Origin of the sequence: Rhodococcus sp. ARP2 (genome assembly GCF_001029585.1) — a bacterium.
GTDB classification, from domain to species: Bacteria; Actinomycetota; Actinomycetes; order Mycobacteriales; family Mycobacteriaceae; genus Rhodococcus_F; species Rhodococcus_F erythropolis.
In genome coordinates this window covers 1-56,627 of the sequence record NZ_LEKE01000001.1, presented here as the reverse complement: position 1 = coordinate 56,627, position 56,627 = coordinate 1, and the positions used below count along the sequence as shown (strand labels likewise).

At 62.3% G+C, this 56,627-nt stretch carries 55 protein-coding genes, 2 tRNA genes, 1 pseudogene and 1 riboswitch (1 of these 59 running past the window's edge); of the genes and pseudogenes, 21 read left to right on the top strand and 37 right to left on the bottom strand.

The window, feature by feature from the left end; translation table 11 throughout:
- From ABX74_RS00300 to ABX74_RS00285, 4 genes are all read right to left on the bottom strand, one after another.
- Window positions 1–365: the 5' portion of a carbohydrate ABC transporter permease gene (locus ABX74_RS00300; protein ID WP_020969937.1), read on the bottom strand. Its footprint begins 502 nt before the window's first position; the window shows 365 of its 867 coding nt (coding positions 1–365); it begins with the start codon at window positions 363–365; its stop codon lies off the left edge, out of view.
- Window positions 365–1,315, bottom strand: a complete 951-nt coding sequence (locus ABX74_RS00295; protein WP_019748978.1) for a carbohydrate ABC transporter permease — start codon at window positions 1,313–1,315, stop codon at window positions 365–367. Before ABX74_RS00295 ends, ABX74_RS00300 begins: the two co-directional genes overlap by 1 nt.
- The gene (locus ABX74_RS00290) at window positions 1,312–2,664 is read right to left on the bottom strand and encodes an ABC transporter substrate-binding protein (protein ID WP_047887969.1); all 1,353 of its coding nucleotides are present in this window, start codon (window positions 2,662–2,664) and stop codon (window positions 1,312–1,314) included. Before ABX74_RS00290 ends, ABX74_RS00295 begins: the two co-directional genes overlap by 4 nt.
- 63 nt (window positions 2,665–2,727) lie before the next feature.
- On the bottom strand, window positions 2,728–3,726 hold the full coding sequence (locus ABX74_RS00285; RefSeq protein WP_021334180.1) for a sugar-binding transcriptional regulator: 999 nt from the start codon (window positions 3,724–3,726) through the stop codon (window positions 2,728–2,730).
- A 139-nt stretch (window positions 3,727–3,865) separates the two neighbouring features.
- Here ABX74_RS00285 and ABX74_RS00280 point away from each other — a divergent pair, with 139 nt between their 5' ends.
- Both ABX74_RS00280 and ABX74_RS00275 read left to right on the top strand, forming a co-directional pair.
- Window positions 3,866–4,876, top strand: coding sequence for an NAD(P)-dependent alcohol dehydrogenase (locus ABX74_RS00280; RefSeq protein WP_047888013.1), 1,011 nt, complete (start codon window positions 3,866–3,868; stop codon window positions 4,874–4,876).
- Between the two features lie 7 nt (window positions 4,877–4,883).
- A complete protein-coding gene (locus ABX74_RS00275; RefSeq protein ID WP_047887968.1) occupies window positions 4,884–6,356 on the top strand; it encodes a mannitol dehydrogenase family protein in 1,473 nt (490 codons plus the stop codon).
- Here the strand turns inward: ABX74_RS00275 and ABX74_RS00270 are convergent, their stop codons facing one another.
- The 3 genes from ABX74_RS00270 to ABX74_RS00250 form a co-directional block, all read right to left on the bottom strand.
- Window positions 6,357–6,875: a DinB family protein gene (locus tag ABX74_RS00270; protein ID WP_047887967.1), complete on the bottom strand. Its 519-nt coding sequence runs from the start codon at window positions 6,873–6,875 to the stop codon at window positions 6,357–6,359. It abuts the gene before it with no gap.
- A gap of 763 nt (window positions 6,876–7,638) precedes the next feature.
- Window positions 7,639–7,986, bottom strand: a complete 348-nt coding sequence (locus ABX74_RS00255) for a hypothetical protein (RefSeq protein WP_047887965.1) — start codon at window positions 7,984–7,986, stop codon at window positions 7,639–7,641.
- A gap of 1,330 nt (window positions 7,987–9,316) precedes the next feature.
- Window positions 9,317–9,390 (bottom strand) — tRNA-Ile (locus ABX74_RS00250).
- 177 nt (window positions 9,391–9,567) lie between these two features.
- Between ABX74_RS00250 and ABX74_RS30530 the strand changes: the two genes are divergently transcribed.
- Complete coding sequence (locus ABX74_RS30530) at window positions 9,568–9,765, top strand: hypothetical protein (protein ID WP_003941659.1); 198 nt, start codon at window positions 9,568–9,570, stop codon at window positions 9,763–9,765.
- A gap of 131 nt (window positions 9,766–9,896) precedes the next feature.
- The gene (locus ABX74_RS00240; protein ID WP_223257790.1) at window positions 9,897–10,520 is read left to right on the top strand and encodes an HAD family hydrolase; all 624 of its coding nucleotides are present in this window, start codon (window positions 9,897–9,899) and stop codon (window positions 10,518–10,520) included.
- A gap of 56 nt (window positions 10,521–10,576) precedes the next feature.
- Here ABX74_RS00240 and ABX74_RS00235 read toward each other — a convergent pair.
- Window positions 10,577–10,649: transfer RNA gene (locus ABX74_RS00235), tRNA-Asn, on the bottom strand.
- A gap of 136 nt (window positions 10,650–10,785) precedes the next feature.
- On the opposite strand from ABX74_RS00235, the gene ABX74_RS00230 reads away from it, so the two are divergent.
- Complete coding sequence (locus ABX74_RS00230; protein ID WP_003941570.1) at window positions 10,786–11,037, top strand: hypothetical protein; 252 nt, start codon at window positions 10,786–10,788, stop codon at window positions 11,035–11,037.
- A gap of 1 nt (window position 11,038) precedes the next feature.
- Here ABX74_RS00230 and dnaG read toward each other — a convergent pair whose 3' ends face one another.
- Window positions 11,039–12,958, bottom strand: a complete 1,920-nt coding sequence (gene dnaG / locus ABX74_RS00225) for a DNA primase (RefSeq protein ID WP_003941578.1) — start codon at window positions 12,956–12,958, stop codon at window positions 11,039–11,041.
- A 72-nt stretch (window positions 12,959–13,030) separates the two neighbouring features.
- Between dnaG and ABX74_RS00220 the strand changes: the two genes are divergently transcribed.
- A complete protein-coding gene (locus ABX74_RS00220; protein ID WP_047887964.1) occupies window positions 13,031–14,581 on the top strand; it encodes a serine/threonine-protein kinase in 1,551 nt (516 codons plus the stop codon).
- Between the two features lie 13 nt (window positions 14,582–14,594).
- Here ABX74_RS00220 and ABX74_RS00215 read toward each other — a convergent pair whose 3' ends face one another.
- Window positions 14,595–15,893, bottom strand: coding sequence for a deoxyguanosinetriphosphate triphosphohydrolase (locus tag ABX74_RS00215; protein ID WP_019748992.1), 1,299 nt, complete (start codon window positions 15,891–15,893; stop codon window positions 14,595–14,597).
- Between the two features lie 5 nt (window positions 15,894–15,898).
- The gene (locus tag ABX74_RS00210; protein ID WP_128638009.1) at window positions 15,899–16,477 is read right to left on the bottom strand and encodes a YdcF family protein; all 579 of its coding nucleotides are present in this window, start codon (window positions 16,475–16,477) and stop codon (window positions 15,899–15,901) included.
- A gap of 180 nt (window positions 16,478–16,657) precedes the next feature.
- On the opposite strand from ABX74_RS00210, the gene ABX74_RS00205 reads away from it, so the two are divergent.
- Window positions 16,658–18,724: a TPM domain-containing protein gene (locus tag ABX74_RS00205; RefSeq protein WP_046378746.1), complete on the top strand. Its 2,067-nt coding sequence runs from the start codon at window positions 16,658–16,660 to the stop codon at window positions 18,722–18,724.
- Between the two features lie 99 nt (window positions 18,725–18,823).
- Complete coding sequence (locus ABX74_RS00200) at window positions 18,824–19,561, top strand: polyprenol monophosphomannose synthase (RefSeq protein ID WP_003944487.1); 738 nt, start codon at window positions 18,824–18,826, stop codon at window positions 19,559–19,561.
- On the opposite strand, the gene ABX74_RS00195 is transcribed toward ABX74_RS00200, so the two are convergent.
- Window positions 19,536–20,342: a helix-turn-helix domain-containing protein gene (locus ABX74_RS00195; RefSeq protein WP_047887963.1), complete on the bottom strand. Its 807-nt coding sequence runs from the start codon at window positions 20,340–20,342 to the stop codon at window positions 19,536–19,538. The genes ABX74_RS00200 and ABX74_RS00195 overlap by 26 nt on opposite strands.
- Before the next feature lie 137 nt (window positions 20,343–20,479).
- On the opposite strand from ABX74_RS00195, the gene ABX74_RS00190 reads away from it, so the two are divergent.
- Both ABX74_RS00190 and ABX74_RS00185 read left to right on the top strand, forming a co-directional pair.
- Window positions 20,480–20,845 (top strand): nuclear transport factor 2 family protein, encoded by a 366-nt coding sequence (locus tag ABX74_RS00190; RefSeq protein ID WP_041816043.1) that lies wholly within the window; start codon window positions 20,480–20,482, stop codon window positions 20,843–20,845.
- A gap of 48 nt (window positions 20,846–20,893) precedes the next feature.
- Window positions 20,894–21,355: a MepB family protein gene (locus ABX74_RS00185; RefSeq protein WP_020908175.1), complete on the top strand. Its 462-nt coding sequence runs from the start codon at window positions 20,894–20,896 to the stop codon at window positions 21,353–21,355.
- Here ABX74_RS00185 and ABX74_RS00180 read toward each other — a convergent pair.
- Together ABX74_RS00180 and ABX74_RS00175 are read right to left on the bottom strand one after the other, a co-directional pair.
- Window positions 21,330–21,911 (bottom strand): dihydrofolate reductase family protein, encoded by a 582-nt coding sequence (locus ABX74_RS00180; RefSeq protein WP_029255634.1) that lies wholly within the window; start codon window positions 21,909–21,911, stop codon window positions 21,330–21,332. The two genes, ABX74_RS00185 and ABX74_RS00180, sit on opposite strands and share 26 nt — an antisense overlap.
- 92 nt (window positions 21,912–22,003) lie before the next feature.
- The gene (locus ABX74_RS00175) at window positions 22,004–23,395 is read right to left on the bottom strand and encodes a glycine--tRNA ligase (protein ID WP_003944491.1); all 1,392 of its coding nucleotides are present in this window, start codon (window positions 23,393–23,395) and stop codon (window positions 22,004–22,006) included.
- Between the two features lie 198 nt (window positions 23,396–23,593).
- Here ABX74_RS00175 and ABX74_RS00170 point away from each other — a divergent pair, with 198 nt between their 5' ends.
- Entirely contained in the window at window positions 23,594–23,977 is a 384-nt protein-coding gene (locus tag ABX74_RS00170) for an ArsR/SmtB family transcription factor (protein ID WP_003944457.1), read from the top strand.
- Window positions 23,978–23,988: 11 nt separating this feature from the next.
- Window positions 23,989–24,420, top strand: coding sequence for a Fur family transcriptional regulator (locus ABX74_RS00165; protein ID WP_020908177.1), 432 nt, complete (start codon window positions 23,989–23,991; stop codon window positions 24,418–24,420).
- 5 nt (window positions 24,421–24,425) lie between these two features.
- Here ABX74_RS00165 and ABX74_RS00160 read toward each other — a convergent pair whose 3' ends face one another.
- From ABX74_RS00160 to recO, 3 genes are read right to left on the bottom strand one after another with little or no spacing between them, the layout of a single operon-like run.
- On the bottom strand, window positions 24,426–24,848 hold the full coding sequence (locus ABX74_RS00160) for a YbjN domain-containing protein (protein WP_019749000.1): 423 nt from the start codon (window positions 24,846–24,848) through the stop codon (window positions 24,426–24,428).
- Window positions 24,845–25,663 carry an isoprenyl transferase gene (locus tag ABX74_RS00155; RefSeq protein WP_019749001.1) on the bottom strand — a complete coding sequence of 273 codons (819 nt, stop codon included), beginning with the start codon at window positions 25,661–25,663 and terminating at the stop codon, window positions 24,845–24,847. Before ABX74_RS00155 ends, ABX74_RS00160 begins: the two co-directional genes overlap by 4 nt.
- On the bottom strand, window positions 25,620–26,435 hold the full coding sequence (gene recO / locus ABX74_RS00150; RefSeq protein WP_029255636.1) for a DNA repair protein RecO: 816 nt from the start codon (window positions 26,433–26,435) through the stop codon (window positions 25,620–25,622). The genes ABX74_RS00155 and recO overlap by 44 nt, the downstream gene beginning before the upstream one ends.
- Window positions 26,436–26,531: 96 nt before the next feature.
- On the opposite strand from recO, the gene ABX74_RS00145 reads away from it, so the two are divergent.
- Window positions 26,532–27,281, top strand: coding sequence for a TetR/AcrR family transcriptional regulator (locus ABX74_RS00145; protein WP_020969956.1), 750 nt, complete (start codon window positions 26,532–26,534; stop codon window positions 27,279–27,281).
- Here the strand turns inward: ABX74_RS00145 and ABX74_RS00140 are convergent.
- Complete coding sequence (locus tag ABX74_RS00140; RefSeq protein WP_047887962.1) at window positions 27,278–28,267, bottom strand: AurF N-oxygenase family protein; 990 nt, start codon at window positions 28,265–28,267, stop codon at window positions 27,278–27,280. The two genes, ABX74_RS00145 and ABX74_RS00140, sit on opposite strands and share 4 nt — an antisense overlap.
- A gap of 104 nt (window positions 28,268–28,371) precedes the next feature.
- Complete coding sequence (locus ABX74_RS00135; RefSeq protein WP_047888011.1) at window positions 28,372–28,812, bottom strand: DoxX family protein; 441 nt, start codon at window positions 28,810–28,812, stop codon at window positions 28,372–28,374.
- A 138-nt stretch (window positions 28,813–28,950) separates the two neighbouring features.
- Window positions 28,951–29,044, top strand: a riboswitch (TPP riboswitch).
- On the opposite strand from ABX74_RS00135, the gene ABX74_RS00130 reads away from it, so the two are divergent.
- Complete coding sequence (locus ABX74_RS00130; protein ID WP_029255640.1) at window positions 29,035–29,826, top strand: 3-oxoacyl-ACP reductase; 792 nt, start codon at window positions 29,035–29,037, stop codon at window positions 29,824–29,826. Its footprint overlaps the riboswitch before it by 10 nt.
- Entirely contained in the window at window positions 29,826–31,106 is a 1,281-nt protein-coding gene (locus ABX74_RS00125) for an LLM class flavin-dependent oxidoreductase (RefSeq protein WP_047887961.1), read from the top strand. The genes ABX74_RS00130 and ABX74_RS00125 overlap by 1 nt, the downstream gene beginning before the upstream one ends.
- Here ABX74_RS00125 and dinB read toward each other — a convergent pair.
- Window positions 31,103–32,401, bottom strand: a complete 1,299-nt coding sequence (gene dinB / locus ABX74_RS00120) for a DNA polymerase IV (protein ID WP_082148432.1) — start codon at window positions 32,399–32,401, stop codon at window positions 31,103–31,105. The two genes, ABX74_RS00125 and dinB, sit on opposite strands and share 4 nt — an antisense overlap.
- A 121-nt stretch (window positions 32,402–32,522) precedes the next feature.
- Here dinB and ABX74_RS00115 point away from each other — a divergent pair, with 121 nt between their 5' ends.
- The gene (locus ABX74_RS00115; RefSeq protein WP_047887960.1) at window positions 32,523–32,984 is read left to right on the top strand and encodes a MarR family winged helix-turn-helix transcriptional regulator; all 462 of its coding nucleotides are present in this window, start codon (window positions 32,523–32,525) and stop codon (window positions 32,982–32,984) included.
- Window positions 32,981–33,961: a zinc-binding alcohol dehydrogenase family protein gene (locus ABX74_RS00110; RefSeq protein WP_144419547.1), complete on the top strand. Its 981-nt coding sequence runs from the start codon at window positions 32,981–32,983 to the stop codon at window positions 33,959–33,961. The genes ABX74_RS00115 and ABX74_RS00110 overlap by 4 nt, the downstream gene beginning before the upstream one ends.
- 23 nt (window positions 33,962–33,984) lie before the next feature.
- Here ABX74_RS00110 and ABX74_RS00105 read toward each other — a convergent pair whose 3' ends face one another.
- Genes ABX74_RS00105 through kdpF form a run of 6 tightly spaced genes read right to left on the bottom strand, consistent with a single transcriptional unit; the run spans window position 33,985 to window position 41,752 of the window.
- A complete protein-coding gene (locus ABX74_RS00105; protein ID WP_019749011.1) occupies window positions 33,985–34,665 on the bottom strand; it encodes a response regulator in 681 nt (226 codons plus the stop codon).
- Window positions 34,662–37,202 carry a sensor histidine kinase gene (locus tag ABX74_RS00100; protein WP_047888009.1) on the bottom strand — a complete coding sequence of 847 codons (2,541 nt, stop codon included), beginning with the start codon at window positions 37,200–37,202 and terminating at the stop codon, window positions 34,662–34,664. Before ABX74_RS00100 ends, ABX74_RS00105 begins: the two co-directional genes overlap by 4 nt.
- Before the next feature lie 7 nt (window positions 37,203–37,209).
- On the bottom strand, window positions 37,210–37,860 hold the full coding sequence (locus tag ABX74_RS00095) for a potassium-transporting ATPase subunit C (protein ID WP_019749013.1): 651 nt from the start codon (window positions 37,858–37,860) through the stop codon (window positions 37,210–37,212).
- Window positions 37,861–37,866: 6 nt separating this feature from the next.
- Entirely contained in the window at window positions 37,867–39,972 is a 2,106-nt protein-coding gene (gene kdpB / locus ABX74_RS00090) for a potassium-transporting ATPase subunit KdpB (protein WP_047887959.1), read from the bottom strand.
- Window positions 39,969–41,654, bottom strand: a complete 1,686-nt coding sequence (gene kdpA, locus ABX74_RS00085) for a potassium-transporting ATPase subunit KdpA (RefSeq protein ID WP_020969964.1) — start codon at window positions 41,652–41,654, stop codon at window positions 39,969–39,971. Before kdpA ends, kdpB begins: the two co-directional genes overlap by 4 nt.
- A complete protein-coding gene (kdpF, locus tag ABX74_RS00080; RefSeq protein ID WP_007731078.1) occupies window positions 41,654–41,752 on the bottom strand; it encodes a K(+)-transporting ATPase subunit F in 99 nt (32 codons plus the stop codon). The genes kdpA and kdpF overlap by 1 nt, the downstream gene beginning before the upstream one ends.
- A gap of 329 nt (window positions 41,753–42,081) precedes the next feature.
- Between kdpF and ABX74_RS00075 the strand changes: the two genes are divergently transcribed.
- The gene (locus tag ABX74_RS00075; protein WP_047887958.1) at window positions 42,082–43,500 is read left to right on the top strand and encodes an amidase; all 1,419 of its coding nucleotides are present in this window, start codon (window positions 42,082–42,084) and stop codon (window positions 43,498–43,500) included.
- 4 nt (window positions 43,501–43,504) lie between these two features.
- Window positions 43,505–44,059 (top strand): TetR/AcrR family transcriptional regulator, encoded by a 555-nt coding sequence (locus ABX74_RS00070; RefSeq protein WP_019749017.1) that lies wholly within the window; start codon window positions 43,505–43,507, stop codon window positions 44,057–44,059.
- Between the two features lie 49 nt (window positions 44,060–44,108).
- On the opposite strand, the gene era is transcribed toward ABX74_RS00070, so the two are convergent.
- From era to ABX74_RS00045, 5 genes are all read right to left on the bottom strand, one after another.
- On the bottom strand, window positions 44,109–45,026 hold the full coding sequence (gene era, locus ABX74_RS00065) for a GTPase Era (protein WP_019749018.1): 918 nt from the start codon (window positions 45,024–45,026) through the stop codon (window positions 44,109–44,111).
- 24 nt (window positions 45,027–45,050) lie between these two features.
- On the bottom strand, window positions 45,051–46,355 hold the full coding sequence (locus ABX74_RS00060; RefSeq protein WP_019749019.1) for a hemolysin family protein: 1,305 nt from the start codon (window positions 46,353–46,355) through the stop codon (window positions 45,051–45,053).
- Between the two features lie 21 nt (window positions 46,356–46,376).
- A complete protein-coding gene (gene ybeY / locus ABX74_RS00055) occupies window positions 46,377–46,919 on the bottom strand; it encodes an rRNA maturation RNase YbeY (RefSeq protein ID WP_003944525.1) in 543 nt (180 codons plus the stop codon).
- A gap of 48 nt (window positions 46,920–46,967) precedes the next feature.
- A complete protein-coding gene (locus ABX74_RS00050; protein ID WP_019749020.1) occupies window positions 46,968–48,056 on the bottom strand; it encodes a PhoH family protein in 1,089 nt (362 codons plus the stop codon).
- Between the two features lie 112 nt (window positions 48,057–48,168).
- Complete coding sequence (locus tag ABX74_RS00045) at window positions 48,169–48,864, bottom strand: TetR/AcrR family transcriptional regulator (protein WP_078377511.1); 696 nt, start codon at window positions 48,862–48,864, stop codon at window positions 48,169–48,171.
- 128 nt (window positions 48,865–48,992) lie between these two features.
- Here ABX74_RS00045 and ABX74_RS00040 point away from each other — a divergent pair, with 128 nt between their 5' ends.
- Window positions 48,993–50,597, top strand: a complete 1,605-nt coding sequence (locus tag ABX74_RS00040; protein ID WP_047887957.1) for an MFS transporter — start codon at window positions 48,993–48,995, stop codon at window positions 50,595–50,597.
- Here the strand turns inward: ABX74_RS00040 and ABX74_RS00035 are convergent.
- The 5 genes from ABX74_RS00035 to hrcA all read right to left on the bottom strand — a co-directional run bounded on the left by ABX74_RS00035 (window position 50,589) and on the right by hrcA (window position 55,802).
- Window positions 50,589–51,365 carry an alpha/beta hydrolase family protein gene (locus ABX74_RS00035; RefSeq protein WP_021333395.1) on the bottom strand — a complete coding sequence of 259 codons (777 nt, stop codon included), beginning with the start codon at window positions 51,363–51,365 and terminating at the stop codon, window positions 50,589–50,591. The genes ABX74_RS00040 and ABX74_RS00035 overlap by 9 nt on opposite strands.
- 14 nt (window positions 51,366–51,379) lie before the next feature.
- Window positions 51,380–52,618 (bottom strand): Ig-like domain-containing protein, encoded by a 1,239-nt coding sequence (locus ABX74_RS00030; protein WP_020908192.1) that lies wholly within the window; start codon window positions 52,616–52,618, stop codon window positions 51,380–51,382.
- 143 nt (window positions 52,619–52,761) lie between these two features.
- Entirely contained in the window at window positions 52,762–53,523 is a 762-nt protein-coding gene (locus ABX74_RS00025; protein ID WP_021333396.1) for a 16S rRNA (uracil(1498)-N(3))-methyltransferase, read from the bottom strand.
- A gap of 2 nt (window positions 53,524–53,525) precedes the next feature.
- Window positions 53,526–54,677, bottom strand: a complete 1,152-nt coding sequence (gene dnaJ / locus ABX74_RS00020; protein ID WP_019749026.1) for a molecular chaperone DnaJ — start codon at window positions 54,675–54,677, stop codon at window positions 53,526–53,528.
- Window positions 54,678–54,758: 81 nt separating this feature from the next.
- Window positions 54,759–55,802, bottom strand: a complete 1,044-nt coding sequence (gene hrcA / locus ABX74_RS00015) for a heat-inducible transcriptional repressor HrcA (RefSeq protein ID WP_019749027.1) — start codon at window positions 55,800–55,802, stop codon at window positions 54,759–54,761.
- 157 nt (window positions 55,803–55,959) lie between these two features.
- Between hrcA and ABX74_RS00010 the strand changes: the two genes are divergently transcribed.
- Window positions 55,960–56,283, top strand: a complete 324-nt coding sequence (locus ABX74_RS00010) for a type II toxin-antitoxin system VapB family antitoxin (protein ID WP_003944521.1) — start codon at window positions 55,960–55,962, stop codon at window positions 56,281–56,283.
- Window positions 56,284–56,309: 26 nt separating this feature from the next.
- On the opposite strand, the pseudogene ABX74_RS00005 reads toward ABX74_RS00010, so the two are convergent.
- A pseudogene (locus ABX74_RS00005) lies at window positions 56,310–56,627 on the bottom strand (hypothetical protein); the annotation flags it as partial.

Sequence of the window (56,627 nt, the reverse complement as noted above, 5' to 3'; positions counted from 1 at the left end):
AACAGCACATCCTGCGTCTTCTTCACCGGGCGAAGAGACAATGCAAACGCAGCCGGAACACCCAGTAGCAGAACAAGAATCGTCGACATTCCTGTGGCAAATGCCGAGTTCGCCAGCGTTGTACCCAGACCGGAATCGAGGACGGCACGGAACTGTTCGAGGGTGGGAGTGAAGAACAGCTTCGGCGGGTCCGTGTAGGCGTCTGCCTCGGTCTTGAACGCGGTCAGGACCATCCAGAAGACCGGGAAGAAGAATCCGAGAGCGGCGATCCACGCCACGACCGACCACGGACTGAACTTACTGCTCTTCTTTTTCTTGACGACGGGTTTGTCGGTCGTCGCGCTTGTCGTCTCTACGGCAGTCATCACGCCGCCTCCTCGTTGCCGGTGAAGCTCTTGAAGATCAATCGGAGCGCGAGTGTCGAGACGATGATGGTCGCGATCACTGTCACGACACCCATCGCCGCAGCTTGACCTACGTCGAAGCCGAGGAATGCGCGCTGGTAGATGTAGAACGGCAGGTTCGAGCTGGCCACGCCTGGCCCGCCCGACGTCATCATGTACACCGCGTCAAAGGTGTTCACGAGGTAGATCGCACCCAGAACTGCACCGAGTTCGATGAAGCGGCGCAGGTGCGGCAGTGTCAGTTCGCGGAACATCGCAAACGGCTTGGCTCCGTCCACCCGTGCGGCTTCGAGGATGTCTCGGGGCATGGACTGCAAGCCGGCCAGAATGAGCAGCATCATGAAAGGCGTCCACTGCCAGATCAGATTGATCATGACGGCGGCGAGCGGAAACTTGCTGACCCAGTCGACCTGGCCGACACCGAAAGGCTGGAGGACAAAGTTCACGATACCGAATACCGGGTCGAACATTGTTGTCTTCCAGAGCAATGCGCCAGCGACGGGGGTGATGAGAAATGGCGTGATGAGCAGTGTCCGCACGATCCCGCGACCGAGGAAGGCTCTGTCGAGTAGGAGTGCCAACGCGAGTCCGAGGATCACCGAAACGATGACCGTACCCACGATCATGATGACCGTGTTGACCGCGACTTCCCTAAACTGACTGTCCTTGAAAACCTCGATGTAGTTGTCGAACCCGTTGAAGTGCCGCGATCCCGGCCGGACAAGGTTCCACGACTGCGTCGAGTAGTAGAGGGTGAACAGAAACGGAATCTGGGTGACGACGATCGAGAAGATCAACGCCGGCAACAGGGGACCTCTACGACGCCAACCCTCGGCGCGGGAGATCTTCTTTTCGACACGGACCGGTGGCGCGTCGTCCACCGTAGTTCTGGGCTCGGCAACCGTAGTCATCGGTTCTCCTGATAGGTCTTGCCGACCACCTCGGCATACTGCTGGGATTGTTCGAGTGCTTCTTTCACGCTCTTCTGACCCGCGATGGCAGCACTGATCTGCTGGCTGACGCGAGTGCCCAGGTCCTGAAACTCAGGGATGGTGAGGAACTGGACGCCGGTGTACGGAACCGGTTGCACTGTCGGGTTCTTCGGATCTGCATTGTTGATCGATTCGAGGGTGATCGGACCGAATGCCTGTGCGGCCTCTTGATATTCCGGAATCTCGTAGGTCGATAGGCGACTTCCCGGAGGAACTCTCGACCAGCCGAGTTCGGTTCCGACCTTCTGGATGTAGTCCTTGTTCGTCATCCAGGAAATGAACTTCCAGGCGTCATCTTTGTTCTTTGCCGACTCCGGGATTCCGAGCGCCCAGGTGTAGAGCCAACCAGGATCGGACTTCTCGGCCTTCGGGGCCTTCGCATATCCGATGTTGCCGACTACCTTCGACGACGCAGGGTCCTCGAGAACCGACACAGCCGACGTCGCGTCGTACCACATCGCCGTGTTGCCTTGCGCGAATTGTGTTGCACATTCACCGAATCCGCTTGTGGCAGGGCCCGGCTGACCATGCTCCTTGACCGTGTCCACGTAGAACTGAACCGCATCCTCGACCTGCGGACTGGTCAGCTGCGCATTCCAATTCTCGTCGTACCAGCGTCCACCGAAGGTGTTGATCACGGTGTTCAGCGGCGCGAGTACCTCGCCCCAGCCAGGCTTTCCACGCAAACAGATTCCCGCCATCTTGGCATCCGGGTTGTCGAACTGCGCTGCCCAACCTGCAACTTCTTGCCACGTCGGGTCTTCGGGAACTGTTATCCCCGCCTGATCGAACAGATCCTTGCGGTACATCAGGAACGACGACTCCCCGTAGAACGGGACCGCGTACATACTGTCCTCGTATGACAGAGAAGTCTTGATCGACGGTATGAAGTCGTCCTCGTCATAACCGGGCGTCTTGTCTGCATACTCGGACAGGTTCGTGAGCCAACCGTTGGCGGCCCACTGAGGTGTCTCGTAGTTGCTGATCATCACGACGTCGAACTCACCGCCGCCGGTTGCCGTCGACGCTGTGATCTTGGCACGCGCCTGGTTCTCGGAAAGGCTGACGAATTTGAGGTCGATGCCAGGGTTCTCGGCTTCGAAAGCCGGCGCCAGTTTGATGGCGTCCTGCATCTGCGAGTTCGACACCATCGCGATGGTGACTGTTCGTTCGCCGGAACCACCGAGCGCACCAGCGCCCGCACATCCCGACACCAGGAGGCAGAGCGCCGCCGCGGCAGCGCCCCACACTCGTCTTCCTGTTTTCACGGATTACCTTCCTTCACACTTGCGTGTCAGTCGCGCGCTCGGACAGCGAAACTCGTGAGATCGCTAGCCTTCGAGCAGCCACTGGGCGCACTCGACGTCGGTGACGAGTACGTTTGCCAAACCTCCGCGCAATGCGCCCAGAACGGCCTGGCGTTTGTGTGTTCCCCCCGAAATCAGAATCGTCTGATCGCAGGATTTCACTGCGTCGAGCGATACGGAGACCGTTCGCTCAGGCAGTGGCCCCTCCACTGGATTGCCGTCGATCGTGTAGAAACGGCCGCCGATTTCACCGACAGCGCCTCGACTTTCCAACTCGTCCAGCATGGTCGAGTCGACGAAGCTACCGGCAAACAAGGTCGTGGCAGTCGAGACGGCACCAACTCCGAAAACCATGATGTCGGAATCAGTTCCGGCTTGCAGCGCCTTCGAGATGACCGAGTCGTTTCGCATCGACTCCACAGTCGCCGGGTCGGCGTATAGCGGAGCATTGAGGCGAATAGGATTGGCCTGCAACTGTTGTGCACATCGGCCGATGGTGAAGTCGACACCGGTTTGGTAGTCGGTCACCGTCATGGAGCCGTCAAGTTGTACCACAGCCGAGCACTTCGCCGCCTTGTCTGGCAAAGATCCTGCTACCGCAACGGTTTCCGGACCCCAGGTAAACCCGAGAACGCTCGACGGCTGCAGACGACGAACCAGAACTTCCGCTGCTCGTCGGCCGAGCGCGTCGAAGTCCGGATCGTCCGAGTCCGAATTTGCTTCGGGCACAATCAAAACTTCGGCCAACCCGAAGTGCTTCTCCAGTTTCGATTCCAACTCCGTGTTCACCGAACCTTCGAGCTCCGGCGGCACCATAATCTCGACCCTGACCAAACCTTGCGTCCGCGCCCTGGCCAACAGCCGCCCGGCCGTAGGCCGCGAGACGCCCAACTTCGCTGCAATCTCCGCCTGAGTAGCGCCTTCGAGGTGATACATGGTCGCTGCCCGCAAGGCGAGCCGCACATCCTCGGAAGCCGGCAACTTCGACGACTTGAGTCCTGCGGGCTGAGCCGACTGGTTCACACGGTCTCCTTGTGTATCAGGTTCAAAGTTTCTTGATCGTGAGCAGATGCTCACTAGATGTTCTTATGCTCATTAAGCTAACATCTACGTTGTGACCCACACAACAGTTTCCGGAGAATCCGTCGATCTACCTGCGACAATTCGGGCAAATGTCCTTGTTGAGACCGGAAAGATGCAGATGGTCGAGAGACCACGACCGTCCCCGAAGACGGGTGAAGTCCTCGTTCGCATCCATGCCGTGGGCGTGTGCGGGTCGGACGCGCACTACTTTCACGAAGGTCGCATCGGCCCTTACGTAGTCAACTCACCGCTCGTTCTCGGACACGAAGCATCGGGACGCATCGCCGCAGTCGGTGACGGCGTCGACCCAAGACGCATCGGGCAGCGCGTCTCCATCGAGCCTCAGAAGCCCGATCCGACAAGTCCCGAATCCAAGGCAGGCAGATACAACCTCTGCCCTCATATGGAGTTCTTCGCGACGCCGCCGATCGACGGTGCACTGACCGACTACGTCACGATCGGTGCCGACTTCGCCCATCCCATCGCAGATTCCGTGTCCTACGAGGCAGCTGCGCTGTTCGAGCCACTCTCCGTAGGGATCGCCTCAGCCCAGAAAGCGGGAATCACTGCCGGCTCTCGTGTGTTGATCGCCGGCGCCGGCCCGGTAGGAATCGTGACGACGCAGGTGGCCAAGGCATTCGGCGCGACGGAAGTCATCGTCTCGGACATCGATGCGGCCCGGCGTGATGTGGCACTGAAATTCGGCGCAACAACCGTCGTTGATCCTCGTGAAAGCGACGTACGCTCGCTGGCCGTCGATGCGTTCATCGACGCCTCGGGTGCCGCGGCCGCAGTAATCGACGGGATTCACGCAGTTCGGCCCGCTGGGACCGTCGTTCTGGTCGGAATGGGTGCCGACGAGATACCGTTGCCGGTCCCGATCATTCAGAATCGCGAACTGATGCTCACCGGAGTGTTCCGGTACGCCAACACGTGGCCGATCGCCGCCGCACTGGTCGCTGCCGGGCGCGTCGATCTGGATTCGATGGTCACAGCACGCTTTTCACTCGAACGATCGCAAGAGGCCCTGGTGGCCGATCGCATTCCCGGCAGCATCAAAGCCGTAGTCATCGTCGCCGAAGGAGACTAGAACTTTCATGGAACTCAATACGAAGACCTTGCTCGACTTCGATGCTGAACTCGAAGTGCCGAACTACGACCGGAGCAAAGTCACTACCGGCATAGTGCATTTCGGTGTCGGAGGCTTTCACCGTGCACACCAGGCCATGTACATCGATACCCTCCTGCGACGAGGTGAAGCCTTCGACTGGGGAATCTGCGGAGTGGGAGTGATGCCGTCGGACAAGCGAATGAAAGACGCACTCCGCGCGCAGGACGGCCTCTACACGCTGGCGCTCAAGCATGCTGACGGAACCCTCCAGGGCCGGGTCATCGGGTCGATCGTCGAGTACTTGTTCGCGCCCGACGATCCGGAGGCGGTGATCGAAAAGATGGCATCCGAATCGACGAAAATCGTATCTCTCACCATCACCGAGGGCGGATACAACATCTCGCACACTACGGGCGAGTTCGACGCGTCCCATCCCGATGTGATGCACGATCTCGAGCCGGGAACACTCCCCCGCACCACCTTCGGTCTGATTTGTGCGGCACTCGCACTCCGTCGCGACCGGGGCCTCACCCCGTTCACGATCATGAGTTGCGACAACATCGAAGGCAACGGATCGGTCGCCAGGACGGCAGTCGGAGCGTTCGCCGCCCTGAAGGATCCCGAACTTGCGGAGTGGATCGACGAGAACGGCGCCTTCCCCAACTCCATGGTCGACCGGATCACACCCGTCACGACAGCCGAGGTGACCACCGAGATCGCCGAGACGTTTGGCGTGGACGATCAGTGGCCGGTCGCAGCTGAGCCGTTCACCGCGTGGTTCCTCGAGGACGAGTTCACCTCAGGCAGGCCACCTCTGGAGAATGCCGGCGTCAATCTCGTGCCGGATGTTCGCCCGTACGAACTGATGAAACTGCGCCTTCTCAATGCCAGCCATCAAGGCATCGCGTACTTCGGCTACCTTGCCGGATACCGCCTGGTCCACGAGGCATGCCAGGACGAACTCTTGTCAGGGTTCCTGCTCGACTACATGAATCTGGAAGCGACGCCGACCCTTGATCCGGTACCCGGCGTCGACCTCGATCAGTACAAGAAGACCCTCATCGAACGATTCTCGAACCCCCAGGTCCGCGACACGATTGCGCGTCTGTGCGCCGAGTCGTCCGATCGAATTCCCAAGTGGCTGTTGCCCGTCATCCGGACCCAACTCGACACCGGTGGGTCGATCAACCTGTCCACCGCAATTGTCGCCAGCTGGGCCCGCTACGCCGAGGGCACAGACGAGAACGGAGATCCCATCACCGTCGTCGATCAGCTGTCGGACGCTCTGGTGCCGCTCGCCCAGAAACAATCGAGCGACCCGTTGGCCTTCATCGGGTACCGCCAAGTGTTCGGCGATCTCGTGGACGATCGCCGATTTGTCGCAAGCTTCCGAAAGACCCTCGACTCGTTGCACTCCGTCGGAGCCAGAAGAACCCTCGAGGAGGTGCGCGGGCTCTGACTACGCCGAGACGTCGTGCAGGTGATGGATCGGATCGTGAATGAAGTAGGCCGCCAACGATTCGACGGTGAACGCCGATCCGTCACTGCGGAGACCCCGTCGTTGGCGGCTACCCTCTGGCACGGTTTCGAAGGCGTTCGCGACTTCCGCCGCGGCGTCGGACAATTCCGATGCCACCGTTGCCGGATCTTGGTCGTTGTACCGCTCGGCCTCAGCTGTTGCGTCTTGATCCCAGTTCTCGAATTGCGGATCGTCGAATTCGAGCATCTGTTCCAACCTCACCTTGAAGATCCTGAACACGTCGCGTACGTGGGCGGAATACTCCAGCGCTGACCATGTTTCGCTGTCCGGTCGCTCCGTCACATTCTCGCGCTCCAGTACCTCGGCCCACGAGACGGCATTGCTACGCACAAGATCTGGAACATCCGCGAACGCAACAGCGGACGAATCAAACCCGCACTCGCCGCATGGGCGTTCGAGGACCCAGGTCCAGTTCTTTGTATCCGGGGTGATCGGCATGGATCGAGAATAGTCCGCCAGGGCGGGGTCAGTCTGCTTCGATTGGCCGATGAAGCGAATTATGATCGGTATTGCGATTCCATTCGTGCTGATGCTTACTTCGTGTGACGGGGACGGGGGCGACGCCGAACCACACGAACTCGCCTTCACATGCGACGACGCACATGCGTACCTCGAAGTTTTCGGGACGGTCGAGGCGGCGTTGGCCCGGCTACAGAGCCCTGGATGGAACGATGTCCCTGAACTCGTGGGTTCCGCCAGCGCCTGGGCAGCGTTCACACCGCAACAGCAGACTGCGATAGTCAATTCACTTCATGCGGCTTCCCGAGGTGAATGTTGATCCGTACTTCTGTGCCGGTATCGGCATCTGACTCCGTCGACAAGATTTGCCGGTCGATACTCGGATCGGCCGAAGAACTGGGACATACTCCGACCGATTCCACGTCGCCGATCGATCGAGTCCGCGAATACATGAGCGGACCGCACGACGACTGGAGACGATTCGACGCTGAGGCGCGTCAGCGCATCCAAGAAGCCTCCGAAGCAGCGGAATCGGGATCTTGCGGTTGAGCAACGCGGGGCGTCCGGTTCGCTTATCGCACAACGGAATTCCGGACAACGACGTATCAACGTCATTCCGTTGGTGACAAATTTTCGTTCGTCTGCGACGGCCGGTCACTTGAAATTCCCCAGAGCTTTCAGTTCAACGTCAAAGATCCTGTGACGCGACTCTGGCCGAGACTTCAACTGGTCTCGTCGTCCCTCAGGTGAAAGGCGTCGAGTCGACATGTACCCCCTCCGAACGCAGCAAATGCTCGGCCGCACGAATCAACAAGGAGAGGGATTCGTACGAGAGTCCCTCGGTTGCATGCATCAACCTGTCAGGCGTCGGAATCGACGTGTCGCCCGGCGAACCCTCGGGTCTCCGCGCAGAAAGCACGGTCGAGAGTTCTCGTTGATTCACCACCTGACCTGTGCTGTTCGCTCGCTCGAACATGGCATTCAGCCGCTGGACGAGTTCCTCACCGTCGGCTGATCGAATAATGTTGCCGAACAGCCTGTTTCCGTGATCGGCTATGACACCAGGCGCGATCGAGTTCTTGATTGTCACAGTATGTTCTCCGTTACGTTGGTCTGTCAGGTTGATCAGGGGTGCGACCGGGAGCAACTCGCAGAGCCTTTATCTGTGCCGCCCAACGGCGTCGCGTCCATCGACAGCAGACCAATCTCCCCCGGCGCCCATCGGCTTCCGGTAGTGCGACCTTGAAGTTGCTGTTAACTTGCAGCTCTTCGTTACACTTTACCAATAGTTGTAACGATTCGACAAGTGTTTTGTTCCGATTGCCCGGTTTTGCGTCCGATCAGGGCAACTACTGAGCTCTCGCGGGCTGCGGATTCTGCGATTCACGAAGCACGGCAAATGGACCTGCAGCAGACAACGACGGCGAGACAGCCCTCGACGGCTTTCGTACCCAATATTTTCCATCACCCCTGATCACATAACTAAACGTGATGGAGCGCGAAGTCCTCGACGCTGATGACCCAAGTCCGACAGCGCCTTTCAGACAAGGACAGGGCCCCGCGGTTGCGGGGCCCTGTCCGTTTCCAGTCCTCGAGTAGCGTCGTTCTTCGACAGTCGGCTGCCGGTCAGCGCGTCAACGAATGGCGGCGCGCATTGCTCAGCAGTGGAACGGATTTCGACTGTTCACGTTGGCCACGATCTCGTAGCTGCGCATACGATCCCGAGTCGCATTCCTCCCCGAATCGGTACGGAACTTTCAGTCGCCAGTTCTAACGCGTCCAATCGGGCCCCACCTCGCCTGTTTGGGGGCAGCCGAGCCGCGGGGGGTCGGCTCGACTGCCTGCACCTACACCAGGCGAAGATGGTTTCGTGCCAGCTATCTGCTTAACCAGCGTGCGTCGACGCTCAGGGGGTCACTGGAACGCATCGTCGTCACCTGTGGGCCGGGCTCGCGCCGGCAGGTACAGACCATTGTTCAGTGACCCCTGAGTTCGATCGTCGAAATCACCTTCGATCGCCGTGCGTAGGTACATCTAGAGCGTGACACTTCGGCTAGTTGAGCACATACGCTGAAATACCTGGATAGGTACCTACTTTTCCTTCGTCTTCCGAGTGGTCGCCATCTCGGTCACGTCCAGAAGCGTTGCACATCCGACACTGTCGGGAAATTGGTCATCTGGATCCGAGACTTTCACCTCATCTGCGATCGACGATCATGATGCGACGATTCCTTGTGTGACCACGAACGCTCGACTCAGACGCAACCGCAGGCGCATTGCCAGGCGATTCAATCCCAACAACGTGTGGGCAACTGTCCTGGTGATTGCACTTTGCGCACTAGTCGCCTTGGCGATCGTCTGCAGCATGATCTTCGACAAAAATCATTGGGGCTGACCCGCGGGCTCACGGCACCTGAACGTGGGGCGGGCGGGGCTCGAACCCGCGACCAATGGATTATGAGTCCACGGCTCTAACCGACTGAGCTACCGCCCCATCCGGATGCGATGCATCGCGGCGAATCCGAATGTTACCGGCACATCCGACGCGGATCACAATCGGGCAGGCGGTGACGCGTTGCACTCTTTCGAGTCGAGTCTTCCAAGGTTGGTCGGCACAGGCGCGATGAGCCGATACCGTGGGAGTGCACACCCCACGGAACAGGATCACCACATGAAGCTTGCACTGACCGAATTCAAGAACTCGAAGGCCACGATCCGGATCATCATGTCCGACGGCGCGAAGCTGAACGGCACCGTCACCGATTTCACCGAAGACACTCTCGTCCTCAATTCTCCGAATGGTGTCTATTACATCAACCCCAGCCACATCATCCGGCTGTTCGAGCCGTCGGATCGCGCAGCGAAGTAACCACACCCGTCAAACAGTTCGACGGTTCCACCGAAAGTCCGACGCAGACACTTGCGTCGGGCTTTGGTGTATCTGTCGCCAATATCTACGCGTCGCGTTCACGGGTGCTGATGACGCCTATCCTCTCCGACATGGCGAACGACAGCGGACCACCTGAACTCGTGTTGTTCGACCTGGGCGGGGTGCTGTGTCGATTCGAGCCTGAACTTCGCGCCGCAGAACTGGCAGCGGCCATCGGCGTCACTGAAGAAGAGATTCATGCCCTCGTGTTCGCGTCCGGGTTCGACCAGGAATGCGACCTCGGCCTTCACTCCGAAACCGCGATCCTGGAACGCTTTCGACGGCTCGGGTTTCCCGGTGACCGCGACGACCTTCGCCGAGCCTGGGCCAAGGCCTTCATCCCGGACCGCGCAGTCATCGATCTCGCAATCGCGCTTCGAAGCGAGGGCGTCGCGGTCGCCACACTCTCCGACAATGGACCTGTCCTGTTGGCCGCCATCGAAAGTGTTGTAACTCCAGTGGCAATCGACGAGCATGTTTTCTCCTGCATGCTCGGAGCTACCAAACCCGACCCTGCGGCCTTCCTGGCTGCGCTGGAGTTTCTCGATGCGCGTCCACAGCAGACCTTCTTCGTCGACGACAACCCGGTGAACGTCCTCAGCGCTCGACGGCTGGGAATTCGCGCAGAACAAGCAAACAAGGCGGCAGACGTCGAATCGGCACTTCGATCGGTGGACCTGCTGCGAGCGCACTAGGTCAGACGAATACAAGAAAGCCCCCCACCCGATTTCTCAGGTGAGGGGCTTTGCTGCTCCCCCGGCTGGACTCGAACCAGCAACCGTCCGATTAACAGTCGGAAGCTCTGCCAATTGAGCTACAGGGGATTGTCTTGCTCGCTTCGCCCGTTCCGGCGTTGCCTGAGAAACTGTAGCGAATCCTCCACCGAAGTACCAAATCGCCTGCCCAGCGAGTCATCAGGCAGGATGGAGTCAGGACGATCGGTGCTGGAGGGAAGCAGGAATGATGCGTTTGTTGATCGGTGTTGCAGCTGGGTACGTCCTGGGAACCAAAGCGGGCCGCGCACGATACGAGCAGATCAGCCGGGCCGCGAAGGCGGTGGCCACTAGTCCGGCCACAAAGAAGGTGTTGGACGCGTCACGGCAGAAGCTGGCCGACTCACTGAGTACTCAGCCCAAGCTCGAGCCGATGAAGCCGATCAACGAGGAGACCACGATTCTGGTCCCCCACGACCAGTTGAAGAAAAACCGCTAGGTCAGACGCTTTGGTCGCCGACAGCCTGCTCACGCAGCTGTCGGCGATACTGCTCCAGCGCCACGAGGTCTCCGAACAGTGAGTTGTATTCCTCAGGGGCCGCAGCAGGTGAAACGCGCTGAAGCTTGGATTTGAGGTCGGCAACCTGCTCGCCCACCCACGCTTCCTGCAGTCGTGCGAGCACTCCGTTGATGTAGCGTGGAACCGTGTCTTCGTCGCACGGCATCGGTTCGACGGCCAGCTCAGATACAACCGAGGCCACCGTCATGTCCTCGACGCCCTTGGTGACGACTTCGATCCACTCGGCGCCACCGAGCCCCTTGCTCGTTCCACCGGCGTCAGCCATTGCCTGTCTGATGACAACGTAGGCGGGGTGGGTGAATGTCTCGGGAGGCAACGAGTCGAAGACACTGCCGGCGATGCCAGGGTGCTGCAATGCGGCCTTGAGGACAGCTCGCTGCGTCGAGAGCGCCGGATCGTTGGGCCGGGGCCTGGAAATTCCGATCGGCAGCGCGAGCGCATCGGCAGCAGGTGCCTCGACAACCTGACGACGCTTGGGCGCCGGCGAAGATCCGCGCGTCGACGCCCGTTTGCGAGCTTCGTCACGCACTCGTCGTCGAACCGACGGAAGATCGTCCCAACCGACCCATCCGCACAACAGATTCGCATAGCTGTCGCGCAGAGTTGATTCCTTGATCTGCGCAACGACGGGGACGGTACGACGCAGTGCCTCGACGCGACCTTCAGCGGTCTCCAGATCGTGTTCGGTGAGGATGGACTTCACCACGAACTCGAACATCGGAGTGCGCCGTGCCACGAGGTCGCGAACGGCGGCGTCACCAGACTTCAGACGCAGATCGCACGGGTCCATTCCGTCGGGCGCGACGGCGACGAACGTCTGCCCGGCCATCTTCTGATCACCCTCGAACGCCTTCATCGCAGCGGCCTGCCCTGCGGCATCACCGTCGAAGGTGTAGATGATCTCACCGCGAAAGTAGCTGTCGTCCATCAGGAGTCGGCGGAGCATCGCGAGGTGCTCCTCACCGAAGGCGGTTCCACACGAAGCGACGGCGGTCTTGACGCCGGCCAAGTGCATCGCCATGACGTCGGTGTAGCCCTCGACGACTACCGCCTGGTGCCCCTTGGCGATGTCGCGCTTGGCGAGGTCCAAGCCGAACAGGACCTGAGACTTCTTGTAGAGGATCGTTTCCGGCGTGTTGACGTACTTACCCGGCATGGTGTCGTCGTCGAAAAGCTTGCGGGCACCGAAGCCGATGACGTCACCGGCGACGCTGCGGATCGGCCACAGAAGACGGCGATGGAACCGGTCGATCGGACCTCGTCGCCCCTCTTTGGACAGCCCGGCTGCTTCGAGTTCCTTGAATTCGAAGCCCTTGGACATCAAGTGTTTTGTGAGAGTGTCCCAACCTTCGGGCGCGTATCCACACCCGAACTGCAGTGCTGCGGCACCGTCGAAGTTTCTCTCGGTGAGGTAGTCGCGAGCCGCCTGGGCATCGGGTTCGCGCAGACGAGCGGCGTAGAACTCCTGAGCCGCCGCGTTTGCCGCGATCAAGCGTGCACGAGTGCCGCGATCGCGCTGAACGGACGGCCCACCACCCTCGTACGAAATCGTGTAGCTGAGCCGATCCGCCAACTGCTCGACAGCCTCGACAAAGCTGATGTGATCCATCTTCTGCAGGAACGAGTACACGTCCCCGCCCTCACCGCAGCCGAAGCAGTGGTAGAGGCCGTGGTTGGGTCGCACGTGGAACGACGGCGACTTCTCGTCGTGAAAGGGACACAGACCTTTGATCGAATCGCCACCGGCACGCTTGAGTGAAACGTATTCACCGACGATGTCCTCGATGCGAGTGCGTTCGCGAATGGCCGCGATGTCTCTGTCAGAAATTCGGCCCGCCACGTACATCAGTCTAGGCGGTCCCCCGGCACCTCCTGACAACGATATGTTGATGGCCGACTCTGCACCGCAGCGATGGGACCGACGATGACTGAAAACGCCTCGAGCTCGCACGAAGGGCGATCAGGAACCCGATTCGGCGTGTACGAGTTGCGTCGCCTCCTCGGCCGAGGCGGAATGGGTGAAGTGTACGAGGCGTACGACACCTCGAAGGATCGCCTGGTCGCACTCAAGTTGCTCCATCGCGAACTTGCGGCCGACCCGTCATTCCAAGCTCGTTTCCGCCGAGAATCTCGCACCACCGCCGCCTTGAACGAACCGCACGTGATCCCGGTACACGACTGGGGCGAGATCGACGGAGTCCTCTTCATCGACATGCGTTTGGTCGAAGGTCATACGTTGCGCGCCGAGTTGGCCGAATTCGGCCGACTCACGCCTGTACGAGCCGTCGACATCGTCTCGCAGATAGCGTCAGCGCTGGACGCAGCGCACGCGCGCGGACTCATCCATCGCGACGTCAAACCAGACAACATCATTCTCACGAACAACGGCTTCGCCTACCTCGTCGACTTCGGAATCGCATACTCACAGACGGACACGAAGATCACCACCGAGGGAAGCGCAGTCGGTTCGTATGCATACATGGCGCCGGAGCGGTTCGGAATCGAAACGCCGACGGCCGCAGCGGATGTCTATTCCCTGGCTTGTGTCCTCTACCAATCACTCACCGGAACAACACCTTTCAACACCACAAGCATCGAGCATCTGGTCAATTCGCACCTGAACGCTCCGCCGCCACGCCCCACACTGACAGTTCCGTCGCTCCCGCAAGGTTTTGACGCCATCGTGGCTCGCGGCATGGCAAAGGATCCCGCACACCGCTATCCGACTACGGGAGCGCTCGCACTCCAAGCGCGGCAGGCCCTCTCGACGACCCACACCCCCGGTGCCGCCGGCGGATTGCACCCCACGATCGTCGGGCCGCCCATCTACACCACGGCGAATCCCGCTCACGGGAACTACACGCACATCGCGACAAAGACCAAGCGAAACCGAGCCCCGATCGCGATCGGTGCGGCTGGAGTTGCACTCGTTCTGACCGCAGGAGGCACGGCGGCCTGGGTAATGCTGGGGAACTCGGGACCCGAATCACCCACCACTGCAGCAGCTTCCATCGCCACGTCGGCACCGGCACCCACTCAGGAGCCGGCCAGAACGCCCAAGCTCGAGCCGCTACCCACCGCCGGACTGCAGGCGACCACGACCACCCGGGCGTCGAACCCGGGCGCGAGAAATGGCGACCTCGGGGTCAGCAAGCCGATCACCGTCCCCTCGTGCAAAGGAACCGGAATCGTGGTGTTGGCCAATGCCACCGATCCGGCAACGTACGCCAGCGAGATCCAGAACTACCTCGACGCGTTCCCCGGCTCGAAATACCTACGCACAGACCAGTCCTGCCCGTCACTGCGTCAAGTCTCCGATTCGGGGACGGCGATCTACACGGTGTATCGCGAATCCGGGAACACCGAGTCGAAGATCTGCAAGGACGTTCGCGCAGCAGGCGGCGACGCTTACGGCAAGTGGCTCGATACCACCACCGACCCGTCGACGCGGATGACCTGCTGAAGGCGTAAGCGGCTCAGCCCCAGCTGGCCTGCGCGCCCAGGCTCGCTTTGTCCACCCGTTCCAGCCGACTCTCCGTGTACGACGCGATCTGATCCACCACTACCCGGACCCGAGCACCGTCGTCCGCGGCGCGTTCCCACGCGGGCAGCAGGATCGGATCGAGCCCGGCCGGCGCAGTTGCCAGCAGCCATTCCGCGACGCGATGAACACGATCACGCTGTCGATCCTGACGCGCCTTGTGTCCGGCGTCGGACATCACGTAGTACAGCGCCACGGTCTTGAGCAACGCCACCTCGGATGCGACGGCCTCGGGTATGTCGAGGTCGGCTTGATACCGCGAGAGGGGTCGGTCACCGTGTGTCAGCCGGGTGCTGGCGATCGCCGCGGTGGCGAAGCGACCCACCAATTCACTCGTGAGATTCTTCAACGCGACGGAACTTCCGAGTGTGCCGTCGAAACTTCCGACCCCGCGTACGACGGGGAGTTCGGACAACCGCTGAGCGGCGTCGATCAGATCGTCGACTACCAATCCCCGAAACTCGGAGGCCCCCAGTTCTGCCAGTGCGCGCTGCTCGGACGGATCGGCAAGCGAGCGAAGGTCGATACGGCCTGCGATCACCCCGTCCTCCACGTCGTGCACGGAATACGCGATGTCGTCGGCCCAGTCCATGACCTGAGCTTCCAGGCATTGCCGACGCTCGGGCGCCCCCTCTCGAACCCAGGCGAGTACCTCTGCGTCGTCGTCGTATGCCCCGAACTTCGCGCCGGGCTGCGGCCGGGTCCAGGGGTACTTGATGGCTGCGTCGAGTGATGCCCTGGTGAGATTGAGGCCGGCACTGAGACCGTCGGGGCGCAGGATCTTGGGTTCGAGGCTGGTCAATATCCGCAGATTCTGCGCGTTGCCCTCGAAACCTCCGCAGTCCTTGGCGACTTCGTCCAGGGCCTTCTCGCCGTTGTGACCGTACGGCGGGTGCCCGATGTCGTGCGCGAGACCGGCGAGGTCCACCAGGTCCGGATCGCAACCGAGTCCGTCGGCGATCCCTCGCCCGATCTGTGCGACCTCCATCGAGTGCGTCAACCGCGTGCGAGGTGTGTCACCGTCGCGCGGGCCGACAACCTGGGTCTTGTCGGCCAAGCGCCGCAAAGCCGCGGAGTGTTGGACACGCGCCCGATCTCGCGAGAAGTCCGAACGATGCTGCGCCGCTGCGATCTGCGAACCCGGCAACCCCGCACGCTTCGGCGCCTCGACGACACGACGTTCGAGGTCGTGTTCGGAGTAGGTGCCGCCTCCGTAGGTGGTGTGAGCTGTCATGGTCTCTATTGCCCTGCCGTGTAGGGGAAGTCTGCCGAGAAGTGCGTGAGCTGATACCAGAGCAGCGCGCCGGTTTCGCGAGCGATTCCGTGCAACTGGGATTCGCGGGTGAAGACAGCCGGGCCCTGACGAGTAGGTGCGGTCCACGCCTGGAGTCCTGTGTCGCGGGCCATCGTCCGCGTTCGCAAGGAGTGCCACGGGTCACTGACCAGGACAGCGGAATTGATTCCCTGCGAGGACATCTCGGCGCTCACCGCGTCGATACTGAGAAGTGTGTCCGAACCGGTCTCCACTGCGGTGATCGCACTCGACGGAATTCCGCGATCGGTCAGATACATCTTTCCCGACGCCGCTTCGGTGTACTCGTCACCTTCTTGTTTACCGCCGACAGTGATGATCTGCGGCGCCACTCCGCGCTTGTACAGCTTGTACGCCTGCTCGAGTCGGGCCTCGAAGACGGACGACGGAGTGCCGGAATACTGAGCCGCGCCCAGAACGACTATCGCGTCGGCCGGCCGCGTGTCGTCGATGCGCGCCACCTGCCACACCCGGAACGCAGTACCCCCGACCAGAACCACGGCCATCAACACGGCACCGGCGATCAGTCGGCGCGTCCAGCGAGCCAATCCTGCCCCGAAGCCGCCCGCCCGTGAGGGTGATGGGTCGTGGGGGCGGTTACCGAAAGCAGGTTTCACTCCCGCAATTCTGCCAGTTCGCGGCGATCACCTCCGATGCCGACGCGCCACAACGGATAGATTTGCGTCATGGCCCTCGCACCACACTTCTCGCAGTTGTCCTCGGTAGAGCAGAGTCGGACAATCACCCGACCCGTTCGCCGTCGGGGAAGCGCCGCCGCCGTCGCTGCGATTTTCGCTTTGCTGGCGCTCGTCTTCAGTCCTGCGCTCGCCTCGGCAGACGCCCCGATGGTGTTGCCGAATCACATCACCGACACCTCCGGGGTTCTCGACGCCGGGCAACGCAGCGACATACAAGCCGCGATCGATCAACTCAGCGAGGACCACCAGATCGATCTGTGGGTCGCGTTCGTCCCCGATTTCAACAACCTGGGTGGCCAGGCGTGGGCACAGCAGACAGCCACGAAGTCGACGCTGAGTACCAAGTCCGTCCTGCTTGCAGTTGCCACGGCGGAGCGTGCTTACTACCTCGACGTCCCCGCTGAGCTGAGCAACATCACGGATTCCGACATCGAATCGATCAATTCCGACGCGGTGGAACCGGCTCTTGCCGAGGATGATTGGACCGGCGCGGCAATTGCCGCAGCTGGAGCACTCGGCGACGCGAACAACACGAGCGGCGGAATGGGAGTCGGAACACTCCTCATCGCGGGCGGCGCTGTGGTGGTCGGGACGGGCGGCGTGGTCCTGTACTCACGTAAGCGCAAGAACGACAAGAACAAGGCAAGCGTCGAAGCCGCGAAGAACATCTCCCCCGACGACATCGCCAGCCTCAACGCACTCCCGCTGCCGACGCTCGACGAACGCGCGAAGGAGATCCTCGTCGAGACGGACAACGCGATCGCCGGCAGCCAGGAGGAGCTCGATCTGGCCCGCAGCGAGTTCGGAGATTCCGCCGTCGCACCCTTCTCGGCAGCATTCGACAAGGCCAAGGCCACCCTCGCCGAGGCCTTCGCGATCAGGCAGCGACTCGACGACGCCATCCCGGAAACTCCCGATCAACGCCGCCAGATGCTGATCGACATCATTTCCTCGTGCGGTCGAGCCGACCAAGAACTCGAAGCTCGCGTCGAGGAGTTCGACGGGCTTCGCGACCTTCTCATCAACGCCCCCGCACGTCTCGATGCGTTGACGCAGAGTGTTGTTTCTCTCAGCGTGCGCTTGCCCGAATCCGAGGCGATTCTGACCAAATTGAAGGATCAGTTCCCCGCGCCGACGCTGGCATCTGTCGTGAACAACGTCACCATGGCCAGCGAACGCCTGACGCTCGCCGAGAAGTCGATCGAGGAAGGCCGCGATGCCACCGCGCTGCCGGCTGGTAAGCAAGGCGCTGCCGTCACCGCGATTCGCACTGCCGAAGCGGCTCTCGATCAGGCACGCAAACTACTCGACGGCGTCGATCACGCCGCCGACGACATCCGAAACGCCATCGCGACTCTTCCGTCCGCGATGGACGACGTCCAGCAGGGCATCACTGCTGCGGACGCTTACCTGGCGCAGGGCGGGCAGAAGTTGGCGGACGCGAAGGCCGCAGCCCAGGCAGCGTTGGCGAATGCTCAGACGTCGAAGGACAGCGATCCGCTGACAGCCTTCAACCAGATCGTCGCGGCCGACGCCCAACTCGACGCACTGCTTGCCGACGCTCAGGAGCAGAAGCAGCAGCTCGAACGTGCACAGCAGCGCCTCGCCCAGGACATTCTGGCCGCACAGGCTCAGGTGACCGCTGCAGGCGACTTCCTCGGAACCAGGCGCGGCGCGATCGGGGCGGAGGCGCGCACTCGCTACGCGGAGGCTCAGCGGCACCTGCAGGCGGCCCAGCAATTGCAGGCTTCGGATCCGTCGAAGGCACTGCAACACGCCCAGGCCGCTACAACCTTGGCGACGCACTCACTTCGCGCCGCGCAGAACGACGTCAACACCTGGGAAGCAAACCAACGACCCCGCGGTGGCGGCGGCGATGCGACGGGAGCGATCCTCGGCGGCATCCTGATCAACAGCATTCTGCGAGGTGGCGGCGGGCCCCGCTCGTACGGCGGACCGAGCAGCAGCGGACGCTCCGGTCGCGGTGGCGGCGGCGGTGGTTTCGGCGGTGGCGGCGGCGGCCGAACCAGTCGAGGCGGCGGCGGCCGGTTCTGACGGATCCCGTCGAGGTAGTAAAATCCCTACTTTGTTCACGACCGCACTCGTCGTACGCTTCATCCGGCAAGTCGGGATCACAGATCATACGAAGGTGTTATGGAAAGCGTCGCCCCGCAGATAACCGTCGTTGTACCTACATACAACGAGCGTGAGAACCTGCCAAAGCTCGTCGATCGCCTCGCCGCGTTGAAGATCCCGAACCTGCACGTCCTCGTGGTCGATGACAACTCCCCCGACGGCACGGGCGAGGTTGCGGACAAGTTGGGTATCGATGGACCCATCCCGGTCGGAGTGCTTCACCGCACGGTCAAGGACGGACTCGGCCGTGCTTATGTCGCGGGCATGAGCCGGGCTCTGGCGGAGAACGCCGACATCGTCATTCAGATGGACGCGGATCTCTCCCATCCGTCCGAAGCGATCCCCGCCATGATCGAGATCCTCACCACGACCGATGCGGCAGTCGTTCTCGGCTCCCGTTACGTCGAGGGTGGCGCAGTTGCCGGCGACTGGCCGTGGCATCGCAAGGCTTTGTCCGCCTGGGCGAACTTCTACGTCAACGCTATTCTGCGACTGCACGTCAAGGATGCAACTGCAGGCTTCAAGGCGTGGCATGCAAAGACCTTGCGCGACATCGACGTCGAATCGGTGCAGAGCAACGGCTACGCGTTCCAGGTCGAGATGAACTACCGAGTTGTTCAGCGCGGCATGAAGATCGCCGAAACGCCAATCCGCTTCGAGGAACGCACCGAAGGTGTCTCCAAGATGAGCCTCTCGGTTCAGTTGGAGTCCGCTCTGGTGCCGTGGAAGCTCAAGTTCGGCAAGAAGTCTCTCTGACCTGCGCGGCTGATCGAAAATAATCGGCGGTCTGCGTGTCCGACGGGTAGAACGACTCAATCGCGATCTCTGCGAGCGTGACGTCGCGCGGCGTACCGAACACGGTGGTGGTGCTGAACATCGCCAATTCGGTATCGCCCGCGCGTACGCGCAACGGAACCAGCAGGGAATTCGCGCGGTCGTCGTGCCAGTCTCCGCCGCTCGGATAGGTGCGCAACTCGTCGAGCAACGACGCCAACTGCGCATCCGCACAGACCTCCACTTCCCGCGCCAACCTGGCGAGCAGGTGGGTCCGCCACTGCGCGAGGTTCACGATCCGCGGCGCCATGCCCTCGGGATGCAAACTCAAACGCAATACGTTCACCGGTGGTTCCAGGAGGAATTCAGCGGCCCCCTCGGTCAGGATTCTCACGGCCTGGTTCCCGGCGATCATCTCCCATTGCTGATCGACCACCACGGCCGGATAAGGGTCATGCGCGTCGATGATGCGATCGATGGCCTCGCTCACCGCTGACATCGGCGCTTCCGCCAACGATTTTTGCGAGTACTCCGGCGAGTGGCCACTTGCCAGCAGAAGCGTATTCTGTTGCCGTAGAGGAACATCCAGGCATTCGGACAGGTGAAGGATCATGTCCCGGCTGGGTTTGGAGCGGCCGGTTTCGATGAAGCTCAGGTGCCTGGTCGACACTCCTGCCGCTGCCGAGAGGCCCAACTGAGTGAGCCTTCGCCGCTCCCGCCACCGCTTGAGTTCGGTGCCAACGTCCATCGTCTCGAAGGTCATTCTTTCAAGTTAGCGACCCGAGGTAGCCGAGACCATGACCTCGGAGGTAATCGACCCGAAGCAGTTTCGGAGGAACAGTGGTCTCAGCCGGCGAGACCGCCGGATGTTCACCACCGGAACTGATCAAGGGAGCGACCATGAGCGACTTCGACGCAATCGCCGACGCCTATATCGACATGTGGAACGAAACAGATACCACCGCCCGTAGAGCACGGATCGAGCAATTGTTCGCACCCGGCGGCCGCTACACCGATCCGCTCGCGGACGTCACCGGACACGATCAGATCGACGCGATGATCAACGCTGTGCAGCAACAGTTTCCGGGCATGCACTTCACCCTCATCGGACCCGTGGACGCGCACCACCGACAGGCTCGATTCGGTTGGGCTCTCGGCCCGGCGGGGGCCGAGTCACTGATCGACGGGTTCGACGTACTCGAACGCGACGACGACGGCCGGGTGACGCTTGTCGTCGGGTTTCTCGACAAGGTACCTACGGCCTGAAGTGCGTCTACCACCGACGGCCTTCGCCACGAAGGCTGTCGGTGGTCCGTGGCATCATCGGTGCCGATGAACGCCGACGGATTTACCTGGTCCACACCGATTCCCGAGTCCGAGGGTGCTGAGTACGGCGCTCACACGCTGACCGTCAACGGCCTTCCCTCCGTCTATCGATCCGCCAAGACGACGCCGACCAAGCTCGGTCAGTTCGTCACGCTGTGGCGCCGTTCCGAGGCCGGGCCCATCCGCCCCTTCGACACCAGCGACGGCGTCGCGCTGTTTGTGGTGAAGGTCTGCGACGAAGAACATCTGGGTCACTTCGTCTTTCCCACCGATACTCTCGTCGAACACGACATCGTGTCGACGAACTTCTCGGGCGGCAAGCGCGCTATCCGGGTCTATCCGCCCTGGGTCACGCCGACCAGTGTGCAAGCCGTCAGAACCCAGCGCTGGCAGAAGCAGCATTTCGGCGAGTTCCCTGATGTATTCAACTCACCTGATACGTCGCGATGATGACGCCTGTTGTCGTAGGAACACTTTCGGTGAGGGTGAACTGAGCGAGCGCAGCACCGTCGGGGAACAATCTGCGCCCGGTTCCGAGAACCAGCGGATGAATCAGCAGAGTGTAGGTGTCGACGAGACGCCGTTCGGCCAATGACGTGATCAGGTCGCCACTGCCCAGAACCACCAGATCCGGGCCATCGCTTTCCTTCAGCGCGGCGACCGCGTCGGCGGCATCGCCTTTCAACACAGTCGAGTTCTTCCACGGCAGCGGTTCACCCAAAGTCCTTGACGCTACGTACTTCTGCGTGTTGTCGAGCACCTCGGTAAACGGATTGTCCGTCTGAAACGGCCAGTACGAGGCGAAGTTCTCATAGGTTCGGCGTCCGAAGAGCAACTCTGATTTCTTCGCCATCCCCTCCCCCATTTTCTGTGCCATGACGGAATCGTTGAAGGGTGCCGCCCATCCACCGTGCTCGAATCCGCCACGACGATCTTCGTCCGGCCCGCCAGGTGCCTGCATGACACCGTCGAGAGTCACGCTGTTGGTCACGCTGAGTTTTCTCATAACTTCGATCCTGCGCCTGAAGATCCACCATGGAAAGAGAAAACGGGCGGTCCTTCTCGAATGAGAAGAACCGCCCGTCAGCTTCGAACGAATCAGGAACCGATCAGCCGCGCAGCCAGGTAGCTTTCCACCTGATCGAGGGCGACGCGTTCCTGCGCCATGGAGTCACGCTCACGCACCGTCACAGCCTGATCTTCGAGAGTGTCGAAGTCGACCGTGATGCAGAACGGTGTGCCGATCTCGTCCTGGCGACGGTAACGACGACCGATGGCACCGGCGTCGTCGAACTCGACGTTCCAGTTCTGACGCAACTGCGCCGCAAGATCTTTTGCCTTCGGCGTCAGATCCGCATTGCGCGAGAGCGGCAGCACTGCGGCCTTGACGGGAGCGAGTCGACGATCCAGTCGCAGCACCGTGCGCTTGTCGACGCCGCCCTTGGAGTTGGGAGCCTCGTCCTCGGTGTACGCGTCGACCAGGAAGGCCATCAGCGAACGCGTGAGGCCTGCCGCCGGCTCGATGACGTACGGGGTGTACCGCTCACCCGTCGTCTGGTCGTAGTAGTTCAGCTCGGTGCCCGAGTGCTTGGAGTGCGTCGAGAGATCGAAGTCGGTACGGTTCGCGATACCTTCGAGCTCGCCCCATTCGCTGCCCTGGAAGTGGAAGCGGTACTCGATGTCGGTCGTGCCCTTCGAGTAGTGCGAAAGCTTTTCCGGCGCATGCTCGTACAGCCGCAGGTTGTCCTTGTTGATGCCGAGGCCGGTGTACCAGTCCAGGCGGTAGTCGATCCAGTACTGATGCCACTGCTCGTCCTCGCCCGGCTTGACGAAGAATTCCATCTCCATCTGCTCGAACTCGCGGGTGCGGAAGATGAAGTTGCCCGGGGTGATCTCGTTACGGAAGCTCTTGCCGATCTGACCGATGCCGAACGGCGGCTTCTTACGCGAGGTGGTCAGCACGTTGGCGAAGTTGACGAAGATGCCCTGTGCGGTCTCGGGGCGCAGGTAGTGCATGCCCTCTTCGCTCTCGACAGGGCCGAGGTACGTCTTGAGCATCATGTTGAAGTCGCGCGGCTCGGTCCACTGGCCGACGGTGCCGCAATCGGGGCAACCGATGACATCCATCGAGACGTCGTCCGGGTTGTCGAGCTTCTTCTTCTCCGCGTACGCCTCCTGCAGGTGATCCTGACGGTGACGCTTGTGACAGTTGAGGCACTCGACGAGCGGGTCGTTGAAGACACCGACGTGACCGGATGCGACCCACACCTCGCGGGGCAGGATCACCGAGGAGTCGAGGCCGACGACGTCCTCGCGGCTGGTGACCATGTTGCGCCACCACTGACGCTTGATGTTCTCCTTGAGCTCGACACCCAATGGGCCGTAGTCCCATGCGGACTTGGTACCGCCGTAGATCTCACCGCACGGGTAGACCAGGCCTCGCCGCTTGGCGAGATTGACAACGGCTTCGATCTTGGACTTGGGTGCCACTCGATTGCTCTCCATCTGGGTAATAGATGCATGATTTTCGTGCGCTTTTCGCACCATCAGCCTATCTGGCGGCTGCCACGCACTTCCGTCCAAGGTTGACATGCATACTTGTGCATATCAAAATGAAAGTGATTTGCAATAATGTGGTGAGATGGCTATGCCCGGACATCATGATCTACCCCTCGAAGGAGCCTCGCTGTGAGCATTGCGGATACCGGCGATCTCCACAAAAGCCATGATCATTCCGACCTCGGACACACGCACGACCCGTTCGAAGCCGCACCCCCCGCGCCCGTGCCGCCCAAGGAAACTTTGGCGGCCGCCGGCGAAATTCTGCGGGCGCTGGCTGCACCCGTTCGCATCGCGATCGTGCTTCAGCTCCACGAGTCGGAGCGTTGCGTTCACGAACTCGTCGGCGCTCTCGGTGTCACTCAGCCACTCATCAGCCAGCATTTGCGCGTTCTCAAAGCAGCGGGCGTCGTCCGCGGCGAACGCAACGGACGAGAAGTTCTCTATCGACTCGTCGACGATCACCTCGCACACATCGTCGTCGACGCTGTCGCCCACGCCGAAGAAGGATGAGATTCCACCGCATGAACACCCCGGGCAGTACGACCTCGAAACGTGGACCGGCCACCGTCGGCGTTCGTTCCACGAAACAGCGCAGCGCCATCTCCGCCCTGCTCGACGACATCGACGAATTCAAGTCGGCACAGGAACTGCACGACGAACTGCGCAAGCGCGGTGAAGGGATCGGCCTGACCACCGTCTACCGCACGCTGCAGGCACTGTCCGACGCCGGAACCATCGACGTCCTGCGCACCGACACAGGTGAGTCCGTCTACCGACGCTGCTCCTCCGGACACCACCATCACCTGGTGTGCCGCAACTGCGGATTCACCGTCGAGGTCGAGGGCCCGACGGTCGAGCAGTGGTCACAGACCATCGCCGAGGACAACGGATTCACCGAAGTGAGTCACACCGTCGAGATCTTCGGCACCTGCCGCGACTGCGCCGCCAGCTGACAGCGTCAGGGAATCAAACCCTGACGCGCGGTATCGGCGCCGGTCAGCGCGAGTAGCAACATCGTGGTCAGTGCCTCGTCGTCCAGTCCGGCCGCCGGGAACGTGTATCGCAGGATCACGTCCGCCAGACTGCCGTGGCCGAATACCGCGATCGAACCGAATTGGATGGTCCGGTTCCGCTCGGCCACCTTGCGATGCAGTGCCGCGCTGACCGGTCGGTCCCACGCGAGGACACACGTCATGGACAGCACGTCCAGCCCCTCGGACAAATTCATCGCCTGGATCGAGCACAGCGCGCCGGAGTACTGGAAACCAAGCGAGCCGTCCGCAGCCACATCGACCGTCACGAAATGCGCCAGCGAGGCGGCCGCGCGTTCTTGTAGGCGGGCTGCTTCGTCGGTGGTGTCGGTCATGTTCTCCCCTGTCATTTGACGCCACCGAATCTACGGTCGCGTGAGGCGTATTCGACGCAGGCGGCCCAGAGATCGCGGCGGTCGAAATCGGGAAACAGCTTCTCCTGGTACACCATTTCGGCGTAGGCGGATTGCCAGATCAAGAAATTGGACGTCCGCTGTTCCCCCGACGGACGCAGGAAGAGATCGACGTCGGGCATGTCGGGTTCGTCGAGGTACTTGGCAACCGTCGCCTCGGTGATCTTGTCCGGATTGATCTCACCGGCCGCGACACGCTTCGCGATTTCCTTTACCGCATCGGCAATTTCGGCCCGCCCGCCGTAATTCACACACATGGTCAAGTTCATGACTGTGTTGTTCTTGGTCAGTTCTTCGGCGATCTCGAGTTCCTTGATCACACTGGCCCACAGGCGCGGCTTACGACCGGCCCAGCGAACACGCACACCCATTTCGTTCATCTCGTCGCGTCGGCGGCGGATGACGTCACGGTTGAAGCCCATCAGGAATCGAACCTCGTCGGGACTGCGCTTCCAGTTCTCGGTGGAGAAGGCGTAGGCGGAGAGCCACTCGACACCCATCTCGATGCAACCGCAGACGGTATCCATCAGGACAGCTTCACCGCGTTCGTGCCCGGCGGTTCGCGGCAGACCGCGCTCCTGCGCCCACCGTCCGTTGCCGTCCATCACCAACGCGACGTGGCGCGGGATGAGTTCGGTTTGCAGGATCGGCGGGGTCGCCCCGGACGGATGTGGGTCCGGTGGCCGGATCACCCGTTCAGCAGCAGGATCAAGCGGAGTTCGCGGTTCGCGTCGTCGAATCACGGGTTCCATCCTGCCTCACGGGCAAGTCGACCTCGACGGCTGCATGCGGCCTCGAACGCTCGATCAGCGGCAACGTCCGCAATTGACGCTCGAGATGCCACTGCAGGTGTGCCGCGACCAGTCCGCTGGCTTGCGTCCGCAGCGTCGCGGGCGCCGAATCGGTGCCCTCCCACTCCCCTCGGAGCAGGGCTTCCATCAAGTCGAGCACTCCGGGCGACGGCGTCGCAGCACCCGCCGGGCGGCAGTAGGTACAGACGGCTCCGCCTGCGGCGACATGAAATGCACGGTGCGGTCCCGGAGCGCTGCAGCGGGCGCACTCTTCGAGGGCAGGCGCCCAACCCGCGTACCCCATGGCTCGCAACAAGAACGCGTCGAGCACGAACTCGACCGGCCGCGCCTGCTCGGCGATCGCACGCAGTGCTCCCACCGTCAATCGCTGAAGCTGCGGGGCCGGCGCGCGTTCCTCGCCGGCCAACCGCTCGGCAGTTTCGAGTACGGCGCAGGCCGTGGTGTAGCGGCTGTAGTCGTCGACGATGTCAGTGGCGAATGCATCGACCGTCTGCACCTGAGTGATGATGTCGAGATTCTTGCCCGGAAGTAGTTGCACGTCGATGTGAGCAAACGGTTCGAGTCTGGCACCGAATTTGGAGGTGGTCCGGCGGACACCCTTGGCCACGGCACGTACCAACCCGAACTGACGGGTGAGCAACGTGACGATGTGGTCGGCTTCGCCCAGTTTGTGCAGGCGCAGCACCACCGCCGTGTCTCGATACAACCTCACTCGACCAGTGTCCCACGTTGTACCGACGACCGATCCCGATGCCGCGCCCGATGACAAGTCGGAAATACCGCGGGTCCGTCCGGATAGACTGGCCCGATGCCGAGCGACGCAATTGCGCAACCCGTCACTACAGAGTTGACCGGTCGCGAAGCGCGGTGGGAGCGACACAACTCCGAGCGTCAGAAACGGATACTCACCTCGGCTGTCGAACTGATCGAAGAGCGCGCGGCAGGTGCCGAGGTGTCCGTCCAGCAGATCGCCGACCGTGCCGGCCTCGCCAAGTCGGTGGTGTACCGACAATTCAGCGGCCGAGACGACCTCGATCGACGAGTCCGAGCCTTTGTGCTCGGCCAATTTGCGGCGGCCCTGGATGCGTCGATGAGCATTTCGGTAGGCACTCTCGACCAGATCCTGACCCGAACCATCAGCGCCGTCGCCGAGTGGATCACCGAGCATCCGCGGATTCACGAATTCATGGGTACCGGCCCCACCGACTACGACGACGAGAGCATCGACGCGATCAGCAGCCTGAAGGCGACAATCGCCGACTCGGCCCGCACCACTATCACCGAAGTCGGTCGATCCGTGGGGATCGACTCCTCACCCTTCGATTCACTACCGTTCGCAGTGGTGACAATGGTCGAGGGCACGCTCACCCACTGGGTCCGAAGCACCGATCCGAAACCGAGCCGCGAAGAGATCGTCGCCGACCTCGCGAAATACACCTGGTACATGTTCGACGGCGTTGCACGCTCGAGCGGGCTACAGATCGATCCCCATGTCGAATTGTCCACGCTCATAGCCGAGCTGGTGTCCTCCGACGGAGGAACTTCGCGGCCGGACTAGATCCGGGTCTTGTCGGAACGCTTCGGCTCGCCGCGGTAGCGGGCGTAGTCGCCGTCGATGCGCAGCTTTCGCCACGCACGCTTCGACACCGGATTCATCAATCCGAGTTCGTCTGCCAGGGCTCGCATTTCACCGAAGTAGTTACCCAGGATGCGGCGTGAATGTGGGCTCCCCCAGAAGGCGCTCTTCATCACCTCGTCCGGGATTCCGAATTCTTCGGCGAATTCCTTTGGCGGTGACATGATTTCGCCCGCAAGCCAACGCATCGTGCCGGGGAAGGCGACCGATGTGATGGCTCGACTCGTACGACTGAGTCTGGGGACGTGATTGCGCAGGAACTCGTGAGCAAACGAGATGTGTCTCGCTTCTTCGGCGATGTGAATCTCCATGGTGCGGAGCATCGCCGGCGGCGTGTCCTTACCCTCGCGGATGAGATCCTTTTGGAAGTGGTCGATCGGTTCTTCACCAGCCAGAATGCCGATGAAGAAGATGACCGGGAACTTTGCTCCCAGCACTCCGATGATCGGCGACAGCCGCCGGAACATCGGACGCATACCCGGTACGTCGATGTCCATACGATTGACGAGCTCTTGGAACATCTGGATGTGATTGCACTCTTCGGTCATCTCATGCAGGCAGTACCGGAACTCAGGCGACTGGTTGGGTAGCGCCATGATGTATTGCAGCATTCCCCGGATCAAGATGCTCTCGAATGCCGAACCCACCTTGGTCACATTCGCCTGACGCCACATTCCCATGGCGATTCGACGCTCCAACGACTGATCCTGGTACCACTGCGTCGCTCCGAGCGGATCCGACACGGATGAGAGTACCCACCTCGGATCATGCGGATCGATCGCGAACTCTGGTGAATCCCAGTCGATGTCGAGATAGGGATCGAAACTGCGGGCAACTGAGCCCTCGGACAAAGTCTGCAGTACCTGGTGGTACGGCTTTTCCACTTCGATCGACGCTGACCGAGCCATCGGTGTCTCCTCACGGCCAGTCCGTCGATTGCAGTCGACGGACTTGAATGAGGTCAAACATAATGGGACACCGCGTCCCACGCAACCCCTTCAGAGGCCTGATTTCAGGACCGCCGCACCGGGATGATCTCGCGAACCTTCTCGTCTCGGAGATACAGACCCGCCCACATGACGATTCCGGTGTAGACGGCAAACAATGTCGTGCTCAGCAGAGGCTGTTCCGCTCGAAGGTTGGTCAACACGGCTCCGCCCAGGTAACCGGTGAGCAGAATCGCGCCGAGTATCGACGTTCGCGGAATCACGTACAGCGCAAGGCAGATCAGTTGCACCACCCCGGCCGTCAATGCCAGCGAGTCCGGCAACCCAAGTTCGGCGGAGGCGTCCTTGACGGTCTGAAGGTTGAGAATGTGAATGATGCCGTCGAAGAGCATGAAAACGACGAACAGCCCACTCAGGACGTATCCGACCTTGCGAGCCGTGGCCGAAGGTGTCGTCGTCGTGGCGTTACCGGAAACAGTTTCGTTGTGGACGGGCTGGGTGGTCATCGGAATCTCCTGGGGCGAAGGCGAGCGGCCGGTTGCCACTTCGCTTGCAATTACGACTCCCGAGCGATCGAAAACTCATCGCGCCGGCCGTTACTACGCACCCGGCGTTCAGGACGATTCACCTCACGTGGTCTGATGGACGGTGACACGGGGTGCCGAAAAAGTCGGCTGAGATCAGACCCGATGAACCTGACCAGTTAGCACTGGCGGAGGGATGTCGACATGACCGAACAGCAATTTCAGCGCGCATTGAACCTCGACGAGCAGATCGTTCTGATCACCGGTGGCGCCCGCGGGCTCGGCGCCGCACTGAGCCGAGCATTCTCCCGCTCGGGCGCCCGCGTAATCGTGAACTACAACAAGAGCCGCGATGCCGCCGAGGCCCTGGTCGCCGAACTGGGTGAGGATCGCACCTTCGCAGTCCAGGCGGACGTGACGGACCGCAGTTCCGTCGACCAGTTGTTCTCCGCTGCACGCGAGAGGTTCGACGCACCGATCTCGACCGTGGTCGACAATGCACTGGTCGACTTCTCGTTCAACGGCGATGCCCGGCCGAACGCGGACACGATCACCTGGGCCGACTTCGACTCTCAACTACGCGGAGCTGTTGCCGGAACACTCAATACCACCCAGGCAGCGCTACCAGGCATGCGCGAACTCGGCTTCGGCCGAATCATCACTGTCGGAACCAATCTGGTCCAGAATCCGGTAGTTCCTTACCACGACTACACCGCTGCCAAGGCCGCACTGTTGGCACTGACACGGACGCTGTCCGCCGACCTCGGTCCGGACGGGATCACAGTCAACATGGTCTCCGGCGGCTTGCTCCGCACCACCGATGCGAGTGCCGCGACACCGGAAGCCGTGTTCGACATGATCGCGGCAAGCACTCCCCTGCGCCGAGTCACGACGCCGGACGAATTTGCCGACGCTGCACTCTTTTTCGCCTCCCCATGGTCGCGGGCCGTGACCGGCCAGAATCTGGTTGTCGACGGCGGACTCGTCAAGAACTGATGGGCGCACAGCTACGGATAGGTGCGTTCCTGCTCGGTTGCGGGCATCACAGTGCGGCGTGGCGACACCGCGACTCACCGGTCGAAAGTCTCGGTGACATCACGTATTACGAGTCGCTCGCGCAGATCGCCGAACGCGGCAAGCTGGACGCCGTTTTCTTGGCTGACGGTCACAGTGTTCGAGAACCCGAGTCTGGTGCGTCGTGGTTTCTCGAACCGATCACCGCGTTGACTGCCATGGCACGAGCGACGGCGAACGTCGGCCTGGTCACCACCATCTCCACGACCTTTTACACGCCATTCCACGCGGCACGACTTTTGGCATCGCTCGACCACATCAGCGGCGGACGGGCCGGATGGAACGTCGTGACCTCGATGTTCGACCAGGAGGCGCGCAACCACGGACTCGAGGCGATGCCCGATCACGCATACCGATATGAACGAGCCGACGAATTTGTCGAAGTGGCCCTCGCATTGTGGGATTCGTGGTCGGAAGACGCGCTGATCCTCGACCGGGCGGGACGTTTTGCCGACGCAGGCAAGATTTCTCGCATCGATCACGACGGCAAGCATTTTCGTGTCGACGGCCCGTTGACGGTTCCTCGATCCCCGCAGGGCAGGCCGGTCTTGTTTCAGGCCGGGGCGTCCGAGCAGGGTCGCGATCTGGCTGCGCAGCGCGCCGAGGCGATCTATTCGGTTGCCTACGACCTACCCAGCGCGCAGAGCTACTACGCGGACGTGAAGTCGAGAATCGAGCGCGCCGGCCGGGATTCGAACTCGGTCGCCGTCATGCCGGGGCTGGTCACCTACGTCGGAAGTACTGTCGCCGAGGCACGGGCCAAGAAGGCCGAACTTGATCGCCTGCTGCCCACCGAACAGTCGATACGCCAACTCTCGTTGTTCACCGGACAGGATTGCGAGGACTGGGACCTCGACGGGCCCGTGCCCCCGTTGCCTCCACTCGAAGCATTCAGCGGGCCGCAAGGACGCTACGCAACTATTCTGCGGATCGTCGAGAAGGACGCACCGACTGTGCGGGAACTCCTCGGGACGCTCGCTGCGGGTGGTGGCCACGCAACGATGATCGGCACACCGGAGTCGATTGCCGACGAGATGGAATCCTGGTTGAACGGCCGCGGTGCCGACGGTTTCAATCTGATGCCGCCGACCTATCCGCAGGGCCTGGAAGATTTTGTCGATCACGTGATTCCAGTGCTGCAGGCGCGTGGGTTGTTCCGACGCGAATACGAGGGAGCGACTCTGAGAGAAAACCTCACCTAGTCCGGCAGTAGCGGCACCGACAGGTCCGGATCGCGTCCCAGGAGCACTCCCCTCGTGAGAGCCGCCGAGCCGAACTTCTTCCGGACGCTGTCCATCGCCGAGTCGAGGGCGGCAGTGTCCGGACCCGCGAATCCTGGACCGTCGAAGGGCAATTCGAGTTGTTCGGCGCCGTCCCGATCCAGGTTGGAGACAGCGACACCGATCAACGTGATGCCCTTGTCCGCGATCATCGGTATCGCTTCGTCCAGCAGCACCATCGAGGCGTTCAGCAATTCCGCTGTGTCGGCGGTGGACCGGCGCAGCGTGTGAGATCGAGTTGCCCGCGTGAAATCCGCAAAGCGAAGCCGGAGCGTGACCGTGCGTCCCGTCCGCTGCGCCGAACGCATGCGTCGACTGACACGATCGACAAGGGACATCAACGACGCATCGAGTTCTGCGCGGGAATGGGATCCGCGACCAAGCGCATGCTGAGCACCCATCGAACTGCGGCCACGATAGGCGCGGACGGGGCGCGGATCTCGATTGTGCGAGAGCGCGTAGAGATGGCGACCGGCGCCGCCCCCGAGAATCGAGACGATCGAGGATTCGTCGTGCCGAGCGATGTCACCCACCGTCACGATGTCGAAGTTTCGCAACTTCTGGGCCGTGATCTTGCCGACGCCCCACAGCTTCTCGACCGGCAACGGATGCAGGAATTCGGTCTCGCCCTCCGGCGGCACTCGCAGCAATCCGTCGGGTTTCGCGAATGCACTCGCGACCTTGGCCAGGAACTTGGTGCGTGCGATCCCGACCGTGATCGGTAGTCCGACCTGCTCGGCCACGTCGCGTCTGAGGTTGGCCCCGATCTGCAGCGGGTTTCCCACGATTTTGGCGAGCCCGCCGACCTCGAGAAAGGCCTCGTCTATGGAGATTCCTTCGACCAGCGGCGACGTGTCGTGAAAGACGTCGAACACGTCTTTGCTCGCCTGCGAGTACGCCGACATTCGCGGGGGAACGACGATTGCCTGGGGACACAGTGATCGGGCCTGACCACCACTCATCGCAGTTCGAACCCCGAATGCCTTGGCCTCGTAGCTTGCCGCCAGGACCACGCCACCGCCGACGATGACCGGTCTGCCCGCCAGAGTCGGGTCGTCACGTTGCTCGACCGATGCGTAGAACGAATCGAGGTCCGCATGGAGGATCGTTGCGTCACCCGTAGGTCGACTACCCCCAGGATGATTACCGCCAGAACGAGCACCGCCAGGGTGATTACCTGGCGTTTCTCGATCCAACGGTTCATGCGACACGAACATATGTTCCCATGCGCCACCGACACAACGAAAGGCCGCAAATAGATTCCATGGAATTGATCACGAATCGGGCGTACGGTGAAAGAATGATTCCACGGAATGCATATCGGTTCGGGGTCTGCTCATGACGGGGTCGGACCTGAGCGGTCACTTCGACAACCTCGTCCGCTTCGAAACCGAACTGTGGACGGCCGTCGACCAGCGACTCCGAATCGAGCACGACCTGCCACTGAGTCGATTCGAGCCGATGCAGATCATCGACAGGCTAGGTTCCTGTCGGGTCTTCGACATTGCCGAAGCCCTCGCGATCACCGTCGGTGGCACGAGCAAATTGGTGGATCGGATCGAGTCCTCGGGGCACTGCCGTCGACAATCCAATCCCGCCGACAAACGATCCTCACTCATCGCGTTGACCCCCGACGGCATTGGCCTGTTGCAGGGGGCGAAGGCCACGTTCGACGACGAACTGGCACGCCGTCTCGGTTCCGTGCTGACGCCCGAGGCTCTCGATCGGTTCGGCGCCACACTGGCCACGCTGCGCGAAGCCAACCGCCGACTGACACTCATCACCAAGGAGAAAGCATGACCGACACAATGCGCGCAATCGTGCTCGACGCCCCCGGCCCGCCAGAAGCATTGACGATCAAGGAGATTCCCATACCGGCGCCTACCACCGGCTGGGTACTGGTCCGTGTGAAGGCCTTCGGCCTCAATCGATCCGAACTGCACACCAGGCTCGGCCTCGCCGAAGGCGTGACGTTCCCGAGGGTGCTGGGCATCGAGGCCGTCGGCGAAGTGGTGAACTGCCCCGGCGGGGAGTTGACCGAAGGGCAGCAGGTCGCCGCCATGATGGGCGGGATGGGTCGAGTCTTCGACGGCGGATATGCCGAGTACACGTGCGTTCCCGTCAGCCAGGTCGTTCCCTTCTCCAGCAACCTGGACTGGTCGACAGTGGGAGCTGTTCCCGAGATGCTGCAGACGTCGTACGGCTCTCTGACGGTGGGACTGGATGCGAAATCCGGTCAGTCCCTACTGATTCGAGGCGGAACCTCCTCGGTCGGCATGGCAACCGCAGTCCTGGCGAAGCAGTGGGGGCTCACGGTCCTTGCGACCACCCGCGATGCGAGCAAGACGTCATCGTTGACCGCGATCGGGGTCGACCACGTTGTCCTCGACGACGGTGCCGTGGCAGGCCAGGTGCGAGACATTTTCCCGAACGGTGTTGATCTGGCTCTCGAATTAGTCGGAACACCAACACTTCCCGACACGTTGCGCGCCACTCGCGTTCACGGGACCGTGTGTTTCACGGGCATGTTGTCCAACGAGTGGACAGTCAAGGACTTCTATCCGATCGACTACATTCCACGCGGAGTGCGATTGACCTCGTACGGCGGGGACGCGTCCGACCTGCCTGCCGACGTACTGCAAGACTTCCTCTCCGCTGTGGCGTCAGGCGAGGCGGTGGTACCGATCGACGAGGTGTTCGCATTCGAGGACATCGCGCAAGCGCATGCCAAGATGGAAGCCGGTACGGCTCGTGGCAAATTGGTGGTGATGATCTGACCTGGTTTCTCACACCTGGTTTCTCACACCACGAATCGATAACCCATCCCCGCCTCGGTGATCAGATGCTTGGGGTTGGCCGGGTCGTCCTCGAGCTTGCGACGAAGTTGAGCCAGGTAGACACGCAGATAGTGAGTCTCGGTGTCGTAAGCCGGTCCCCACACCTCCCGAAGCAATTCCTTCTGCCCGACCAGCTTTCCGCGGTTGCGCACAAGCATCTCGAGCATGCCCCACTCGGTCGGAGTCAGGTGCACCTGTTCACCGCGCCGACTCACCGTTTTGGCAGCCAAGTCCACCGTGAACGACGCGGTCTCGACCGACGGTTCCGAGGTGTCGGCCGCCGAGGTTCCACGCCTCGCCGCTGCGCGCACGCGGGCCAGAAACTCGTCCATCCCGAAGGGCTTGGTGACGTAATCGTCGGCACCGGCATCGAGGGCCTCGACCTTGTCCGCGGAGTCCGTGCGCGCCGACAGCACGATGACCGGCGCCGTGCACCAGCCACGCAGGCCTGCAAGTACTTCGGTGCCGTCCATGTCCGGCAGTCCGAGATCGAGAATCACCACGTCCGGCGGCCGTTCCGCTGCAGCGCGCAAGGCCCCTGCTCCGGTGGACGCCGTCACCACGTCATATCCACGCACAGTGAGGTTGATGCGTAGTGCCCGCAAGATCTGCGGTTCGTCGTCGACAACCAGTATCCGGCTCATGACTCGCTTCCATTCGTTCCTGCACCGGCCAGTTCGACCATCATCGTCAACCCACCGCCCGGAGTGTCGGTGGCACTGACCGTTCCGCCCATCGCGTCGACAAATCCGCGCACCACGGACAGCCCGAGGCCCACTCCGCCCGTGTTGTCGCGATCCCCCATTCGCTGAAACGGCTCGAACATCGATTCGGCTTCACCACGGGGTACACCGGGGCCGGTATCTGCGACGGTGATGACGGTGCGGTCTCCGACGCGTGCTGCTCCCACTCGCACCGGTGTTGTGCCGCCGTACCGCAATGCGTTGTCGACGAGGTTGGCGATCACTCTCTCGAGCAAACCCTGATCGGCCTGCACGGCAACAGTACCCACGTCGACGATCACACTGTTGGACCGGGAGTCCGACCGGCCGCCGATGCCTAATCCAAGCAACGCCCGGTGAACAACTTCGTCGAGGTACACCGCCCGCAACGTCGGCTTGACCACTCCCGCAGCCAGTCTGGACGAATCAAGAAGGTTGCCGACCAGCGCGGTCAACTGATCCGCAGACTCCTCGATGGTGGCCAGTAGTTCTGCCGTGTCCTCAGGTGAGAACTCGATGTCGTCGCTGCGCAAGCTCGACACAGCAGCCTTCACGCCGGCAAGCGGTGTCCGAAGGTCATGGCTCACAGCCGAAAGCAATGCTCGGCGCAGTTGATCAGCCTCGGTCAATGCAGCCGCCTTGCTCGCTTCGACCGTGAGCTTGTCCTGACGGATCATGCCGACCGCCTGGTGCGCGACAACGGTCAACACCCGACGATCACGCGCACTCAACTCCGGCCCCGACAGCATCAGTGCGTATTCGCCGTCGTTCACCTCGCATACGGAATCCGCGTCAGCTTCACGTGCCGGCGGTTCTGCACCCACGGCCGCGACTACGCCATCCTCATGATGCACCACCGAAACCCCACGTTGACGGTAGATTTCGCGAGCTTTCTCGAGCAGCGTGGACAGGTCAGCACCGCGGAGAACCGACCCCGCAAACAGTGTCAGAAGTTCCGCTTCCTCCGAAGCACGCTTCGCTTCCCGAGCCTTTTTGGCAGCCGCGTCCACCAGAACGGCCACTGCCACAGCCACTATCAGCAGCACCACCGTCGTGATGAAGTTGTCGGGTTCGGCGATCGTGAAGCTGTACCTGGGGTCGGTGAAGAAGTAATTGAGCAGCAGTCCCGATAGCAGAGCAGACAGCATTGCCGGCCCGACACCACCGAGCAGCGCGACCAGAACCACCACCACGAAGAACAACGCGTTTTCACCCTGCACGCCGGAGATCCGGTCGATCAGACCCATGAGTCCGGCTGCGGCCGTCGGAACCACCACTGCCGCAATCCACGACAGCAAGCGGTACTCGGATCGGCCGAACAACGAGATCCGCCGACGGACGGTCGTTTCCTCATGGGTGACCATGTGAACGTCGATGCCGCCGGACTGCTGAACCACCGCGGCGCCGATCCCCTCGTCGAGGATGCGCGCCAGCCGAGAACGTCGAGACGTTCCCAGAACCAACTGTGTGGCGTTCTCCTCGCGGGCGAATTCGAGAAGCGTCGACGGTACGTCGTCACCGACAACGGTGTGAAGCGTGGCGCCGACCCCGACGGCCAACGCGCGCACCTTGCCCATCTCCGGAGCCGAGACGCCGGTGAGTCCGTCACCGCGCACGACGTGGACCACCATCAGCTCGGCACTCGATTTCGACGCGATACGGGATGCGCGTCGTACCAGCGTTTCCGACTCCGGTCCCCCGGTCACGGCAACGACGACACGCTCGCGAGCCTCCCAGGTATCGGTGATCTTGTTCTCGGCCCGGTACTTCGCCAGGGCGGCGTCCACCTGATCGGCCACCCACAGTAGAGCCAGTTCGCGTAGCGCCGTGAGGTTTCCGCGTCTGAAGTAGTTACCCAATGCCGCATCGACACGCTCCGGCGAATATACGTTGCCGTGAGAAAGTCTGCGGCGCAGCGCCTCCGGAGTGATGTCGACCAGCTCGACCTGCGCCGCACTACGCACTATCGCGTCCGGAACCGTCTCCTGCTGAACCACGCCGGTGATGTGCGCGACAACGTCGTTGAGGCTTTCGAGGTGTTGCACGTTGACCGTGGACAGGACGTCGATCCCGGCTTCGAGCAGTTCCTGCACGTCCTGCCAGCGCTTGTGATTCTTACTCCCCGGCGTGTTGGTGTGTGCCAACTCGTCCACGAGGACAAGGGCCGGCCGCCGAGCCAACACGGCCTCGACGTCCAGTTCCGGCATCCGTGTTCCGCGATAGTCCACCAGCTTCGGCGGAATGATCTCGAGGTCACCGATCTGCGCCGCCGTGCGGGCGCGGCCGTGTGTCTCCACAACGGCCGCGACCACGTCACAGCCACGATCTCGACGTCGATGAGCCTCACCGAGCATCGCGAAGGTCTTTCCGACGCCGGGGGCAGCGCCGAGGTAGATACGCAATTCACCACGTTTGCGTGCCCTACCGAAAGATTGACCGACCTTCTCCGAAGAACTCACGTGACAATCATCCACCAGTCGTCGGCGCAGCACACGTAGGTGCCGTCAATCCGAGTGCCAGGTTCAATTCCAGGACGTTGACTCGCTCGGCTCCGAGAAATCCGAGTTGCCGACCGTCGGTGTGCTCAGCCACCAAGTCCCGCACCTGGTCTTCCGAGATGCCGTTGTTCGCCGCCACCCTCGCGACCTGCAGCTCGGCGTACGCCGGACTGATGTGGGGATCGATACCCGAGCCCGAACCGGTGACTGCGTCGACGGGAACCGATGCCGGGTCGACGCCCTCACGTGCCGCGATGGCTGCCCGGCGCTCGATGATGAATCCGGCCAGAATCTCGCTGCTCGGCCCCTGGTTGGACGGCAGTGCCGCAGCGGGATCACCGGTGGCAAAAGGATCCTCGTCCGAAACGGATCCGACAACGCGGTTGTGGAAGAACGGGTCCTGCTGCCCTTCGGCAACCTGCGGATCAACACCCACCCAGGCACTGCCGACCACGCAACCGGCGGCATCAGTGACCGGTGAGCCTTCGGCAGATCCGGAGCTGATCCGGCTGACCCCCCACACCGCGGCGGGATAGATCACACCGAGAACGACCGTGAGTGCAAGTAATACGAGCAAACCCGCCCATACCTGTTTGGCAAAACCGATAGTGAAACGCATGTCAGGTCACCCAATTCCAGGAATCAAACGCACGACGAGATCGATCAACCAGATACCGACGAACGGTGTGATCACACCGCCGAGACCGTAGACGAGCAGGTTACGTCCGAGCAACTGCGATGCTGTCGACGGTCGGTATCGAACACCCTTGAGCGCCAACGGAATCAACCCGATGATCACCAAGGCGTTGAAGATCACGGCCGAGACGATCGCCGATTCGGGGGTGGCGAGCCGCATGATGTTCAACGCGTCCAGCTGCGGGTAGATGCCGCTGAACAATGCCGGCAGGATTGCGAAGTATTTCGCCAGGTCGTTCGCCAACGAGAATGTGGTCAAGGCGCCGCGGGTGATCAGCAATTGCTTGCCGATTTCCACTACCTCGATCAACTTGGTGGGATCGGAATCGAGATCGACCATGTTCCCGGCCTCTTTGGCTGCCGAGGTTCCCGTGTTCATCGCGACCCCGACATCCGCCTGGGCAAGGGCGGGCGCATCATTGGTCCCGTCACCGGTCATCGCGACGAGACGTCCGCCTTCCTGCTCCTTCCGGATCAGGGCCAGTTTGTCTTCCGGGGTGGCCTCCGCCATGAAGTCGTCGACGCCCGCCTCATCGGCAATCGCCTTCGCAGTCAACGGATTGTCGCCGGTGATCATGATCGTGCGAATACCCATCGCCCGGAGTTCGGCGAACCTGTCAGCCATTCCCGGCTTGACGACGTCGGACAACGCGATCACGCCGAGGATCGAGGTGCTCTCACCGTGCTTGACGGCAACTACCAGTGGTGTTCCGCCGGCTTGGGCGATGTCGTTCACGGTATCGGTCACCGCGGTCTCTGCATGTCCACCGCCACTGACGACCCAGTGCATCACCGCATCTGCTGCACCCTTTCGGATTTGGCGTCCGGAGTGGTCGAGTCCGCTCATCCGCGTTTGTGCCGTGAAGGGAACGAACTCGGCGCGTTCCTCGTCGAGCGTCGGTTCGGCCGCGAGAGAGAACTCTGCTGCGCACAACTCGACGATGCTCCGTCCCTCGGGAGTTCCGTCAGCCAGGCTCGACAAGCGCGCTGCCGCAGCAAGATCGTCGGCGGATACGCCGGGTGCCGGGTGGAGCGCGGTCGCCCGGCGGTTGCCGAAGGTGATGGTTCCGGTCTTGTCCATCAACAGGGTGTCGATGTCGCCCGCAGCTTCCACGGCACGCCCCGACATCGCGAGAACGTTGCGCTGGACGAGGCGGTCCATGCCCGCGATACCGATTGCCGAGAGCAGCGCTCCGATGGTCGTCGGGATCAGGCAGACGAGGAGTGCGATCAGCTTGATCGGATCCTGCTCGTGCCCCGCGTACAAGCCCATCGGGCCGATGGCTACGACGGCGAGGAGGAAGATGACCGTCAACGACGCGAGCAGGATGTTGAGCGCAATCTCGTTGGGTGTCTTCTGACGCGAGGCGCCTTCGACGAGCGCGATCATCCGGTCCACGAACGAACTGCCCGGTGCTGCGGTGATTTCCACGACGATCCGGTCGGAGAGAACCGTCGTACCACCGGTGACGGCGCAGCGGTCGCCACCGGATTCACGGACTACCGGGGCGGATTCACCGGTGATCGCCGATTCATCCACGGAGGCAATACCTTCGACCACGTCGCCGTCGCCGGGGATGACCTCGCCGGCAACCACGATCACCCGGTCGCCGACCACCAGTTCGGTGCCGGAAACCGATTCGATCGCGCCGCTCATCGTGATCCGATGTGCTGTGGTGTCCTGCTTGACCTTGCGCAGGCTGGCCGCCTGAGCCTTGCCTCGCCCTTCGGCCACGGATTCGGCGAGGTTCGCGAAGATCACCGTGAACCAGAGCCACAGGGTGATCACCCAGGAGAACACCGAGGGATCGGCGATCGCCATGACGGTGGTGATGACGGAACCGACGAACACCACGAACATGACCGGGTTACGCGCCAAGTGGCGTGGATCGAGTTTGCGTACGGCCCCCGGCAACGCGGTGATCATCTGCCGCGGGTTGAATACGCCTGCGTGTACTTGACGGGACTGCCCTGGATCAACCTTGTCGGCAGCGTCTTTCGCTACCACGGGTTTCTCACTGATACGCACGGTCATTGAAGAGCCTCCGCTAGCGGGCCCAGCGCGAGGGCCGGGAAGAATGTAAGTGCAGCAACAAGAACGACGGTTCCGGTCAACAGGCCGGTGAACATCGGACCGGATGTGGGGAGGGTGCCGGCCGTCGGCGCCACCTTCTTCTGAGAGGCCAGCGCACCGGCCAGAGCGAGAACGAAGATGATCGGCAGGAATCGGCCTAGGAGCATGCAGATTCCGAGGGACGACTGGAACCAGTCGCTAGTGACGGTCAGACCGCCGAACGCGCTGCCGTTGTTGTTCGAGGCGGAAGCGAAAGCGTAGAGCACCTCGCTGAACCCGTGGATCGATCCCGGCGTGCCCGGATCTCCCCCGTTGCCTTGATAACCGGTGGTCGAACCAAGGATCACGGTGATGGCGGTACCGATCAGGACCAGTGCGGGCATGACCAGGATCGACAGCGCCGCAAGGGTTATCTCGCGTCGGCCCAACTTCTTGCCGAGGTATTCGGGCGTGCGACCGACCAACAGTCCGCCGACGAACACTGCGATCAGCGCCAGCACAAGAATCCCGTAGAGGCCGGTTCCGACTCCGCCCGGCGCGATTTCGCCGAGCAACATGTTGAGCAGGACCGCGCCGCCGCCGAGGGGCGACATGCTGTCGTGGGCCGAGTTCACCGCACCCGTCGACGTTCCCGTGGTCGCCACCGCGAACAATGCCGATCCGGGGATTCCGAAGCGAACTTCCTTGCCCTCCATCATCGAACCAGCTGCTGTGGCGGCAACACCGCGTGCGCCGGATTCGGCAGCGAGCGTCACCGCGAGCAGTCCGCTCCACAGGATTCCCATCACTGCGAGCAGGGTGAGGCCTTGCCTACGATCACCGACGAGAGTTCCGAATGTTCGTGTGAGGCAGACCGGAATCAACAGGATCGCCAGAATCTCGACGATATTGCTCAGCGGGGTGGGGTTCTCGAACGGGTGCGCCGAGTTGGCAGCCAAGATCCCGCCGCCGTTCGTGCCGAGTTCCTTGATCGCTTCCTGGGACGCGACGGGAGCTAGTGCATTGGTCACCGCATTGCCGTCGAGGCCGGTGGAGGCGAAACCGCTGTGGAACGACTGGATCACTCCCTGGCTCAACAGGATCAGGGCGATCACGAAGGAGAACGGGAGGAGGATGCGCAGAGAACCACGCGTCAGATCGACCCAGAAGTTGCCGATTTCGCCGCCCCGGGCAACCCGAATGAAGCCACGAACCAATGCGATGGCCACCGCCATCCCGACTGCGGCAGAGACGAAGTTCTGCACCGCCAGGCCGACGGGCTGAACGAAGTTGCTCATCGTCGTTTCCGGTGTGTACGACTGCCAGTTCGTGTTCGCCACAAAGGAAATCGCGGTGTTGAAGGCAACGGCAGGGCTGACGCCGGACAGTCCGTCACTCAGCGGTAGTACACCCTGAATCCGTTGGAGAAAGTACAAGAACAATGCGCTCGCCAACGAGAATCCGAGAACGCTTGCGGCGTAGCCGTACCACGTCTGCTCGGCCCGCGAGTCGATCCGGCCGACGCGGTAGATCACACTCTCGACCCGCAGATCTCGCGTCGACGTGTAAACGCGTGCCATGTAGTCGCCCACCGGAACGTAGGCAATTGCCAGAACGGCGAGGACAAAAGCGATCTGCAGGCCGGCTGCAAGAGCGGGCGACATCAGAACCTCTCAGGATCTACGAGTGCAACGAGCAGATAAATGACCAATGCCGCGGCGACGGCGATCAGAACCACGCTGACCACACCGGCAACCGTCATTTGGGAGCGCTCGCCTGTAGGGCGCGCAGCACCAGCGCGCACACGAGAAAACCACCGAGAATCAGAGCAACGTAGGCCAGATCGGCCATGAGCTTCCCTCTTCGAAATCTTTTGCCGTGCTGCTGTGCATCGCAGCCATGACGCTCGGTCGCCCTCGACCGGATGCGCTCTCTCAGCTTCGACCTCCAGAGAGGCCGATTCCGTGTCTCTGACGATCCACTTACGCACTGACCTGGCGTCTTGACGCGATCTTGACGCGGAACCCAAGTTCGCTAATACTGAAACAAGTTACTGTTCGTTCGAACGAACAGTTTTGCGAAGGGAACCTGATGACTTCTCGAACCGACCACGATCTCGCCCCCGGCCTTGTCGACCAGGTTGCGAGTCTGGCTTCGGGTGCTACCTCGTCCGTCGCGGCCACGGAGGCAACGCTGAGCCGGATCGAGGCCACTCAGCCTCACCTCAATGCGTTCAAGATCGTGCGGCGCGAGAAGGCACTCGAAGAAGCTGCCGAGTCCGACAGGCGTCTCGCACTCGGCGAGCGCCTACCTCTTCTCGGCGTGCCGATCGCAGTGAAGGACGATGTCGACATCACCGGCGAACCCACCGCCTTCGGTTGCCCTGGCGATTTCCCGGCCAAGACCGAGGACTCGGAGATGGTTCGACGCCTCCGCGACGCCGGCGCAGTAATCGTGGGCAAGACCAACAGCCCGGAACTGGGCCAGTGGCCGCTCACGAGCGGTTCAGCCTTCGGTTACACGCGCAATCCGTGGTCGCGTCACCACACTCCAGGCGGATCGTCGGGCGGCACCGCGGCGGCCGTCGCTGCCGGATTAGTCAGCGCCGGAATCGGTTCCGATGGAGCCGGTTCCATCCGAATCCCCGCGGCCTGGACCAACCTCGTCGGAATCAAGCCGCAGCGCGGGCGCATCTCCACCTGGCCCGACGCCGAAGCCTTCTACGGCCTGACGGTCAACGGCCCGCTCGCTCGCACCGTCGCCGACGCGGCACTGCTGCTCGACGTCGCTGCCGGCAACCACGACGGCGATCTCCACAAGCCGACACCGGTCACCGTCAGCGACGCGGTGGGACGCGACCCCGGAAAGCTGAAAATCGCTCTTTCCCTTCGTAATCCGTTCACCGCCACTCCTGTGAAGCTGGACCCGGAAGTGCGCCTGGCCGTGCATTCGATCGCCGACACGCTGCGGGAACTCGGACACCACGTCGTCGTCGACGATCCCGCATACGGCCTGATCTTCGGCCTGAACTTTCTGCCCCGCTCACTCGTCGGGGTCCACGACTGGCTCGGACGCGTTCCCGACCCGACACTGGTCGATGCCCGAACACGCGGAAATGCACAGAACGGCAAGCTACTTCGTGGTGCGCCACTGCGCGCGGCCCGCGCGGCCGAACCGCGGATGCGAAAGCGGATCGGAGCGATCTTCGACACCTACGACGTCGTCCTGGCACCCACGACGGCAACTCCACCGATCAAGGCGACCGCGATCGACGGCATCGGTGGTTGGGACACTGACAAGGTCATGACCGGCGCCTGCCCGTACGCGTGGCCGTGGAACGTCCTCGGCTGGCCCTCGGTCAACGTGCCGGCCGGATTCAGCAAGGCCGGCCTGCCCATCGGTGCGCAGTTGATGGGCAACGAGAACACCGAACCTCTGTTGGTCTCCCTTGCTTCACAATTGGAATCGGTCCTGCGTTGGGATCAGGTCCGACCCGAGCCGTGGTGGTGACCCGATGAGTAACCGGGACGTTCGCGAGCGAATACTCGACGCCGTTCTGCACGTCGTCGGTACCGACGGCATCCCGGGTGTGAGCAACCGGCGCATCGCCGCGCAGGCCGGCGTCTCACTCGGATCGATCACGTATCACTTCGCGAGCCAGTCGGACATGCTCCGCGCTGCTCTGTCTCGTTTCGTGACAGACGAGACGACGCGCCTGCGCGCCTTGGCCGAGGAGTACCGCGACAAAGGTCTCAGCGTCGAGGATGCCGCGGCAATAGCTGAGAAGGTGACGCGAGATCTTTCGTTCTCGGCCGAGCGAATCGCTCCGTTCGAGATGTACATCGCCGCCGGCCGCGACCACGAACTCCATGAAGTGGCGGTCGAATGCTTTGCCGCCTACGACGATTTGACCGTCACGATTCTGACGGCACTCGGCGTACCGGATCCCGAATCGATTGCATCGACGCTCGTCGCCGTCATCACTGGACTCCAACTCCGACGCCTGGCCACCGGCGTCGACGAGCAGGACATCGGCGCGGCGATCCTCAGGGTCCTCCGGCCCCTGTGAGTGGTTAGGCAGTCCCTGGACTCCCTAACCGCTCACGGGGCCGGAGGCCCTAGAAGCCCAGCCGGCCGAGCTGCTTCGGGTCGCGCTGCCAGTCCTTGGCGACCTTGACGTGCAACTCCAGGAAGATCCGCACACCGAGCAGCTTCTCGATCTGCAGGCGCGCACTGGTACCGACTTCCCGCAGACGCGCTCCGCCCTTACCGATGACGATGCCCTTCTGGCTGGGCCGCTCGACGTAGAGCAACGCGTGGACGTCCAGCATCTCGCCCTGCTTCTCGGTGCGTCCTTCGCGCGGGATGACCTCCTCGATCACCACGGCCAGGGAGTGCGGCAATTCCTCACCGAGACCCTCGAGCGCAGCCTCACGGATGAGTTCGGCCATGAGCACCTCTTCGGGCTCGTCCGTCAATTCACCGTCCGGGTAGAAGGCCGGGCCCTCGTCCATCAGACCGGCGAGGACGTCGACCAGGATCTCGACCTGTTCGCCCGACTTCGCGGACACCGGAACGACCTCGGATTCGGGACCGAGCAAGGTGGACAGCGCAAGCAACTGCTTTCCGACGGCGTCGCGGCTGACCTTGTCGATCTTGGTGACGATGCCGACCAGCTTGGTCTTGGGCGCCATCTGACGGATCTGCTGCACGATCCAGCGGTCTCCGGGCCCGATGGCCTCGTCGGCCGGGATGCACAGGCAGATGACGTCGACCTCGGAGTACGTGTCGCGAACCAGGTCGTTGAGGCGCTGCCCGAGCAATGTGCGCGGCTTGTGCAGTCCAGGGGTGTCCACCAGGATCAGCTGCGCATGCTCGCGGTGAACGATGCCACGAATCGTATGGCGCGTCGTCTGCGGGCGCGAGGACGTGATCGCGATCTTGCTGCCGACCAACGCATTGGTCAGCGTGGACTTACCCGTATTGGGTCGGCCCACGAAACACACGAAGCCTGACCGGAATTCGTTCTTGCTCATAACTGCTCCTCGCTGAACACTCGCTCAGTCATCGGTGTCTTCTGTCTCTTCGTCTTCGGACCGCGGGATGCGCTGCACGAACACCGTGCTGATGCGTACCCGGCCTCGGCCCGTATTGGTTCCCTCACCGCGCAGGATCAAACCGTCGTATTCCACCTCGGAACCAGGAAGCGGAACTCGGCCGAGTACGTATCCGATCAGCCCGCCGACGGTCTCCACCTCGTCGAGTTCGAGTTCGAGATCGAACAATTCGCCGAGGTCTTCGATGGGAAGTCTCGCGGATACGCGGAACATTCCGTCACCGAGATCCTCGATGGGCGGCGTCTCGTCCTCGTCGTACTCGTCGGCGATCTCACCGACGATCTCTTCGATGACGTCCTCGATCGTGACCAGCCCGGCAATTCCGCCGTATTCGTCGACGAGGATCGCCATGTGATTGCGGTCGCGCTGCATCTCGGCCAGCAAGCTGTCGAGTGGCTTCGAGTCGGGAACGAAGACCGCCGGCCGCATGACGTCGCAGACGTTGACGTTCCGGCCGCCGTCGGGCAGGTGGTAGGTCTGCTTGACCAGATCCTTGAGGTAGACGACACCGAGCACGTCGTCGACGTTCTCCCCGATGACCGGCAAGCGCGAGTGACCACTGCGCACGGCCAACGACGTCGCCTGTCCGGCATTCTTGTCATTTTCGATCCACACCATGTCGGTGCGAGGCACCATCACCTCGCGTGCCGACGTGTCTCCGAGTTCGAAGACGGACTGGATCATTCGGCGTTCTTCGTCGGCGACGACACCGCGTTCCTGCGCCATGTCCACGAGTTCACGCAACTCGATTTCCGAAGCGAACGGACCGTTGCGGAAGCCCTTACCCGGGGTCAAGGCGTTACCCACGAGGATCAGGACGCGACTGATCGGCCCGAGCAGAACACCGATCCACAGCAGTGGCAACGACGCGGCCATCGCGATGGAGTACGCATGTTGGCGCCCAAGCGTTCTCGGTCCGACGCCGATGACCACGTACGAGACGAGAACCATGATCACCGCGGTGACGGTCAGCGCCCAGCCCAACGAGAGGATGTCGATCAGACCGCCCACGAGTACGACGGTGGCCGTGATCTCGCACAAAATGCGAAGCAGGACCATCAGATTCACGTATCGCGGACGATCGGTCAGAATGCGCTGCACGCGCGCGGCGCCGGCTCGCTCTTCCTTTGCCATCTCGTCGATGCGCGCCGACGAAATGGTGTTGAGCGCCGAGTCGACGGCCGCGAAGACACCACCGACCGGGACAAGAGCAATCGCCAGAACAAAGAGCGCTATGGCGCTACTCACTACAGAACCCCCGGATGCCTGTTATCGGTCCACTCCGTCGACGAAACCGGTCTTGCCGAGCAGCTTCTGATCGCGTTCGGCCAGTGCTGCTTCGCGGTCGATACGGCGAAGGTCTTCGTACCACTCTTCGAGGAGGCTGTTCTGCAAGCCGAACATCTCCTTCTCCTCTTCCGGCTCCGCGTGGTCGTAGCCGAGGAGGTGCAACACACCGTGGACGGTCAGGAGGGCAAGTTCGTGGGCCAGTGAATGCCCGGCCTTGTCAGCCTGATCCGCGGCAAAAGACGGACACAACACGATGTCGCCGAGCATCGACGGTCCCGGCTCCGGGGAATCAGGACGGCCACCCGGCTCGAGTTCGTCCATCGGGAACGACATGACGTCGGTCGGGCCCGGCAGGTCCATCCAGCGAACGTGCAGATCCGCCATCGTCGCGGAGTCGACGAGAACCATCGACAGCTCGGCCGCCGGATGGACATCCATCCGAGCGATCACGAAACGGGCAACGCTGATCAACTCCGGTTCGGAGATGTCCATGCCCGATTCGTTCGAGACCTCGATGCTCATGTGCGACGCTCTTTCCTGGGAAAAGTAGGGGTTGATGCGTCGATCAGCCTACCGTCGCGGTGAATGAGCATGTGCAGCGCGGCGCTGCGCCCGGTTTCCGACGGCCAACTCGCCGGACCGATCCGATTCGTGACGCTCGTAAGCGTCGACGATGTGGGAGACCAGCCGATGACGTACGACGTCACTGCTGTCGAGGGTGGCGAAATGAATATCGTCGATCCCGGTGAGGATTTCGGATGCCGCACGCAGACCCGAACGGGCCCCACCAGGTAGATCGACCTGGGTCACGTCTCCGGTGACCACGATCTTGGAACCGAACCCGAGACGGGTCAGGAACATCTTCATCTGCTCGGCCGTGGTGTTCTGCGCTTCGTCCAAGATGATGAAGGCATCGTTGAGCGTCCGGCCGCGCATGTAAGCGAGCGGAGCGACCTCGATGACTCCGGCCTGCATCAACTTCGGAATCGCCTCGGGATCCATCATGTCGTGCAATGCGTCGTGCAGCGGGCGCAGATACGGATCGATCTTCTCGTGCAGCGTGCCGGGCAGAAAGCCCAGTCGCTCGCCTGCCTCGACTGCCGGCCTGGTCAAGATGATCCGAGAGACCTGCTTGGCCTGCAACGCCTGAACGGCCTTGGCCATGGCGAGGTAGGTCTTGCCGGTGCCGGCCGGGCCGACTCCGAACACAATGGTGTTCTCGTCGATGGCGTCGACGTAGCGTTTCTGGTTGAGGGTCTTGGGCCGAATCGTCTTGCCCCGACGCGAAAGAATGTCGAGGGAGAGCACCTCGGCCGGAGACTCGCCGACCTCGTTGGTGAGCATGCCGATGGTTCGTCGAACAGCATCCGGTGCGATGGGTTGCCCCCGACCGGCCAGCGACGCCAATTCACTGAACACACGTTCTGCCAGCGCAACGTCTGCAGCCGTCCCCGACAAGGAGACAGTTCCGCCACGTACGTGAATGTCGGCACGAAGCTCACGTTCGATCGCGGTGAGATTCTCGTCCGTCGCCCCCAGGATCTGGCGCACGGTCTCCGGCGCCAGATCCATACTCGAACGGACGGTGCGCTCTGCGGGCAGAGCGCGATCGGTGATGGTGGTTACACGGTTCCCGTCGAGTTCACTGTGTTCACTCACGTGGTGAATATGGCCTGCTTTCTGGTCCGATCAGCCCACTCGACTCGTGAGCCTCGATACTTCGAAGTCTAGCGCCAGAGTCGGACACGGCCCACTTGTTAATCGTCCCGGCCTAATCCTCGCGGCGACCGGACGGCAGCGATTCTCGGATCCATTCCGACGCTTCGGCGACGACCTCGGCGCTTCTGTCCGGACTGATACCCGCGATGACCAGGCATACGGCGGCAAAGGATTCGCCAGAGTCGGTGATGAGCCCACTGTTGGCCTGATCGAACAACGTGATCGTGATCGCCTCGGTCATCGCTACCAGAGTCTCGGCCGGCAGGTATGTCGAGAAGGTGCCGTCACGCTGACCTCGCTCGACGACGCTGACACTCACGGCGCGCGCGGGCTCCATCAAATCGAGAATCCGCTGCTCCCCCAACTCTTTGCGGGCAAAACTGAGCAGCATCCGGAATCGATCACCGACCGGCCATGACAGCAATGCCAGTACGGCAGTCGCCAGATCGGGGCGCTCGGGCGGCTCACCGGCTTGGCTCAGCGCAGCAACGAGATCGGTCGACGCCTCGTCCACGATGCCGTTGATCAGCGCCTCACGGCTGTCGAAATGCGCGTACACGGTTCGTCTGACCACACCGGCAGCCTTTGCGACGTCGTCCATGCTCGCATCCGGATCAGCAGCGAACGCCGTGATCGCCGCCTCGATGATGCGATTGCGATTCGCCGCGGCCTGACTACGACGCTGCCTTCCGCCCGATTCGGCAGTTCCCGAAACGACTGTGCCCGAATGCGTCAACGCGCGTTCCACCTCTTTCGACTGCCCAACTGTGATCTAGGTCAATCATAGTTGCACATCGGTGTGCAAGTTATTAACTTACACATCAGTGTGCAAATAGATCGAGGAGTCTCTTCGATCATCAGGAACGGAGTCGCGTCATGACGACACTCATGAGCAAACCTGTCTCGGAGATGGACCAGCCGTACTCACGGCGGTGGGCCGCGCTCGGGGTGTTATGCCTGAGTTTGCTGATCGTCGTGATGGCGAATACCGCGTTGATCGTCGCGGCGCCGGACATGACCAGGGACCTCGGGCTCACCAGCACGCAACTGCAATGGGTCATCGACGGCTACACAGTCCCCTACGCCGCGCTGATGTTGCTGTTCGGCGTGATCGGTGACAAGTACAGTCGCCGCGGAGCGCTTCTGGCCGGACTCGCCGTGTTCGCCGGCGGCGCCGTCTTCGGCAGTATCGCGGACACCACCAACGCCGTCATCGCCGCACGAATGATCATGGGCGTCGGCGCCGCGATCATCATGCCCGCGACGCTTTCGCTTCTGGTCGCGACCTTTCCCAAGGCGGAGCGATCACGCGCCATCGCGGCGTGGGCGGCGACGTCGGGTCTGGCGATTGCCCTCGGCCCGCTGTTGGCCGGATGGATTCTCGACAGCCATTCCTGGAGCATCACTTTCCTGATCAACGTCCCGATCGCCGCAGTCGCTGCCGTCGCCGCCGTAATCCTGGTGCCTCCGAGCAAGGCCGAGCACCTGGGCCGGATCGACTGGATCGGCGGAGCACTCTCGGTGGCCACCATCGGCTCGCTCGTGTACTCGATCATCAACGGATTCCACTTCGGGTGGACCGGCGGACCCATCGGCGCCGCCATGCTCGCTGCGATCGGCCTCGTCTCGTTCGTCGTCTGGGAACTGCGTCACCCGCAGCCACTGCTCGACGTCCGCAAACTCGGCCAGCGCATGGTCGGCGGCGCGACACTCGCCGTACTTCTGCTCTTCCTGGCCGCCTTCGGTGCCATCTACTTCATCTCACAGCAGTTCCAGTTCATCCTCGGCTACGGCGCACTCGAAACCGGTGTTCGTCTGCTGCCCTTGGCAATTGCCGTTTCGATCGGCGCCGTGGTCAGTGGCCGGATCACTCCGCTGATCGGCGTCCGGGCATCCATCGTCGGCGGCATGGTCGTCGCCGCGGTCGGTGTTCTGATTCTCACGCAGGTAGACGGCGATTCGGGCTACTGGATGTTCGCTGTCCCACTGATCCTGCTCGGCCTGGGCATCGGCTTGAGTGAACCGCCGGCCACCGACGCCATCATGGACAACTTCTCCGAGGACGATCTCGGCGCTGCTGGTGGCCTCAACGACACCGCCATCGAACTCGGCGGCTCTCTGGGAATCGCGATCCTGGGCTCGATCCTCGCTGCGAGCTACAAGGATTCGATCGCAGGATTCATCAGCGCTATGCAGGTTCCACAGTTGACGGGTGAGCTGGCGCAACAGGCCGCGTACGCGATGGAGGTGTCGGGAGAATCCGTCGGCGGCGCTTCGTTGGTCGCCGAAGAGATGGCAGGCAACCCCTTGGCTGCAGCTCAGGCAGCGCCGTTGCTCGACGCCGCCGGCAGTGCCTACGCCGACGCGATTTCGGCGGCCAGCTGGGCGGGCGGCCTTGCACTGTTCGTGGGGGCAGTTGTCGTGGCGTTCATCCTGCCGGGCAAGAAGGCCCCTGTGCAAGAAGGCCCCGTGTCAGTCTGACGTGCTCGGAGCCAGCGGGTCTTCGGCGAGAACCAACTCGCGGGAGACCCGCCAGGACTCGGTCGAGGGTGAGAGAAATGCGTCGTGCCCTTCGCCCTCGATCACACGCAGTGCCACGGGATCACCAGCCGCTTCGGCAGCCTTCGCATACCGGGAGCTCACCTTGGCCGGCACCTGCAGATCCTCCGCACCCGTGACGCACACAACGGGAACGCCGATCGGCAGTCGATGCTGTGGCGACGCATTGCGATACAGATCCGGGTCCGCTTCGAACGGAACGCCGAACAGATCCTCGATGAAGCTGATCCGTCGTCCACGCTCGCCTGCCGACGCCAGATCGAGTGCGGCAGCCTGCGCGATTACCCGTTCAGGCCGGGTGAACGTGTCCTTCTCTCCCGCCAGCCACACTGCAAGATGTCCGCCGGCCGAATGCCCGAGCAGGCGAATCTGATTCAGATCGAATTCGGCCGAGGACTTCGCGGCAACCAGTCCGGGGATTTCGTCGTACGCCGTTTTCACGTCGGCGGACATTTCCGGCCAACCACCGCCCGCCCCGAGGCGGCGGTATTCGATGTTCCACACTGCGACGCCGTGCCGCGCGAGTTCGACGGCAAATGCGGTGCCCAGATTCAATCCGTACTGCCCGCTCCAGAAGCCGCCGTGGATCTGCATGACGATCGGGATCGGGCCGTCAACCGCCTCGTCGGGAACGTAGAGATGCCCGAACTGTTGCTCGTGTCGGCCGTACGGAATCTTGAATCGAGGCACCGAGGAAATCTATCTCAGGCGAGGGCGCTGCCTGCGGCCCAGTCTGCCCACGAGAGGGTCCAGTCGCCGTTCTGCCACACCTCCAGCGGAGCCCCGCCGGTGTTCTTGATCTCGACGACATCTCCTGGCTGCGAGAAATCGAAGAACCATTTGGCATTGGCCGCACTGAGATTGAGGCAACCGTGCGAGGTGTCGGTGTTTCCCTGCGCCCAGACGGTGCTCTCCAACTCGTGAAGATAGATACCGTCCGTGCTGATGCGGGTGGCCCAGTTGATGGATTCCTTGTAGCCCAGGCGCGAGTTGATCGGCAGACCGTAGGTCGACGAATCCATGATGACGGGATTGGCCTTGTCCATCACGGTGTACGTGCCGGGCTGGGTCCAGAACGAGAGCGTCGTGCCGCCGATCGTTTCGGTGCCGCCCATTCCCATCGAGGTCGGCATCTCCTTGATCACCTGACCGTTTTCGTAGACGGTCACCATCTTGGTGTTGTCGTCGGCGACCGAGACGTGGGAGTCGCCGATCTTGAAGGACACGGTGTCGTCCTGTTGGCCGTACAATCCGTTGCCGAGTTGCTTGCCGTAGATGTTCGCGTTCACCGAGACCGTCGTGCCTGGTGCGTAGTAATTCTGCGGACGCCAGTGAACGTTCTGACCGTCGACCCAGTACCACGATCCTTGTACGGGCGGATTGGTGGTGACCACCAGAGACTTCTCGGCCGCGGCTTTGTCACCGATCAACTCGTCGAAATGAACGGCGACGACCGTGCCGACGCCGTACGTGCCACCGTCCGAAATCGAGGCGCCACCGGTGGTGTTGATGTACGCGCGAGTCTGATTACTCGGCGCGACGGTGGTCAGCGTCGTGTTCTTGGTCGTGGCAACACCATTCGCGTCGACGGCATCGACGACAAGCTTGTAGGTCTTGCCGTATCCGAGTGGTTCGCTCGGCTTCCAGGACGTCTTGTCAGGCGTCGTGATACCGGCGACTTCCTTACCTTCGGGATTGGTCAGCGCGACGGTCGTCAGTGTTCCCTTCGCGACCTGGACCTCGATGGGATCGAGGGGGCTCACGGGGGTTCCGCCGTCGGCGGGAGTGACGGTGACGAGCGCCTCGCTGGTCGGTGTGGTGGTGACGGCATTACCGGAAGAGCCCGGGTTGTCTCCGGTGGAGACGGTGCACCCCGCAACCAGCATCATCGCCGCCGCGGCACACACCGCTCCGGCAATTCGCATATGCGCACGTGACAACATCTGGCCTCCTGAAATCCCCGAACCAACTCACGCCGAAGGCGACCCCCGACGTCCTTACGATAGTGCGCAAATCTGACACTTCGCTGAGCGCCGGATCCGATTCAGCTCGGGATCACACCAACGTCAGTGCAGTCACAACAAGATCAGTGCAGTGGCCGTGGTCCCCAGCGATCGGTCAGCACTCCGATGGCGCCGAGAGCGACGGCTCCGGCAGTCGACGTGCGCAGGACCGTCGGCCCGAGAAGCACCGGAGTTGCCCCGGCCTCCGACAACGCACTGATCTCCGAATCGTCGAGCCCACCTTCCGGACCGACAACGAGAAATACCTCGTCCGCGCTCGCCAACGGCAAGCCGGCCAACGGCGTCGTCGCCGATTCGTGAAGCACCGCAACCACAGCGCCGCGGGCAACGGCGTCGCGAACCAACGCGATCACCGCCGCCGTCTTGTGCAGATCCGAAATCTCCGGGACGAACGCGCGTCTGGACTGCTTCGCCGCAGACACTGCCGCACTTCGCCAGCGTGCGACGCCCTTGGCGAGCTTCGGGCCTTCCCATTTGGCGACACAACGCAGGGACTGCCACGGAATCACGGCGTCGATACCAGCCTCGGTGGCCAGTTCGACGGCCAACTCGGAGCGCTCGGCCTTGGGCAGTGCCTGAATCAGGGTCACCAACGGCTTGGGCTGCTCGAGAACCTGAACGTCGCTGACCAACAGTTCGAGGCGATCCTTGCCGACGCTCGTCACCTCGGCGTCGGCTACCCGGCCACGGCCGTCGGCCAACACCAAACGCTCGCCGACACCGATCCGGCGGACAGTGGCCGCGTGGCGACCCTCCTGCCCGTCCAGAACTGCGATTTCACCGACGCCGGGAACCGGGTCGAGAAAGAAGACCGTTGCGGCCACCGTCAGCGGCCGCTGAATGCTTCGCGAAGACGCGAGAACAGACCACCGCTGTTCTGCGACGTCGTCGAAACGACCTCGGCCTCGTCACGATCGCGGAGCAGCTTGAATTCCTTGAGCAGCTTGGACTGCTTGTGATCGAGGCGGCTCGGGATGACCACCTCGAGGTGAGCGTGGACGTCGCCGCGCACTCCCGACCGCAGTTTCGGCATACCGTGACCGCGAAGAACAGCAACGTGCCCGGGCTGGGTGCCTGGCTCGATGGTGATTTCCTTGGGGCCGTCGATGATGGTGTCGACGGTGACGCTGGTACCCAGTGCTGCGTCGACCATGGGAACACGGATGGTGCAGTGCAGGTCTTCACCGTCCCGAACGAAGACGTCGTGCTGCTGCTCGACGATCTCGACGTAGAGGTCGCCGGGGTGTCCGCCGCCTGGGCCGACTTCACCCTGCGCAGTCAAACGGATGCGCATGCCACCGGCAACGCCCGCCGGAACCTTCACCGTGATGTCGCGCTTGGCCCGAACTCGGCCGTCGCCGCCACACTTGTGGCAGGGATCCGGGATGGTCTCACCGGCACCGCGGCACGTCGGGCAGGGACGCGAGGTCATGACCTGGCCGAGGAACGAGCGCTGGATGGACTGAACTTCGCCGGCACCGTTGCAGGTCTCACAGCGGACAGGCTTGGAGTCGCCGTTGGTTCCGGCTCCGGTGCAGCTGTCGCACAGAATGGCCGTCTCGACGGTCACGTGCTTGCTGACGCCCGTCGCACATTCTGCGAGGGTCAGCTTGGTGCGAAGCAACGAGTCGGCGCCGGGCTGAACGCGACCGCGCGGCCCACGACCTGCGCCGCCACCGCCGCCGAAGAATGCTTCGAAGACGTCGCCGAGGCCACCGCCTCCGAATCCGCCACCGAAGCCACCACCTCCGCCGCCACCGGACTCGAGCGGGTCTCCGCCGAGATCGACGATGCGACGCTTCTCCGGGTCGGTCAGGACCTCGTAGGCCGTTGAGATCTCCTTGAACTTGGCCTGCGCAGCCTCGTCAGGGTTGACGTCCGGGTGCAGTTCGCGTGCCAGCTTGCGGTAAGCGCGCTTGAGCTCCTGGTCTGTCGCGTTCTTGCCGACGCCGAGCAATCCGTAGTAATCCCGTGCCACGTTGAGTCTCTCGTCCTTCTCTTACTTCTAGGTTTTCCTCAGTCCTCGCGAGGAGGTGTGCCGACCAAATGTCGACGTCCGTCATCGCTCGGAGAGAACTTCGCCGATGTATCTGGCAACGGCGGCAACCGATGCAATTGTTCCCGGATAGTCCATCCGAGTGGGTCCGAGCACACCGACACCACCGAAAACGGTACCGGCCGCGCCGTAGCCAGTCGAAATCACGGAGGTTCCGCGCATCTGTTCGACCTGCGTCTCTTCACCGATCTGGACGGTGACCGTGCCGGAATTCTGCGTCGCAGCGAGCAGTTTGAGGACCACTACCTGCTCTTCCAGTGCTTCGAGCACTGCGCGCAGCGAACCGGGGAAGCCGGCCAGACCGGAGAAATCGGCGGCGTTGCGCGTGAGGTTGGAGGTTCCGCCCAGAACGAGGCGATCTTCCGGATGTTCGACCAGGGTCTCGACCAGAACCGTTGCCGACCGGATCACGGCGTCGCGCAGGTCGGCCGGAGACTCGTCGGCCAGTTCCGCCACGGCAATCGACGCGGCGGCCAGGCGCTTGCCTTCCAGGGCCCCGCCGAGAAGCGCGCGCAACCGGGAAAGGTCTTCGTCTTCGAGGACGTCCCCGAGCTCGACGATTCGCTGATCGACTCGCCCGGAATCGGTGATGAGAACGAGAAGCAGGCGCGCCGGCGTCAATGCGACCACCTCGAGGTGGCGAACCGACGACGCGGACAGCGACGGGTACTGGACAACCGCGACCTGACGGGTCAGTTGCGCGAGCAGTCGCACACCACGACGCAGAACGTCGTCGAGGTCGACACCCGACTCCAAGAACTCCAGGATCGCTCGTCGCTCGGGCCCGGACATGGGCTTGACGTCGGCGATGCGATCGACGAACTCGCGGTATCCCTTGTCGGTGGGGACGCGGCCGGAACTGGTGTGCGGTTGGGCGATGTAGCCCTCGGCCTCGAGGAATGCCATGTCGTTGCGCACAGTGGCGCTCGACACTCCGAGGTTGTGACGCTCGACCAGGGCCTTGGATCCCACCGGGTCCTGGGTGGAGACGTAATCGGCCACGATTGCACGTAAGACCTCGAAACGCCTGTCGTCGGTACTCGACATCGTTGCCACCTCCGTTTCCTGAACAGAACGAACACCGACATTTACACATCGGTTCCCACTGGCAGTCTAATCGCCCGAGCGCCAGAGACGGCTGTTGCCCTTACTGTGGAGTGAGATCGGCGAAGGGTCGATCGCACAACCATGGACAAGGCGGCACATGATCTTCAAAGGCGTGATGGACGGCAAACCGTATCCCGATCACGGACTGTCTCTACGCGACTGGTCGAAGTTCCCTCCACGTCAGGTTCGACTCGACGAGATCGTGACCACCACGAAGGTCCTCGAACTCGATCGCCTGCTGTCGGAGGACTCGACCTTCTACGGCGATCTGTTCCCTCACGCAGTGCAGTGGCGCGGCACTCTCTACCTCGAGGACGGCCTGCACCGAGCGGTTCGTTCGGCCCTGCGAAACCGCGTCGTGCTGCACGCGCGTGTCTTCGACTTCGACGCGATGCCCGGTGTCATCGAGGGCGTCCGCTGACGCTCACGCGACTCAGGCGCCGAGACTCAACCGACGAACGCGAGCAGTGCGGGATTCGGCTGCCCCGGCCAGGTTCCGGTGAGCGTCGCCGAGCCTGACACTCGATCTGCGTCGATCACTCTCACCACGGTCAATTCCAGTTCTCCCGCGCTGATGATCGTGTCGGTGCCAACTGTCGAGCAGGTCACCGATTCGACTTCCGGTACGGAAGCGCCGGCCGTACCGCTGCCTACTACGTGAGCCGTCACCGGGATGTGATCGGCGGAGTCCGCGAAAACCAGATCGACTCCGGCCCCACCGGTCAGAATCGCGGTCGCCACCGCGCTCACGTAGACCGGATCGCA

Excerpts from the sequence above, each read along its gene's own strand:
- ABX74_RS00160 (WP_019749000.1), bottom strand. The coding sequence starts at position 24,848 with ATGACAGGGGAGAACATGACCGACACCACCGACGAAGCAGCCCGCCTA.
- ABX74_RS00040 (WP_047887957.1), top strand. The coding sequence starts at position 48,993 with ATGACGACACTCATGAGCAAACCTGTCTCGGAGATGGACCAGCCGTAC.
- kdpB (WP_047887959.1), bottom strand. The coding sequence starts at position 39,972 with ATGACCGTGCGTATCAGTGAGAAACCCGTGGTAGCGAAAGACGCTGCC.
- kdpF (WP_007731078.1), bottom strand. The coding sequence starts at position 41,752 with ATGACGGTTGCCGGTGTGGTCAGCGTGGTTCTGATCGCCGTCGCCGCG.
- ABX74_RS00145 (WP_020969956.1), top strand. The coding sequence starts at position 26,532 with ATGCCGAGCGACGCAATTGCGCAACCCGTCACTACAGAGTTGACCGGT.
- ABX74_RS00105 (WP_019749011.1), bottom strand. The coding sequence starts at position 34,665 with ATGAGCCGGATACTGGTTGTCGACGACGAACCGCAGATCTTGCGGGCA.
- ABX74_RS00210 (WP_128638009.1), bottom strand. The coding sequence starts at position 16,477 with ATGGCCGTGGTTCTGGTCGGGGGTACTGCGTTCCGGGTGTGGCAGGTG.
- ABX74_RS00155 (WP_019749001.1), bottom strand. The coding sequence starts at position 25,663 with ATGGAACCCGTGATTCGACGACGCGAACCGCGAACTCCGCTTGATCCT.
- ABX74_RS00230 (WP_003941570.1), top strand. The coding sequence starts at position 10,786 with ATGATGCGTTTGTTGATCGGTGTTGCAGCTGGGTACGTCCTGGGAACC.
- ybeY (WP_003944525.1), bottom strand. The coding sequence starts at position 46,919 with ATGAGCATCGAGGTCTCGAACGAATCGGGCATGGACATCTCCGAACCG.
- ABX74_RS00130 (WP_029255640.1), top strand. The coding sequence starts at position 29,035 with ATGACCGAACAGCAATTTCAGCGCGCATTGAACCTCGACGAGCAGATC.
- ABX74_RS00070 (WP_019749017.1), top strand. The coding sequence starts at position 43,505 with ATGAGTAACCGGGACGTTCGCGAGCGAATACTCGACGCCGTTCTGCAC.
- ABX74_RS00215 (WP_019748992.1), bottom strand. The coding sequence starts at position 15,893 with ATGACAGCTCACACCACCTACGGAGGCGGCACCTACTCCGAACACGAC.
- era (WP_019749018.1), bottom strand. The coding sequence starts at position 45,026 with ATGAGCAAGAACGAATTCCGGTCAGGCTTCGTGTGTTTCGTGGGCCGA.
- ABX74_RS00190 (WP_041816043.1), top strand. The coding sequence starts at position 20,480 with ATGAGCGACTTCGACGCAATCGCCGACGCCTATATCGACATGTGGAAC.
- ABX74_RS00030 (WP_020908192.1), bottom strand. The coding sequence starts at position 52,618 with ATGTTGTCACGTGCGCATATGCGAATTGCCGGAGCGGTGTGTGCCGCG.
- dinB (WP_082148432.1), bottom strand. The coding sequence starts at position 32,401 with ATGTTCGTGTCGCATGAACCGTTGGATCGAGAAACGCCAGGTAATCAC.
- ABX74_RS00140 (WP_047887962.1), bottom strand. The coding sequence starts at position 28,267 with ATGGCTCGGTCAGCGTCGATCGAAGTGGAAAAGCCGTACCACCAGGTA.
- ABX74_RS00240 (WP_223257790.1), top strand. The coding sequence starts at position 9,897 with ATGGCGAACGACAGCGGACCACCTGAACTCGTGTTGTTCGACCTGGGC.
- ABX74_RS00110 (WP_144419547.1), top strand. The coding sequence starts at position 32,981 with ATGACCGACACAATGCGCGCAATCGTGCTCGACGCCCCCGGCCCGCCA.
- ABX74_RS00165 (WP_020908177.1), top strand. The coding sequence starts at position 23,989 with ATGAACACCCCGGGCAGTACGACCTCGAAACGTGGACCGGCCACCGTC.
- ABX74_RS00220 (WP_047887964.1), top strand. The coding sequence starts at position 13,031 with ATGGGACCGACGATGACTGAAAACGCCTCGAGCTCGCACGAAGGGCGA.
- ABX74_RS00180 (WP_029255634.1), bottom strand. The coding sequence starts at position 21,911 with ATGAGAAAACTCAGCGTGACCAACAGCGTGACTCTCGACGGTGTCATG.
- ABX74_RS00115 (WP_047887960.1), top strand. The coding sequence starts at position 32,523 with ATGACGGGGTCGGACCTGAGCGGTCACTTCGACAACCTCGTCCGCTTC.
- ABX74_RS00125 (WP_047887961.1), top strand. The coding sequence starts at position 29,826 with ATGGGCGCACAGCTACGGATAGGTGCGTTCCTGCTCGGTTGCGGGCAT.
- ABX74_RS30530 (WP_003941659.1), top strand. The coding sequence starts at position 9,568 with ATGAAGCTTGCACTGACCGAATTCAAGAACTCGAAGGCCACGATCCGG.
- ABX74_RS00010 (WP_003944521.1), top strand. The coding sequence starts at position 55,960 with ATGATCTTCAAAGGCGTGATGGACGGCAAACCGTATCCCGATCACGGA.
- kdpA (WP_020969964.1), bottom strand. The coding sequence starts at position 41,654 with ATGTCGCCCGCTCTTGCAGCCGGCCTGCAGATCGCTTTTGTCCTCGCC.
- ABX74_RS00205 (WP_046378746.1), top strand. The coding sequence starts at position 16,658 with ATGGCCCTCGCACCACACTTCTCGCAGTTGTCCTCGGTAGAGCAGAGT.
- ABX74_RS00195 (WP_047887963.1), bottom strand. The coding sequence starts at position 20,342 with ATGACCTTCGAGACGATGGACGTTGGCACCGAACTCAAGCGGTGGCGG.
- ABX74_RS00275 (WP_047887968.1), top strand. The coding sequence starts at position 4,884 with ATGGAACTCAATACGAAGACCTTGCTCGACTTCGATGCTGAACTCGAA.
- ABX74_RS00095 (WP_019749013.1), bottom strand. The coding sequence starts at position 37,860 with ATGCGTTTCACTATCGGTTTTGCCAAACAGGTATGGGCGGGTTTGCTC.
- ABX74_RS00295 (WP_019748978.1), bottom strand. The coding sequence starts at position 1,315 with ATGACTACGGTTGCCGAGCCCAGAACTACGGTGGACGACGCGCCACCG.
- ABX74_RS00270 (WP_047887967.1), bottom strand. The coding sequence starts at position 6,875 with ATGCCGATCACCCCGGATACAAAGAACTGGACCTGGGTCCTCGAACGC.
- hrcA (WP_019749027.1), bottom strand. The coding sequence starts at position 55,802 with ATGTCGAGTACCGACGACAGGCGTTTCGAGGTCTTACGTGCAATCGTG.
- ABX74_RS00135 (WP_047888011.1), bottom strand. The coding sequence starts at position 28,812 with ATGACCACCCAGCCCGTCCACAACGAAACTGTTTCCGGTAACGCCACG.
- ABX74_RS00200 (WP_003944487.1), top strand. The coding sequence starts at position 18,824 with ATGGAAAGCGTCGCCCCGCAGATAACCGTCGTTGTACCTACATACAAC.
- ABX74_RS00075 (WP_047887958.1), top strand. The coding sequence starts at position 42,082 with ATGACTTCTCGAACCGACCACGATCTCGCCCCCGGCCTTGTCGACCAG.